Genomic DNA, 55999 nt, shown 5'->3' with positions numbered 1-55999 from the left:
ACAACGCCGCCGTGCGTCTGGACCTTATCGCCCTCGCGCCGGGCAGACTTCCAAGACATAGTCCAGACGCCTGGAGAGGTGCGTGAGCTGTCATGAGTCGCGAAGACGCTGAGGCCTATCTGACCCAAGCGGGGCAGTGCGTGGACGGCGACTTCCCCCTGCTGGAAGCCGCCATCGCCTGCGCCCTGCACGAGGACCCCAGCCGCGACGCCCAGCAGGCCCGCGACCTCGGCGAGTCCGGGATTGAGCACCTGACCCATCGTCTGGCCACCGAAAGCCCCGAGGAAGCCCTGGCCGAGACCATGGCCGGGGACCTGGCCATGGGGGGAGACCTCTTCACCTACGAGCACCCCGACAACGCCGACATCCTGTCGGTGGCCGAGCGCCGCAAGGGCCTGCCGGTGGCCCTGGGAATCTACTACCTGCACGTCGCGCGAAAATGCGGCCTCAGCGTCCAGGGCGTCGACTTCCCCGGCCACTTCCTGCTGCGGATCGAGACCCACGAGGGGCCCCTGGCCCTCGACCCCTACAGCGAGGGCCGGGTGGTCCTACCCTCGGAGCTCACCCGGCGGGCCCTGCACGCCGGCCTCACCCCCAACGTCGCCGACCGTCTGGACCGGCTGATGGCGCCCGCCCCCGACCGCGCCGTGCTGATGCGGCTGCAGAACAACATCTTCGCCCGGGCCGTGGCGGCTCGCGACTTCGGCCGCGCCGAACGCGCCGCCCTGCGCCGCGCCCTGCTGGACCCCAGCGACCATCGCCCCTGGCTGGACGTCGCCGCCGCCCGCGAGGGCCAGGGCGCCCTGGCCGGCGCCCTCCAGGCCCTGGCCCAGGCCTCGACCCTGGACGGCGGCGCGGCGCTGGCCGCCCGCGCCCACCGCGAGCGCGTGCGGCTGCAACTCAACTAAGCAGCGCTGGCGCTCGCGCCCGCCCCGACCTATCTGAACGCCTCAGCTTGCAAGGAAGCCCGCCCATGTCCCTGAAGGTCGCCGTCCAGATGGACCCCCTCGAGGGGATCAATATCGAAGGCGATACGACCTTCCTGATGATGCAGTCGGCCCAGGAACGGGGTCACACCCTGTGGGTCTACACGCCCGAGCGCATGGCCCTGGAAAGCGGCAGGCTCACCGCCAAGGGCCGTTCGGTGACCGTCCAGCCGGTGAAGGGCGCTCACGCGACCTTCGGCCCGTGGGAGACCCGCGACCTGTCGGAGTTCGATGTCGTCCTGCTGCGCCAGGACCCGCCCTTCGACATGGCCTACATCACCTCGACCCATTTCCTGGACGCCATCCACCCCAAGACCCTGGTGGTGAACAACCCCACCGAGGTGCGCAACGCGCCGGAAAAGCTGTTCGTGACCACCTTCCCGGGCGTGCAGCCGCCGACCCTGATCACCTCGGATCTCGAGGCGATCTATGAGTTCCGCGCCCGCCAGGGCGATATCGTGCTCAAGCCGCTGAATGGCGCGGGCGGCTCGGGCGTGGCGCGGCTGCTGGCCGACGACCCCAATCTGGACGCCATGCTGGACCTGCACCGGATGATCAGCCGCGAGCCGGTCATCGCCCAGAAGTACGTGCCGGCGGTGGTGAAGGGCGACAAGCGCATCCTGCTGGTGGACGGCGAGCCGGTGGGGGCCATCAACCGGGTGCCCAGCGCCGGCCAGATCCGCTCCAACCTGGCGGTGGGCGGACGCGCCGAGGCCGTGGAGCTGACGGCGCGGGACCTGGAGCTGTGCGGCGTCATCGGGCCGGAGCTGAAACGCCGGGGCCTGATGTTCGTCGGCATCGACGTGATCGGCGACTACCTCACCGAGATCAATGTGACGTCACCTACGGGGGCGGTGGCCTTGAAAAGGTTCACCGGCGTCGATGCGACAGTCCTGCTCTGGGAACGTGTTGAAGCGATTCGCGCCACAGTCTAGCTTCTGAGATGAGAAGAGTGGTCTAGGCCACGGAAACCCCTCATCTTCTCCATAAGTTCCTTTTTTGTTCTTGATCCGACCCGCGCGGCGTGATGGGGTTGTGGATAAAACATGCTCAAACCGGGGACGTGAGCCATGGCAGCACGGGTCGTCACGCTGGCGTTTCAAGGGGTTGAGGCCCGGCGGGTCGATGTCGAGGTGCAACTCACCGGCGGCGAGTTCGCCTTCATTCTCGTGGGTCTCGGCGACAAGGCGGTGGGTGAGAGCCGTGAACGGGTGCGGGCCGCCTTCTCCGGTCTCGGCCTGTCGCTGCCGGGAAAGCGGATCATCGTCAACCTGGCCCCTGCCGACCTGCCCAAGGAGGGGAGCCACTATGACCTCCCCATCGCGCTCGCCGTCATGGCCGCCATGGGGATCATCCCCCCCGACCGGCTGACGGAGTGGGCGGCCATGGGGGAGCTCTCCCTGGATGGCCGAATCGTCGCGGTGGCCGGCGCCCTGCCCGCCTCGGTGGCGGCGGGCGCCCTGGGCCTGGGCCTGATCTGCCCCGAGGCCTGTGGGGCGGAGGCCGCCTGGGCCGGCGACACCCAGATCCTGGCCGCGCCCTCGCTGATCTCGCTGGTGAACCACTTCCGTGGGACCCAGATGCTGGGCGCCCCCAAGCCCGGCGCCATCCTCGACGGCGAGCGGGTCCCCGACCTGCGGGAGGTGAAGGGCCAGGAGAACGCCAAGCGCGCCCTGGAGATCGCCGCGGCGGGGGGCCACAACCTGTTGTTCACCGGACCTCCAGGCTCGGGCAAATCGATGATGGCCGCCCGCCTGCCTGGCCTCCTGCCCCCGCTCTCGCCCGCCGAGCTGCTGGAGACCTCGATGATCCACTCGGTGGCCGGCTTGATCGCCAAGGGCGAACTGACCCGGGCGCGCCCATTTCGCACCCCGCACCACTCCGCCACCATGGCGGCCCTGACTGGCGGCGGCGTCCGGGTGAAGCCGGGCGAGGTGTCGCTGGCCCACAACGGCGTGCTGTTCCTGGACGAACTGCCGGAGTTCTCGGCCCAGGCCCTGGACAGCCTGCGCCAGCCCCTCGAGACCGGCGAGGTGGTGGTGGCCCGCGCCAACGCCCACGTCCGTTATCCGGCTCGCTTCCAGCTGGTGGCCGCCCAGAACCCCTGCAAGTGCGGCTACGGCGGGCCTGGACGCGGCGCCTGCGGCCGCGCGCCCCGCTGTCAGACCGACTATCAGATGAAGGTCTCGGGCCCCTTCCTCGACCGAATCGACCTGCAGATCGACGTGCCCCCAGTCAGCGCCGCCGACCTCGCCCTGCCGGCGCCCACCGAAGGCACCGCCGAGGCCGCCGCACGGGTGGCCCAGGCTCGCGACCTGGCCGCCGAGCGCGCGACGACGTCGGGCCACGAGCACGCCGCCCCGGTCAACGCCCGGGCCGAGGGGGGATGGCTGGAGACCATCGCCGAGCTTGATCCGCAGGCCAAGGCCCTGCTGGCCAAGGCCGCCGAGGCCAATGGCCTGACCGCGCGGGGCTGGACCCGCACCCTGCGGCTGGCCCGCACCATCGCCGACCTGGAGGGGGCAGGGCCGATCAAGCGGGTGCACGTCGCCGAGGCGCTGATCTATCGGCGGGTCGGCGCGGGCGGCCTAAGCCCGGTGGGCTAACCGTTCGCGGTGCATGTTCCAGGCGCCGACCGCGAGCGCCCCCAGCACCAGATAGCTCCAGATCACCAGCCCCCGGAAATAGGCCAGGGTGCGGACTCCGGGATCGACGGCGATGGCGATGTGGGTGATCACCGCCAGCAGCTGGAAGGCCGCGGCGAACAACAGCCAGTTTCGGTCGGTGGTGGCCGCGAACCAGACCAGCAGCAGCATGAACATCCCGTCCACGATGAAGACCCCCCACTGGGGGTCCATCAGGCTGTTGCGGTAGGCGAGCGGGGTCAGGATCCAGGCCGCCAGGTTGGCCAGGGCGATGGCCCGCTCAGGCCCCTTGCCCCGCCACAGGGCGAAACCGGAGACCAGGAGCATCAGGGCGATCCAGGTCTGCTGGGCGAGGGTGGCGAAGACCAAAGGCGTCGGGCCCCCAGCGACTGAGGGCCCGACCTTGGCAGAAGTCGGCCTTGGCTTGTAGCGGTGTGTTCAGGCGGCGCGCGCGGCCCGGGCCACGGCGCGCAGGGTCGGGGCGGCGTCGCCCGCCATCTGCGGCTTGGGCAGGGAGTCGCCGTACATCACGGCGCCCAGGCCCATCTGCTTCTGGGCGATGCTGAGTTCCATGTGGGTCTCGCAGATGGCGCGCCGCGCCGTCGCCAGGGCGGCGAGGGCCTCACTGGCCCGCTCCACGGCGCCCTGGCCGATCAGGGCCGAGATGCCAGCTTCGGAGCGCAGGCCCGGCATGATGCCGGCCAGGGCGGCGGCCTTGGCCAGGGCGAGGTCAATGGCGGCTTCGGCTTCGAAGAGGCTGGCGGCGACCTGGTCGGCCACCAGACGGCGTTGCTTGAGCATGAGGGATCTCCTGCACGCCGGGCGACCCGGCGCGTTGCTGCTAAAACGAATGGGGTTTGGGGGTTAGCTAGGCGAGGTCTTGCAGGGCGCGGAGGCCGGCCAGCATGCCCCCGAAGGCAAGCGCGGTGATGATGGCGATCAGGCCGATCAGCCCCAGTCGGACGGCGGGGGTCAGGGCATTTCGGCCGATCCCTCCGGCGAGGGCTGAAAGCCCTCGTCCAAGAGCGCCCAGGTCATGCAGAGGATTTCCCGCAGGACCATTTCCGGGGGCTTGAAGCGCGACATCTTGCGGGTGGCCGAGATCAGGTCGCGAGCCATCCCCGCCTTGACCGGACAGCCCGCCAGATCGGCGAGCTGCCGCTCCAGCTGGCTCCAGGTGAAGCTCGGGGTCGGAGACGCCTCGTCCTCCAGCGCCGGCCAGCGGGCCTCGAAGACCTGCACCTCCTGGCGCAACCGCATCACCCGGTTCACCGCCGCCCTCTGCTCCTGGCCTTCCCAGTCCGGCTGGGACGGGTCCACCTCGAGCAATGCTTTCATCCAGTCGGCCATCGGCCTGTCCTCCCCTGTCGCCCCGAGAAGGCGCTGCGGGAGGTCGGCTGTCTGTCCTGATCGGATCGTGTCCTGACGCGATCAGGACACCGCGGTCGTGGTCGACCAGGCGCCGCGCGGCGGTGTAGCGGTCATCGACCCCCAGCTTGCGCCGCGCGCGGTCGCAATAGGTGTCGACGGAGGTCTTGGACATGCCCAGTTCACGGGCGATCTGCTTGGAACTCAGATGTCGGTCCACCAGGCGAAGACATTCCCGCTCGCGCGGCGTGAGGAGTTCGACGGGATCCTCGGCCATTTCCAGTGCTCGCCCATAAGGTGGATAGTTAAGTGCGGGGCCGAACCGGCGTCCAGCCGTAACGGTGCAGATGCGCCAGTTTCGCTTATCGATCAGTCATTTGCGGCCCGCGGGCGGCCAACTCACATACCGCCGTTCGCTACGCCAGAAAGTTGCATCCGTCGCGGGGCGGCGCGGGCGCTTGACCGCCCGTTAAGCCGCGCGGGCTAGGCTCATCCCATGGCCCGCAAGATCCCCACTCCCACCGCCCCCGACGCCCGCGTCAGCGCCGAGCAGCTCGCCTCGCTCAGCCACGAGTTCCGCACCCCGCTGAATGGGGTGCTGGGCATGGCGCGTCTGTTGGAAGGCACAGGCCTCACGGCCGAGCAGCGGGCCTATGTCGCCGCCCTGCGGGACTCCGGCGAACACCTGCTGGCTCTCGTCAATGACGTGCTCGACTTCGCCAAGCTGGGCGCCGACAAGATCGAACTGCATCCGGCCACCATGGAGGTCGAGGGCCTGCTGCGCTCGGTGAGCGAACTGCTCTCGCCGCGCGCCCAGGAAAAGAGCCTCGAGGTCGCCTGGGCCGCCCCTCCCGGCATCGGCCAGGCTCTGGCCGACGAGGGCCGTCTGCGCCAGATCCTGCTCAACTTCGCGGGCAACGCCGTGAAGTTCACCGAGACCGGCGGGGTCCTGCTGAGCGTCACCGAGCGCGACGGCTCGCGCCTGCGCTTCAGCGTCTCCGACACCGGCCCCGGGGTCACCCAGGCGGCGCGGGAGAAGATCTTCGAGGCCTTCGCCCAGGCCGACCCCTCCTATGACGGCGCCCAGCTGGGCGGCGCGGGCCTGGGCCTGGCCATCGCCCGCAAGCTGGCCGCGGCCATGGACGGCGAGGTGGGCGTCGAGGACGCCCCCGGCGGCGGCGCGCTGTTCTGGTTCGAGGCGGCCTTCCCCCGCATCACGGCGCTCGGCGAGGCGCCCCTGGCCGGCCGAACGGTGGGCGTTCTCTCCCCCAACCCGGTGGTCGCCGAGGCCGCGCGCCGCCAGATCGCGGCCGCCGGCGGCCAGGCGGTCATCGGCGAGGGCAAGCAGGCCCAGGTCCTGCTGGTGGACCACGCCCTGGCCCCCTCCTGCCCGCCGGACTCCCGTCCCGCCATCATCCTGCTGCCGCCGAACGAACGGGCCCGCATCGAGACCTACCGGGCCCAGGGCTTCGCCGGCTACCTGATCAAGCCCCTGCGCCGCGCCTCCCTGGCCGAGCGGGTCCTGGCCGTCCTGGGCGAAGGCGCCCAGCGCGCCGATGCGGTGGAGGACGAACGCATCGCGCCCGCCATCGCGCCCGGCGCGCGGGTGCTGCTGGTGGAGGACAACGCCATCAACGCCCTGCTGGCCCGCACCCTGCTGGCCCGCGAGGGCTGCAAGGTCGACCATGCCGGCGGCGGCGAGGACGCCATGGCGGCCCTCAAGGTCGGCCGCTACGACCTGATCCTGATGGACATGCGCATGCCCGGCATGTCGGGCCTCGACGCCACGCGAGCCCTTCGCGCGTCGGGCCTCGACACCCCGGTGGTGGCGCTCACCGCCAACGCCTTCGAGGACGACCGCCACGCCTGCCTGGCGGCGGGCATGAACGACTTCCTGGTCAAGCCGCTGGCTCCGGACGCCCTGCGCGGGATCCTGGCCAGGCTGACCCGCGGCGGCTGGACGGAAACGACGGACCGCGCCAAGGTCGGCTAGGTCGGGGGCCGCCCCCGGCGCCGATCTCGGGGGAGGCCGCCATGACCATCGAAGCCGCGCCGAAGCGCAGCGCCTGGAGCGCCATCAAGGTCTATGGCGAGCGCCGCGCCCTGGTCATGCTGGCCCTGGGCTTCGCGTCCGGCCTGCCCAACCTGCTGATCTTCGACACCCTGTCGGCCTGGCTCCGTGACGCGGGGCTGAGCCTGGAGGTGATCGCCTTCTTCAGCCTGGCGACCCTGGCCTATTCTCTCAAGCTGCTCTGGGCCCCGATGATCGACCGGGCGGCCATACCGGGCCTGACCCAGTGGCTGGGCCACCGCCGCTCCTGGATGCTGGTCTGCCAGGCCCTGATCATGCTGGGCCTGTGGCTGATCTCTGGGGTGGATCCCAAGACCAGCCTCGGCCTGATGGCCGCCTTCGCGGTGTTCGTGGGCTTCACCTCGGCCACCCAGGACATCGTCATCGACGCCTGGCGCATCGAGGCGGCCGACACCGAGAAGCAAGGCGCCATGGCGGCCGCCTACCAGTGGGGCTACCGCATCGCCATGATCGTGGCCGGCGTCGTTCCGCTGGCCATGTCCGACGTGGTGGGCTGGAGCCTGTCCTACGCCCTGATGGCCGGCCTGATGGTGGTGGGGGTCGCAGGCGTGCTGGGGGCGCCGCGCGAGGCCAAGCACATCCTGCGGGATATCGACTTCCAGGGCGTCGCGGGGGTTCCGTGGCGCGACGGGATCGAGTGGGTCATTCGCCTGGCCATCGTCCTGCTGGGCGCCCTGATCTTCGGCTCGGGCCTGGCGGGCAACGCCACCGTTCTGCAATCGGTCACCGCGGCCATCGGCCAGCCCCAACTGGGCGACGCCATCAAGGCGGCCTGGGAAGCCAAGCCCTTCGGGGTGTTCGCGCAGGTCGGCGGCATCCTCACCGGCGTGGCCCTGATCGTGGTGGCCGCCGTGCCGATCCCCGGCGCGCCGACCAGACCCGGCCGCTACCTGTCAACGGCGCTGGGGGCGCCCTTCATCGACTTCTTCCGCCGCTACGGCGACGTGGCGGGGCTGATCCTGGCCCTGATCTGCGTCTACCGCCTGAGCGACTTCGTGCTCAACATCATGAACCCGTTCTACATCGACCTCGGCTTCGACAAGCTGCAGATCGCCGAGGTCCGCAAGGTGCTGGGCGTGGTGATGTCGGTGATCGGGGTGGGCCTCGGCGGCTTCTGCGTCGCGCGCCTGGGCCTGATGCGCTCCATGGTGATCGGCGCCTTCGCTGGCCCCATCTCCAACCTGGTCTTCGCCTGGCTGGCCTTCCAGGGCCCCAACCTCTGGGCGCTGAGCGTCGCCATCGGGGTGGACAACATCGCCTCGGGCTTCGCCGGCACCTGCCTGATCGCCTACATGTCCAGCCTGACGGGCGCCGGCTTCACCGCCACCCAGTACGCCATGTTCTCGTCCTTCTACGCCCTGCTGGGAAAGCTGGTGGCGTCGCAGTCGGGCAAGGTGGTGGAGGGCTCGGCCAAGGCCGCCGACCAGGGCGGCATGTTCGCGGGGCTCAAGACCCTCTTCACCGGCCTGCCGCCGGAGACCTTCGCCAGCGCCATGGAGAAGTCCGGCGTGACGCCCGCCGCCCTTGGCTCCGGCTATGTGGTGTTCTTCGTCTATTCCGCCCTGCTGGGCGTGCTGGGGATCATCCTGGTCTTCATCGTCGCGGCGCGGACCGCCGAGATGCCGGCCGGCGGGACAGAGGCCGACCCCGAACCCGAACCGGCCTAGTTCGTCGACAGGCAGATCACCTGGGCCACCCGCAGGTCGCGGCGCAGGGCGTCGGCGACGCGGCCGTAGTTGTCGGTGGTGACGCTCTCGCCGACCGCGAAGCTGGCGGGACGTTCGTGGGCCTCGGACATGGCCGCGCCAAGCGTCTCAGGCGCGGTGGTGTAGATGCGGCCCCGGCGCGGAGCCTCGGCGACGGTCACCCCGATCACCCGGCCCGCGCTGTCGAGGGCCGGCGCGCCGGAAAGGCCCGCCAGCGTCCCCTTCAGCCCGTCGGTGCGGCCGGTCTCGGCCCAGACCAGCACCGGCTCGGTGCGGGCGCCCCGGCCCCGCACCACCAGGTTCTCACGCCCCAGCAGCCGCGAGGTGGCCTCGCCGGACTGGCCCTGGGGGAAGCCCGGATGATAGGCGCGGTCGCCCCGGCGCAGCTTCTGGTCGAGGCCCAGGGGCAGCGGCGGCGCCCCGCCCTCGGTGGTCAGGATCGCGGCCTCGCCCCGCTGGTCGATGCGGACCTTGGCGGCCACGCCGCGGCCCTCGGCCACCACGATGGCGGCCTGGGTGCAGCCGTCCACCACGTGGCGGGCGGTGACCCAGACCCCGCGCTCGGCCACGGAAAAGGCGGTCCCCAGCCCCGGCTCAGCCTGGGCGGGGACGTCCACCACGATGGAGGGATCAAACGGCGAGGCGGGCCCCAGCGGCACGCCCTCTTCCCCGGGCACCGGCGGCGGCGGCGGCGGGGCGTCGGCGCGCTCCTGCCGGCCGACCGCGGCGATCAGCAGCGCCAGCACCACAGCCGCATAGACCAGCCAGTCCGGCAGCTTGGGGAAGAGCATGGCCCCCTCAGCCCGCCACGGCGGCGGCGAGGATCAAGGCGGTGGCGAGCTTGGCGCCCACCAGCAGGGCGGCGGCGGAGATCTCGCCTTCCTGGATTCGCTGGGGCAGGCCGCGCAGCAGCATGTCCACCAGGCGGAAGATCAGCAGTTGCACCACCACCGTCGAGGCGCCCCAGATGCCGATCTCGATCAGCGATGTGGAGGCCGTCAGCGACACCGCCAGCGGGATGGACAGGCCGATCATGACCCCCCCAAGCGAGAGGGCTGCGGCCGAGTTCCCCTCGCGGATCAGGGCGATCTCGCGGTGTGGGGTCAGCAGCACGTAGAGGACGCTGCCGAGGAACAGGATCAGGACTGTCAGCCCCGCATGCAGCAGGGTGATGGGAAAGCCGGTGGCGAAGGCCTGGATCTCAGGCGACTGGAGCTCTGGCGGCATCGGGATCCTTGGGCGGGGAACTGGCGGTCCCCATCGTTAGCATGGACTTTTCGGCGAGGCGAAAACCGTTCAGGCGGCGGGCGAGTCCAGGACCTCGGGCTCCGCCACGGCCTTGCGCCGGGCGCTGGCGCGGACCTTCTCGCTCTCGCTCTTCAGCTGACCGCAGGCCGCCAGGATATCGCGCCCGCGCGGGGTGCGGATCGGTGAGGCGAAGCCGGCCCGGTTGAGGATGGCGGCGAACTTCTCGATCGCCCCCCAGTCGGAGCAGACATAGTCGGTCCCCGGCCAGGGGTTGAAGGGGATCAGGTTGATCTTGGCCGGGACGCCCTTCATCAGCTTCACCAGGGCCAGGGCCTCGGCGGGACTGTCGTTGACGCCCTTGAGCATCACATATTCGAAGGTCACCCGACGGGCGTTGGACAGGCCCGGATAGGCGCGGATCCCAGCCATCAGCTGTTCGATCGGGTACTTCTTGTTGAGCGGCACCAGCACGTCGCGCAGCGGGTCGTTGGTGGCGTGCAGGGAGATGGCCAGCATGGCCTGGGTGCGGTTCCCCAGCGCCTCCAGCTCCGGGACCACGCCCGAGGTGGAGACCGTGATCCGCCGCCGCGAGATGGCGATGCCCTCGCCGTCGGAGATGATGTCGATGGCGTCGGCGACGTTGTCCAGATTGTAGAGCGGCTCGCCCATGCCCATGAAGACGATATTAGAGAGCCGGCGATCCTCCTTGGGAGACGGCCATTCGTCCAGGTCGTCGCGGGCCACCTGCACCTGGGCCACGATCTCGGCGGCGGTCAGGTTGCGGACCAGGGCCTGGGTGCCAGTGTGGCAGAAGGTGCAGTTCAGGGTGCAGCCCACCTGGGACGAGACGCACAGCGCCCCGGCCCGGCCGACGTCGGGGATGTAGACGGTCTCCACCTCGATGCCCGGCGCCATGCGGATCAGCCACTTGCGGGTGCCGTCCTTGGACACCTGGCGCTCGACGATCTCAGGCCGGGTCAGGGAGAAGGCCTGCGCCAAGACCGCGCGGGTCTCCTTGGCGATGTCGGTCATCGCCTCGAAGTCGGTGACCCCATAGTGGTGGATCCAGCGCCACATCTGGTTGGCGCGCATCCTGGCCTTGGGCGCCGGGACCACGTCGGCGGCGATCAGCGCCTCCACCAGGCCCTTGCGGGTCAGGCCGCAGAGGTTCGGCTTCGTCGGAGCGGCCGCCACCGAGGCGGCGCGCGAAAGGTCGAGGGTGAAGCCCAAGGGGAGGAACTCGCTGGCTGGAAGCTCGCCAATATAGGGCCTGGCGCCTCCCACGCCAAATCGGCCCATCGCCGCGCAGGGTCAAACAAATGTTCGGCGCCGGACTTCCGCCCAGGGAAGGGCTGCGCTAGCGTCCGCCAACTTTCGAAAAACGATGTCCGGGAGACGATGATGAAGGCGCTGCTGAGCAAGACCACCGGGGGCCCTGAGACCCTGTCCTACGAGGATGTGGACTCCCCGGAAGTCCGTCCCGGCTTCGCCGTGATCAGCACCAAGGCCGTGGGGATCAACTTCCCCGACGTGCTGATGATCGAGGACAAGTACCAGATGAAGCCGCCCCGGCCCTTCTCCCCCGGCGGAGAACTGTCGGGCGTGGTCAAGGCGATCGGCGAGGGCGTCACCAATGTGAAGGTCGGCGACCGTATTCTCGCCAACACCGGCTGGGGCGGCCTGGCCGAAGAGGTCCTGCTGCCGGCCAACCGTCTGTGGCATATCCCCGACAGCATGCCCCACGACGTGGCGGCGGCCTTCATCCTCACCTACGGCACCAGCTATCACGCCCTGAAGGATCGCGGCCACCTGAAGGCCGGCGACACCATGCTGGTCCTGGGCGCCGCCGGCGGCGTCGGCCTGTCAGCCGTGGAGCTGGGCAAGGCCATGGGCGCCCGCGTCGTGGCCGCCTGCTCGTCCCAGGAGAAATGCGACCTGGCCATCAAGCACGGCGCCGACGCGGGCGTCGTCTATGGCCGCGGCCCCTTCGACCGCGACGGCCAGAAGGCGCTCGGCGCGCTCTTCAAGGAAGCCGGCGGCGAGAACGGCTTCGACGTGATCTATGACGCGGTCGGCGGCGACTATGCCGAGCCCGCCCTGCGCTCCATCGCCTGGGAGGGCCGCTATCTGGTGATCGGTTTCGCCGCCGGCGACATCCCGAAGATCCCGCTGAACCTAGCCCTGCTCAAGGGCTGCGACATCGTCGGCGTCTTCTGGGGCACCTGGACCACCAAGAATCCGGAACTGTTCGCCAAGTCGGTGGAGGAGCTGCTGGAGCTCTATGCCCAGGGCAAGGTGAAGCCCCACGTGTCGGAGCGCTTCCCGCTCTCCAAGGGCGCCGACGCCATCGCCCACCTGGGCAGCCGCAAGGCCATGGGCAAGGTCGTGGTGACGGTCGACTAGGCCGGCGCCTCTCGACGCGGCGACCACCGCGCTTTAGTGATCGCCGATCATATAAGGGGAGAGCGCAATGGCGGGACGTCTTGAGGGCAAGGTGGCGGTGATCACCGGGGCCGCCTCCGGCATTGGCCTGGGCACGGTGGAGCTGTTCGTGTCCGAGGGCGCGTCCGTCGTCGCCGCCGATATCCAGGACGAAAAGGGCGCCATGCTGGAGAAGCGTTTCCCCGGCAAGGTCGCCTACGCCCACTGCGACGTGACGCAGGAGGCCGACATCGAGGCCGCCCTGAAGCTCGCCAAGAGCGAATTCGGCGGCCTCGACATCCTGTTCAACAACGCCGGCATCTCCGACCGGATGACCTCCATCGCCGAGATCACCGCCGACGGCTGGAGCTGGATTTTCGATGTCCTGGTGCGCGGCCCGGCGCTGGGCATGAAGCACGCCGTGCCCCTGATGCTGGAGCGGGGCGGCGGCTCGATCATCAACACCGCCTCCATCGCCGGCCTGCAAGCCGGCTGGGGCCCCATCGCCTATTCCAGCGCCAAGGCCAGCGTCATCCATATGAGCCGCGCCGCCGCCGCCCAGCTCTCGCCGCAGAAGATCCGCGTCAACGCCATCTGCCCGGGCCTGATCGCCACCTCGATCTTCGGCGCCTCCCTGGGCCTGCCCCGCGAGGTGGCCGACCAGATGGCCGCCCGCGTCGCCGACAACGCCGCCAAGGTGCAGCCGGTGCCCAAGGCCGGCATGCCAGAGGACATCGCCAAGGCCGCCCTCTACCTGGCCTCCGACGACTCGGCCTTTGTGTCGGGGACCCACATCGTGGTGGACGGCGGCATCACCGTCGGCGGCCGCCACTCGTGGGACGCCACCGCCGGCTCGCCCTTCGCGGCCCTGTTCGGCGACGCCCTGCCCGGCGCGACGGCCTGAGGCTTGGCCCGGGCGCTGCAACTCAGCCGGGGACTCGACCCCGCCAGGCTGCGCCCGGCCTTTGAGCGCTTCGGCCGCCTGCACCTGCCTGGGATCCTTCCGGTCCGGGACGCCCAGGCGATCCACGCGGCCCTGCTCGCCGCGCCCTACCACCGCTCCCTGACCGCCTCGGGAAAGAGCTACGACATCGCCCTCGACACCCTGGCCGCCATGCCGCCCGAGCGCCGGGCGGAGCTGGAGGCGGCGATCCTGGAGGGGGGCAAGACCGGCTTCCAGTATCAGTTTGACGCCTGGCGGCTCTCGGACCTGATGGAGGCCGGCCAGCGCACCGGCGGCGCCCTGGCGCCCCTCGAGGCGGTCTATGATCTGATCAACAGCGAGGGGTTCCTGGCCTTCATCCGCACCCTCACCGGCGACCCCCGCTGCGCCTATGCCGACGCCCAGGCCACCCGCTACCGGCCCGGCGACTTCCTCACCGCCCACGACGACGACGTGGCGGGCAAGAAGCGGCTCTACGCCATGGTGCTGAACTTCACGCCGGCCTGGCGGCCCGACTGGGGTGGACTGCTGGCCTTCCACGACGCCGACGGCCATGTCAGCGAGGCATATACGCCTACCTTCAACGCCCTGAACATCTTCCGCGTCCCCCAGCAGCACGCGGTGACCCAGGTCGCCAGCTTCGCGGGCGCGGAGCGGCTCTCCATCACCGGGTGGATTCGTGAGCGCTGAGGCCCCGGCCAAGCCCGGCCTGTCCCCCAACCTGCACGGCGCCCTGTGGATGGTGGCCTCGGCCCTTGGCTTCACCGCCATGACCACCCTGATCAAATATCTGGGGGACGACTACGCCGCCTCGCTGCAGACCTTCTACCGGCAGTTCTTCGGCTTCCTGATCATGCTGCCGGTGATCCTCAAGCACCGCGGCGCGGCCTTCGCCACCACCCGGCCCGGCATCCTGATCTTCCGCTCGGCGGCCGGCACGGTGGGGATGATCCTCTCCTTCTACGCCTTCCAGAAGATGCCGCTGGCCGACGCCAATGCGCTGTCCTTCACCCGCACGCTGTGGCTGGTGCCGCTGGCCTTCTTCGTGGTGCGCGAGCCGGTCGGTCCGCTGCGCATCGGGGCCGCCGTCGTCGGCTTCCTGGGTGTCCTCATCATGCTGCGCCCCGGCGGGGGCGATGAGTTCGTCATCGGCCTGCCGGCCATGGCCATGCTGGCCTCGTCCTTCCTCTTCGCCCTCACCATCACCGGCATGAAGGTGATGACGCGCGATCACGCCCCCATGGTGCTGCTGGTCTGGTCGGCGACGCTCGGCCTGGTGCTGGCCGTGCCCGGCGCCTTCCTGACCTGGCGTTGGCCAGAGCCTGTCGACCTGGCCCTGCTGGCGGCCATGGGCGTGCTGGGGACCATCACCCAGGGCTGCTACATCAAGGGCATGTCCATCGGCGACGCCGGCGCCATGGCCCCCATCGACTATATCCGCCTGGTCTTTACGGTGATCGTCGGCTTTGCCCTGTTCCAGGAGGTCCCGGGGATCTGGACCATCGTCGGCGCGGCCGTGGTGGTGGTCTCCACGCTCTTCATCACCTGGCGCGAGCACGTGACCAGCAAGGCCAAGATGGCCGCGGCGGCGCTGGTGGAGCCCGTCTAGGTCGTCATTGGGAACCGGGGCGACCTACCGCCCCATCCGCTCCAGGAAACCCTTGGCCGCCGCGCGGTGCCGAGGCTTCAGGTTCTTGCCCACCACCGCCATCATGGCGGCGAAGACCGCCGCGTCGTCGGTGAAGCCGATCACGCCGAGGATGTCAGGTAGCGCGTCGGTGGGGAGGACGAAATAGGCCAGCGCCGCCATCATCAGGCCCTTGGCGGCCTTCGGCGTCGCCGGGTCGCGGGCGCAGTACCAGACCGACAGGGCGTCGTCGGCGAAGGGGATCTTGGCCGCCACCTTGCGGAACTTGGGCCAGAAGCCCTCCGCCACCCGCTGCTCATTGACCTTCTGCACCGCCGGGACCAGGGCGCGCTTGGGGTCGACCTCGGACCTTGGGTCGAAACCGTCGGCATTGACGTTGGGTGACGCTTTTGACTTGGAGCTCATCGGGCTAAAGCCTCGGGGGAAACAAGATCTGATCTAAACAGAACCGGGAGCGACGCGTCCATGAAACTCAATTCCTCTATCGCCGCGGTTGTGACCGGCGGCGCCTCGGGCCTCGGCGAAGCCACGGTCCGCCAACTCGCGGCCCAGGGCGTGAAGTGCGCCATCTTCGACATGAACGAAGCCAAGGGCGAAGAAGTCGCAAAAGAAGTGGGCGGCGTCTTCTGCAAGTGCAATGTCACCTCGGAGGAAGAGGTCGACGCGGCCTTCGCCAAGGCCCGCGCCGCCCACGGCCAGGAGCGCATCCTGGTCAACTGCGCCGGCACCGGTAACGCCATCAAGACCGCCGGCCGCGACAAGGCCACCGGCGAGACCAAGCACTTCCCCCTCGACGCCTTCAACCTGATCATCCAGATCAACCTGGTGGGCACCTTCCGCTGCATCGCCAAGTCGGCCAAGGGCATGCTGGACCTGGAGCCCCTCGAGGACGGCGAGCGCGGCGCCATCGTCAACACCGCCTCGGTGGCGGCCGAGGACGGCCAGATGGGCCAGGCGGCCTATTCGGCCTCCAAGGGCGGCGTGGTCGGCATGACTCTGCCCATCGCCCGCGACCTGGCCAGCGAAGGCATCCGGGTCAACACCATCCTGCCCGGCATCTTCGACACCCCGCTGATGCGCGGCGCCCCGGAAGCGGTGAAGCAGGCCCTGGCCAACTCAGTGCCCTTCCCCAAGCGCCTGGGCCAAGCCGACGACTACGCCCAACTGGCGCTGACCATGATCACCAACGGCTATTTCAACGGTGAGGACGTCCGCCTGGACGGCGCGATCCGGATGGCTCCGCGCTAGAGCCCTTTCCGATCTGATTGCTTCAATCAGATCGGATAAAAAGGGCGCCAATTCAAAAAGTTAGAGCATTTTTCGATCCGATAACCGTTTCACACTTATCGGAAAATGCTCTAGGCGGAACACCCTGCGGCGGAGGGAACCTGAAGCCACGCTTTACGTTCCCTCCGGTTAGGGGTTCGGTATGACACGAACCCTGAGTGGGGGCATTGTCGCGTTATGATGGGTCGGTGGGCGCAGCGCTTCGCAGTCGCGATCGAGCGCCCTCTCGTCGGCTATCCGGCGGCGCTCGCCGCCGTCGCCGCGGCCGTGCTGGTGCGCGCCGTGGCCGGCCTGGTCATGACCTCGCCCCCCAACTTCATGGCCTTCTTCCCCGCCGTGCTCTTCGCCACCCTGGTGGCTGGGCTGCGGGCCGGGCTGCTGGCCACGGCCCTGAGCGCCGGCGCGGTCTGGCTGCTATGGATCCCCAAGACCACCCTGGAGGAGACCTGGCGGTCGCAGCACGTTCAGCTCCTGCTGTTCGTCGTCACCGCGGGCCTCACCGTGCTCATCGCCAAGGCCATCCATGTGGCCATCCTGCGCGGCGCGGCGGCGGAGGAGCGGTTCCGCGTCTTCCAGGAACAGGCCCTGGACGGCTTCGTGATCATGGAGCCGGTCCGCGAGGCGGGCCAGGTGGCCGATTTCAGATGGACCTACGCCAATCCCGCCGCCAACCGCATGGCGCCTGGAGGCCAGGGCCTCACCGGGCGTCGGGTGAGCGAGGTCTTCACCGGCCAGACGGCCAGCGACATGATCGAACGCCTGCGCCTGGCGCTCGACAACGGCGTTCCCGACGCACTGGACGTCCGCCGCGTCATCGACGGGCAGGAACGCTGGATGCGCTCCAGCGCCATGCGGCTGGACGATGGCCTGGCGGTCAACTTCCACGACATCACCGACCAGCGCCGGGCCGAGGAAGAGGCGCGCCGCAGCCGCGACGAGTTCGAGCACATCGCCAACGCCGCCCCGGTGATGATCTGGATGAGCGGGGTCAATATGGGCGCCATCTGGTTCAACGCCTCCTGGCTGGCCTTCACCGGCCGGCGCATGGAGGAGGAGTTGGCCCGCGGCTGGCTGGAGGAGGTTCACCCGGAGGACCGCGAGCGCGTCCTGGCCACCTATGACGAGCACTTCGCGGCCCGAAGCCGAGCCCGGCTGGAATACCGCATCCTGCGCCACGACGGGGTCTACCGCTGGATCGACGAGGCCGCGGCGCCGCGCTTCGACCGGGACGGCAAGTTCCTGGGCTATATCGGGTCCTGCTCGGACATCACCGACCGCAAGGCGGCCGAGACCCAGCTGCGGGGCGGCGAGGCCCGGGTCCGGGCCCTGGTGGACTCCCTGCCCCAGCTGCTCTGGTCAGCCCGCCCCGACGGGGATTTCGACTATCTGAGCCCGCAGTGGGTGACCTTCACCGGCGTCCAGGCGGCCGCCCACACCGGCGAGGGTTGGCTGGACGCCGTCCACCCCGACGACCGCGACGACCTGCGGGCGGCCTGGTCCCAGGCCATCCAGGGCGGATTGCCCTTCGACCTCGAGCATCGCCTGCGCCGCCATGACGGGGTCTGGCGCTGGTTCACCACCCGAGCCTCGGCCGTCCGCGAGGAGGACGGCTCGATCCGCCGCTGGTTCGGCTCCTCCTCCGACATCACCGAGATCGTCGAGGCCCGTCGCCATCTGGAGGAGCGCGTCGCCGAACGCACCCGCGAACTGGAGGCCAGCCTGGAGGAACGCGCCCGCGCCGAGGCGGCGCTCGCCCAGGCCCAACGCCTGGAGACCGTCGGGCGGCTGACCGGCGGGGTGGCCCATGACTTCAACAACCTGCTGACCGTGGTGATCGGCGGCCTCGACATGATCCTCAAGAACCCGGCCGACACCGCCCGGGTCAAGCGCCTGTCGGAGGCGGCCCTGGCCGCCGGCCGCCGCGGCGAGCGCCTCACCCGGCAGTTGCTGGCCTTCTCACGCCGCCAGGAGCTGAAGCTGGAGGTCATGGATGTCGGCGCCCTGATCGAACAGGTCGAGCCCCTGGTCCGCCGCGCTGTGGGCGAGGCCATCGAGCTGACCGTCGACTGCGAGGCCGGCGTCGGCGCAACCCGCCTGGACCCCGCCCAGTTCGAGGCCGCCCTGCTGAACCTGGTGGTCAACGCCGCCGACGCCGTGGAGGGCGGCGGCAGGATCAACATCCACACCCGCCGCGTGACCCTGGCGGACGGCGAGGTTTCCGGCGCCTCGGCCGGCGAGCACGTGGCGGTCAGCGTCTCCGACACCGGGGCCGGCATGAGCCCGGAGGTGATGCAGCGCGCCTTCGAGCCCTTCTTCACCACCAAGGAAGTCGGCAAGGGCACGGGGCTTGGCCTGGCCCAGGTCTACGGCTTCATGAGCCAGTGCGGCGGCGCGGTGGCCATCGACTCGCGCCCCGGCGAGGGAACGACGGTCACCCTCTACGTCCCCGCCATCGACGCGGTTCCCAGCGTCGACCCGGTCCGGCCAGTCACCGACGACAGCTGGGCGGCGGGGACCGCCATCTTGCTGGTGGAGGACGACGCGGCGGTCCGCGCCGTCACCGAGAGCCTGCTGCAGGAGATGGGCTGCGAGGTCACCACCGAGATCGACGGGCCCTCGGCCATGGCCCGCCTGCAAACGGGTCAGGCCTTCGACCTGCTGATCTCCGACATCGTCATGCCCGGCGGCATGAACGGCGTGGAGTTGGCGAGCTGGACCCACGCCCATCGCCCCGACCTGCCTATCGTGCTCACCACCGGCTATGCGGGCGACCAGTTCGCCAATGGCGCGACAGAGATCACCTGGCCCGTGGTGCGCAAACCCTTCCGCGCCGAACAACTCAGCGCCGCCGTGCGCGACGCCCTGGCCAGGGTCTCTACCTAGGCCCCCGACGGAACAAGCGCGGCCAGGGAACGTTGTCCCCGGATAACCGACCTCGAAAGGCGCGCACCATGACTCAAGGCCAACAGAAGAACGATGGCACCCAGCCCGGCGTGATGGGCGACGGCACCGAGGAACAGAACCTCGGCCAGCCGGGCGATCCCAAGGCGCGGATCACCGAGGACGAGGTGAAGGAAGCCTTCAAGGACGCCCCGGCCGACAAGCCGAAATAGCCCCTATTGCGAGGCGCCGCGTCCCTCGACCCGAACAAGATCCACCAGCGCGTCGCCTCGCACCAGGTGCAGCAGGTCGTAGCGGTCTATCGTGGGGTCGCAGTGCGGCACGGTGAACTCCAACCGCTCGCCCCTCGCCACGGTCCTGTGCCGGGGCCGCGTGACCATGCCGTGCTCGTCGCCGAAGAACCGGTAGCTTGAGCCGGCCCACCCTTCCCCCAGGGGCTCGGGCATCGGCCCGTCGGTGGCGAAGGCCTTCAGGCCGGCGTCCACCGTCACCCAGCGTTCGGCGTTGGCGCTGATCACCCGGCCCTGGACCATCAGGCTGGTCTCGAAGGCCCCGTCCTCGTCAGATCCCAACGCCTCGCGGTACTCCCGGTCCATGAAGGCGTAGGAGCCGGCCTGGATCTCGTTCAGCACCCCCTGGGCCGCGTCGGCCGAGAAGGTCCCGGTGCCGCCGCCGGTCATCAGCGTGATCTCATGGCCCTGCGCCCTCAGGGCCGACGCCACCTCCGACAGCTTGCCGATGCCGTCGGCCACGGCGGCGGTGCGGGCGTTGGCCCCGCTCATATGCTGCCAGTGACCGCCGTAGCCCTGCACCCCGATGAGCTTCAGCGAGGGCTGGGCGGCCAGCGCCGCCCCAACCGCCACGGCCTGCTCGACGCTGGCGACACCCGTGCGGCCCATGCCCAGATCGACATCGATGACCACCCGCACCGTGACGCCTGCGGCCTGCGCCGCCTGGCCGATCTCGGTGGCGCCGTCCGGGTGGTCGACGGTGATGGCGAAGTCCGGGTCGAGCCCCGCCAGCTTCGCGGCCCGCGCCGCCGAGGGGGCGCCGGCCAGGGACGAGGTTATCAGGATGCCGCGAATCCCCGCCGCCGACAGGGCCTCGGCCTCCCCCAGCTTGGCGCAGCAGACCCCCACGGCGCCGGCGGCGATCTGTCGCCGGGCCAGGGCCGCGCACTTGTGGGACTTGGCGTGGGGCCGCAGGGCGAGACCCGCCGCCTTGGCCCGGGCCGCCATGCGCGCGACGTTGCGGTCGAAGGCGTCGAGGTCGATGACCCCGGCCGGGGTCGGTATCCGCCAGCGCGAGCCCGGCTGGCCGATCAGGGCCAGGGAGAGGGCGGTGGATGGCCGCTCGGCCAGGGCGCCAAGATCGGCGGCGATGACCTCCAGGGGACGTTCGGCGCTCATCGGCGGCTCCGCTTCAGGCCGCCCATCAGGCCGCGCATGATCTCGCGGCCCGCCGTGCTGGCCACGGTCCGCAGCAGTTGCTTGGCGAAGGTCTCGCCCATGGACTGGCGGTTCGAGGCGCGCGCCGCCGGGCGCCGGACGGGCGGGGGCTCATCTCCCCAGGGCGCCGTGGGCTCAGCCCGGCGCGTCTGTACCGGCGGGGCCGCAGCGGCTTCGGCCGCGGCCGTTGCGCGCGCCGCCAGCTTCTCGAAGGCCGAGTCACGATCCTGGGCCTCGTCATAGAGGCCGCGCACCGGGCTGGCCGCCATCACCGCGGCGCGCTCAGCCGGAGTCAGGGGGCCAAGCCGCGAGGCGGGCGGCCGGATCAGGGTCTTCTGCACCATGGTGGGCGCCCCCTTTTCGTCCAGCACCGAGACCAGGGCCTCCCCGACCCCCAGGGCCTGGATCGCCTCGGCGGTGTCGAAGGCCGGGTTGGTCCGGAAGCTGTCGGCGGCGGCCTTCAGGCCCCGCTGGTCGAGGGGGCTGTAGGCCCGCAGGGCGTGCTGCACCCGGTTGCCGAGCTGGCCCAGCACGGTCTCGGGGATGTCGGCCGGGTTCTGGGTGACGAAATAGACTCCGACCCCCTTGGAGCGGATCAGCCGCACCACCTGCTCCACCTTTTCCAGCAGCGGCTTGGGGGCGTCGCGGAACAGCAGGTGCGCCTCGTCGAAGAAGAAGGCCAGACGCGGCTTGTCGGGGTCGCCGATCTCCGGCAGCTCCTCGAAAAGTTCGCTCATCAGCCACAGCAGGAAGGTGGCGTAGAGCCTCGGGCTGGCGATCAGCTTGTCGGCCGCCAGGATGTTCACATAGCCGCGCCCCGAACCGTCGGTGCGCATCAGGTCCGAGAGCCGCAGGGCCGGTTCGCCGAACAGGTTCGCGCCCCCCTGGTCCTCCAGCGTCAGCAGCTTGCGCTGAATGGTGGCCACCGTGGTCGTGGAAACATTGCCGTAGCGGGCGCCCAGTTCCTTGGCGTTCTGGGAGGTGTAGGTGAGCGCCGCCTGCAGGTCCTTCAGGTCCAGCAGCAGCAGGCCCTCCTCGTCGGCGGCGCGGAAGACGACGGAGAGCACGCCTTCCTGGACATCGTTGAGCTCCAGCATGCGGGAGATCAGCAGCGGGCCCATCTCGGAAACCGTGGCGCGGATCGGGTGGCCCTGCTCGCCGAACAGGTCCCAGAACACCACCGGGGCGGCGGCCGGGCGCAGCTCCAGGTTCATCACCTTGGCCCGGGCCAGCATCTTCTCATTGGGGGTCCCGGCCGCGGCGATGCCGCAGAGATCGCCCTTCACATCGGCGGCGAAGACCGGCACCCCGGCGTCCGACAGACCCTGCGCCAGGGCCTGCAGGGTCACTGTCTTGCCCGTGCCCGTGGCCCCGGCCACCAGGCCGTGGCGATTGGCGCGGTCCAGCCGCAGGGTCTCGAGGTGGTGGGAAAACCCGATCAGGACGCCGTCGTCGGCCATGGAATGCTCCTTGGAATTCGGGGGCCACGCTATCGTCAGCCGCGCGCCGCATCCACGCCCAAGCGCAAACAATCGCACCGGGCCAGATTGTTTCGCCGATCCGGTCTGATCTGGCCCAGCCTTGCCGCTTGCGCGGTGATTCGCGCGAAGAACGCACCATCGTCCCCGGAAAATCAGGCTAGAGGTCACCGTCATTGACGACGCCCGCGACCCCGAGGACAGTCGGCCCCATGCCCGCCGCCGAACCGACCACCAACGTCTCCCGCACCTGTCTCGTCATCCTGGCGGTGATCGCCAGCGGCGCCACCATCTACTGGCTGGCCGACATCCTCACCCCCCCGGCCATGGCCATGTTCCTGGCCATCGTCATCGACGGGTTCGCTCGGGTGCTGAAACGCCGGCTCCCCTGGATGCCGACCCGCGCCGCCATGCCTCTGGCGGTGACGGTCTCGATCCTGCTGTTCGGCACCGCCCTGTTCGTCATCGCCGACAACGGGGCCAGCTTCGCCACCCAGCTTGTGACCTATGTGCCCAAGCTCAACACGCTGATCGCCCAGGTGGCCACAGTGGCCGGGATCGACGTGGCGCCCACTATCGACCAGCTTTTCCGCCGGCTCGACCCCAGCAAGTACCTCGGCGACGTGGCCCGGGGCGTCCAGGGCTTCGCCTCCAACGCCCTCTTCATCCTGATCTATCTGGGCTTCATCATCGCCTCGCGGCACGCCTTCGAGCGCAAGATGGTGGGCATGTCCGACAACCGGGCCCGACGCCACGAGGCCCTGGAGGCCTTCCAGCGCATCCGTGACGGGGTGGAGCAGTACCTCTGGGTCCAGACCGTCACCGGCCTGATGATCGCCGGCGGGTCCTGGCTGGTGATGGCGGTGATCGGCCTCGACAACGCGGTGTTCTGGGCCTTCCTGATCTTCATCGCTTCCTACATCCCGATCATCGGCGGGGCGGTGGGCATTCTCGCGCCACCCCTCTTCGCCCTGATCCAGTTCGAGCCCTATTGGCCCGCCATCGTCCTGTTGGGGGTGCTGCAGCTCATCCAGTTCGTGGTCGGCAACGTGGTGCTGCCGCGCATGCAGGGCGACAGCCTGAACATCGACCCGGTGGTGGTCCTCCTCAGCCTGGCCTTCTGGGGCGCGATCTGGGGCGTGGCCGGCATGTTCCTGTCCACGCCTCTGACGGTGATGGCCATGGTGATCCTGGCCCAGTTCGACGGAACCCGCTGGGTCGCCGTGCTGTTGTCGGCCGATGGGGAGCCTGGAAAACTGCGAGACCGAAAGCAGGGCCTCGCGCCTGACGAAACGCCGAAACCGAAACGCGGCCGCGGCGTCACGCAAGCGTGAGGCGGGCCGCAAGACCAGGGTCTTAAACTTGGCCATTCAATGCCTATCTGAGTGTGGCTCGGGCAAGACCCGACACCTCGACGCCCGCTTTCTCAGCCCCCGGGCGCCACGAGGACCGAGTGTTCCGCCACCCCCCCCAGGCGGAACAAGGCGCCGCCGGACACTCTCCTCCGGCGGCGTTCTCGTGTCCGGAGCCCGCCGATGACCCGTCGCTCGAAGTCCGCCAACGCCCTCACCAAGGCGTTCCTGGCCCTGACGCCGGAAAACGGCGCCAGCAGAGCCTTCATCGACCAGGCCGCCGCCGACGCGGCCCCGGACGAACTGCCCGAGCTGCAGATCGAGGAGCTGGCCGTGGCGCTGGCCGATTTTTGGGCCTTCGCTGAGACCCGCAGAAGCAAGGCGCCGACGATGCGTCTGGTGCACGGGGAGGCGGGCCTCGACCGACTCGAGATCGTGCAGGACGACACCCCCTTCCTGGTGGACAGCGTCATGGGCGAGATCGCCGACCAGGGCCTGTCGGTGCGGGCCATGTTCCATCCCGTGGTCAGCGTCGCGCGCGACCGCAAGGGCGCAAGGAGCGAGACGGGCCCCTTGCGCCGGGAATCCATGATCCAGGTCGTGCTGGAGACCGTGGGCGAGGACCGCGAGGCCGCCCTGATCGCCGGCCTGAAGACCACCCTGGCCGACGTTCGGGTCGCGGTCGGCGACTTCCCCGCCATGCTGGCCCTGATGGCGCGCGCCATCTCCGAACTGGAGGCGGCGCCCAAGAGCGAGGTGCGCGACGAGGATGTCGCCTTCCTGTCCTGGCTGCACAACGAGCACTTCGTCTATCTCGGCGCCCGAGTCTACGAGTACCCCCGCCTGAAGAACGGCGACTACGCGCCCGAGGAACCCCTTTATCAGCCGGAAGATGGACTGGGCGTGCTGCGCGATCCCGAGCGCACCGTCCTGCGCCGCTCGTCGGAGCCCGCGGTCCTCACCTCCCAGATCCGCTCGCGGATGACCGATCCGCCGGTGACGGTGGCCAAGTCGAATGTTCGCTCCCGGGTCCATCGGCGCGGGTACATGGACTATGTGGGGGTCAAGCGGTACGGAGCCGACGGCAAGCCCTGCGGCGAGATCCGTTTCGTCGGCCTGTTCACCTCCGAGGCCTATGACGAACCGGCCCACGACGTGCCGCTGCTGCGCGCCAAGGTGGCTCACATTCTCGCCAAGGCGGGCGCCGCCCCGGGCGGCCACAACGAAAAGCGCCTGCGCAACATCGTCGAGAACCACCCCCGCGACGAGCTCTTCCAGGCCAGCGAGGCTGACCTGCTGGCGACCTCTCTGGCCGTCCTGCACCTCTATGACCGACCGCGCGTGCGGGTGTTCGAACGCCGCGATCCCTATGACCGCTTCGCCTCGATCCTGCTGTACGTGCCCCGGGAGCGCTACGATTCAGAGCTGAGGACCAAGGCTGGCGAGATGCTGGCCCGCGCCTATGGCGGCCGTGTCTCGGCTTACTATCCTCACTTCTCCGACGCGCCCCTGGCCCGGGTCCACTTCATCATCGGCTTCACCCCCGGCGCCCATCTGGAACCCGATCTGAAGGCGGTCGAAAGCCAGATCGCCGCGGCCAGCCGCACCTGGGAGGACCGCTTCGACGCCGCCGTCCGTGCCAGTGGCCGCGCGACGGCCGACGTCACCGATATCCTGACCCGCTACGCCCAAGCCTATCCCGCCGGCTACCGCGACCGCTATGACGCCGCCGAGGCCCTGGCCGACCTGGCGGTGATCGACAGCCTGGAGGCCGACGAGCCGGTCCGTGTCCGCGCCTACCGGCGGGCCTCCGACGGCAAGACCCAGTTCCGGTTCAAGCTCTACCGCCCCGGAGCGCCAGCTCCGCTCGCCGACGTCCTGCCGATCCTCGAGAACATGGGCCTGAAGGCCATGGTGGAGACAGGCTATCCCGTCACCCGCGCCGGCGCCCCGCCCGTCTGGGTCCACGACTTCGAGCTGAACGACGAGCGCGGCGAACACCTGGTCTTCTCCGAGGTGAAGGCCGCCTTTGAATACGCCTTCGTCGCCGTCTGGAGCGGCAAGACCGAGAACGACGGCTTCAATCGGCTGGTGCTGGAACTCTCCATCACCTGGCGCGACGCCGCCCTGATCCGCGCCCTGGCCCGTCACCGCCAGCAATCGGGGCTCGATCCCAGCCAGCGGGTTCAGGAAGAGGCGCTGTCCAACCACCCCGGCGTCGCCCGCCTGATCCTGGATCTCTTCCGCACCAAGTTCCATCCGGCCATCAAGGCGGGGCTCGAGGCCCGCCAGACGCAGGCTGACGCGGTGATGGCCGAGATCATCGAGGCCCTCCAGCTCGTCGAAAGCCTGGACGACGATCGGGTGCTGCGGCGCCTGGCCCTGCTGGTGGGGGCCATCAAGCGGACCAACTACTACCAGCCCAATGCCGACGGATCGTCCAAGCCCTACATCAGTTTCAAGGTGGCGTCGGGCGAGCTGGCCGACCTCCCCCTGCCCAAGCCGTTCCGCGAGATCTTCGTCTGGGCGACCCATGTGGAGGGCGTCCACCTGCGCTTCGGTCCGGTGGCCCGAGGCGGGTTGCGCTGGAGCGACCGGCGCGATGACTTCCGCACCGAGGTCCTGGCCCTGGCCAAGGCGCAGAACACCAAGAACGCCGTCATCGTCCCCGTCGGCTCCAAGGGCGGCTTCTATCCCAAGCAGCTTCCCAAGGGCGGGACGGCCGACGCCGTGCGCGCCGAGGGGATCCGGGCCTATACGACCTTCCTGCAGGGCCTGCTGGACATCACCGACAACCTGACCCCGGACGGCAAGGTCATCCACCCTGAGTACGTCGTGGTCCACGACGCCGACGACCCCTATCTGGTGGTCGCCGCAGACAAGGGCACCGCGACCTTCTCCGACATCGCCAACGGCATCGCCGAGTCCTACGGCTTCTGGCTGGGGGACGCCTTCGCCTCCGGCGGGTCGGCGGGCTACGACCACAAGGTGATGGGCATCACGGCGCGGGGCGCCTGGGAGGCGGTGAAGCGCCACTTCCGCGAGCTCGGCAAGGACATCCAGACCGAGCCCTTCACCGTCGTGGGCGTTGGCGACATGTCGGGCGACGTGTTTGGCAACGGCATGCTGTTGTCCCCCGCCACCCGGCTGCTGGCGGCCTTCGACCACCGCCACGTCTTCCTGGATCCCGATCCGGACCCGACGACAAGCTACGCCGAGCGGGCCCGTCTGTTCGAGCTGCCGAGGTCCTCCTGGGAGGACTACGACCGCAAGCTGATCTCCAAGGGTGGCGGGGTCTTCCCCCGCAGCCTGAAGTCCATCCCGCTCTCCGCCGAGGTCCGGGCGATGCTCGAGATCGACGCCGACAGCGCGACCCCGGCCGAACTGCTCTCGGCCATCCTGAGGGCGCCGGCCGAACTGCTCTATCTCGGCGGCATCGGCACCTATGTGAAGGCCCGCACCGAGGGCCACCTGGAGGTGGGGGACAAGACCAACGACGCCCTGCGGGTCAATGGCGCCGACCTGCGGGTCAAGGTCGTCGGCGAGGGCGCGAACCTAGGCTTCACCCAGGCTGGCCGTATCGAGTTCGCCCTCAAGGGCGGCAGGATCAACACCGACGCCATCGACAACTCCGCCGGGGTCGACAGCTCCGACCATGAGGTCAACATCAAGATCGCCACGGGGATTCTTGAACGAACAGGCGTTCTGACCCGTCCCAAGCGCGACAAGCTGCTGAAGTCGATGACCGATGACGTGGCCGCCCACGTCCTGGCCCACAACTACGACCAGACCCTGGCCCTGTCCCTGATGGACCTGGACGCCGCCGGCGAGCTGGAACCCCACGCCCGCTTCATGTTGTCCCTGGAGTTCGCCGGCCGCCTGGACCGCACGGTGGAGGGCCTGCCCGACGCCGCGGTCCTCGCCGCCCGCGCCGAGTCCGGCCTGGGCATGACGCGGCCCGAGGAAGCCGTCCTGCTGGCCTATGGCAAGCTGGAGCTGTCCCATGACATCGTCGCCTCCCGCGCGCCCGACGACCCGCACTTCGAGGCGGTGCTGGAGGGCTATTTCCCCAAGGCGCTGAGCAAGTACGACGACGCCCTGCGCAAGCACCGCCTGCGCCGCGAGATCATCGCCACCGTGGTGGCCAACGATGTGGTCAACCGCTGCGGACCCAGCCTGCCCTCGCGGCTGATGGCGGCGGCCTCCTGCGATCTGCGCGCCTTCGTGGCGGGCTACGAGGCCGCCAAGGCGGTGCTGGACCTGCCCGCCCTCTGGGACGCGGTGGCGGCCCTGGATCCCAAGATCCCGGGCCAGACCCCGGCCGCGGGCCAGATGGCCCTGTTCCGCCGCCTGGCCTTCACCCTGCGCGGCGAGACCTTCTGGCTGGCGCGCCGGGCCGGGCGCACCGGCGCCGGTGTGGGAGACCTGATCAAACGCTACGGCCCCGGCACAGCGATCCTGCGCAAGCTTGGACCCCAGGTGCTGTCGGAGGTGGAGCAGACCCGCACCAAAGCCCAGATCGCCAAGCTGGTGGAGGCCGGGGCGCCCGAAGCCCTGGCCGCCCAGGTGGCCAACCTGCAGCCGCTCACCACCGCGGTGGATCTGGTGGACCTGGCCGAGGCCTCGTCCTGGGCTCTGCCCAATGTGGCGCGCCTCTATCACCAGACCGGGGCGGTCTTCGCCTTCGACCGCCTGCGTGCCGCGGCGGGCGGTTTCACGGCCGGCGACGCCTTCGAGCGCACCGCCGTGCGCCGCCTGCTGGAGGACCTGCTGGCCGAGCAGGCGGTTTTGACCCGGTCGATCATGACCTTCGCCGCCAGTCCCCAGGCCGGAGAGACCCCAGAAGCCGCCCGCAAGGCCATCGCGTCGTGGACCGCCCTGCGCCGCGACGCCGCCGAAGCCGCCGCCAAGTCCATCGCCGAAATCGAGGCGGCCGGCGGCGGCTGGACTTTCGCCAAGCTCACCATCGCCAACGCCACCCTGCGCGAACTGGCGGCGAGCGCGACGGCGGAGAGGAAGGCCTAGGCCGAAAGCTCCGCCCGGCGGCACCAGCGGTCCAGGTCCCGTTCCCGGCCCATGAGCGCCAGGCCCGAGGCGATGGATTCCAGTTCGCTGCCGCTCTCGATCCGCGCAGGGTCAAACCGGCGATGGAAGATGGCGCGCACCGCTGGCACCAGGGACGAGCCTCCGGTGAGGAAGATGCGGTCGATCTGCCCCGGTTGCAGCCCGGCCTCGGCCAGGGCCTCGTCGACGGCGGTCTCGATCAGGCCAAGCTCGGGGGCGATCCAGGCTTCGAACTCCGTCCGCTCGACGTCGCGAACGATCTCGATGCTGCCCGCCTCAAAGCGGAACTGAGCGCTGGTGTCCCGCGACAGAGCCTCCTTCAGCCGGCTCACCGAGCGGTACAGCAGGTAGCCGTAGTTCTCATCCAGGGTCTCCACCAGCCGGGCGATCTTGTCGGGCTCGACCGCCTCGCGCACCAGCTTGCGGATCTCCCGCATATCGCGGCTGGCCCGCATCAGGGCCAGCTGGTCCCAGCGGGCGAAGGTGGAATAGTAGCGGTTGGGGATCGGCAGGGTCTTCCCGAAGGAGGTGTAGCTGGTCCCCTTGCCCAGCTCCGGAGACACCAGATGGTCGATGATCCGGTAGTCGAAGGCGTCCCCCGCCACACCGACCCCGGACCGCCCCAGCGGGGTGGACTGGATCTCGCCGTCCTGGCGGGAGAAGCGAATGATCGAGAAGTCGCTGGTGCCGCCGCCGAAGTCGCCCACCAGCACCGTGGCGTCCTCCTTCAGCTCGCGAGCGAAGAAGAAGGCGGCCCCGACGGGCTCGTAGGCGTAGAGGATCTCCTTGAACCCCAGCCGCGCGAAGGCCGTCTCGTAGCGCCGCAGGGCCAGCTCCGGATTGGGCGCGCCGCCAGCGAAGGTCACCGGCCGGCCAACGATCACCCGGTCGGGCAATTCCGCGAGCCCCGCCCCCGCGTGGTCGCGCATCTTCAGCAGGAAGGCCGAGAGCAGGTCCTCGAACTGGTAGCGCCGCCCGAGAATCTGGGTCTCGGTGAAGCTCTCCGAGGCGGCGAAGCTCTTGAAGGACTGGATGAAGCGGGTCTCCAGCGGGTCCTCGACATAGGCCTCGATGGCCCAGGGGCCCGCCTCCACCGTGCGGTCGTTGGGCCGGTCGGGCGGTGCGTGGAAGCTGATCGCCGAGCGGAAGGCGAAGAGCTCCCCCTCCGGCGCCGGGAAGTTGACCAGGGCCGCGGACCCGGCGTCGCCGGCCAGGGCCACAACCGTATTTGTGGTGCCGAAATCGATGCCGATCGTACCGGCCATGGCGCGCGCTCCGTCTTTGCTTTGTCGCGTGACGGGCGCCTGAACCGGCATCCACTTCAGGCTGTCACGCTTCGGCGGGTGAGAGACGACGGATCGCCACCCACCCAACGGCGCACGACCCGCTTAGTTCGTGAGGCCGGCCCGACACATCAGGTTTGAGCCTCCATCAGGTCCTGCTCATAGGCGGCGACCGTGGCCATCTGCAGGATGCGGCTGACCGAGGCCGAGAGCGGGCAGATCTGCACCGACTTCGACAGGCCCAGCAGCAGGGGGCCGATCACCGTCGCCCCGCCGACAGCCTGCACCAGCTGGGTGGAGATGGCGGCCGAGTGGATGGCCGGCATGATCAGCACATTGGCCGGACCGGTCAGGCGCATGAACGGGTAGTTGACCCGCCTGGCCGGATCCAGCGCCAGCTCCGGCGGCATCTCGCCCTCGTACTCGAAGTCCACGTCCATCTCGTCGAGCATGGCCACGGCGTCGCGCACCTTCTCGCTGCGCTGCCCCATGGGGTTGCCGAAGGTGGAATAGGACATGAAGGCCACCCGGGGGGTGTAGCCCAGGGTCGCCACGGTGCGGGCCGCCTGTAGGGCGATCTCCACCAGTTCGTCGGCCTCGGGCATCTCGGTGACGTTGGTGTCGGCGATGAACAGGGTATGGCCCTTGGCCAGCACAACGCTCATGCCCATGACCCGGCCGTCCGGCAGCGGGTCGATCACCTGCAGCACCTCCTCCAGCACCTGGTCGTAGGAGCGGGTGACACCGGTGACCATGCCGTCGGCGTGGCCCAGGGCCAGCATGGAGGCGGCGAAGGAGTTGCGGTCCTGGTTGATCAGCCGCTGCACATCGCGCTTCAGGAAGCCCTGGCGCGCCAGGCGGCTATAGAGATAGTCGACATATTCCGGGTTCTTGTCCGACAGCCGGGCATTGATGATTTCCAGGCCGGTGTCCTTGGGATCGAGACCGGCAACGGCCATGTTCTCACGCACCAGGTCCTCGCGGCCCACCAGCACTGCCTGGCCGAGGCCGGCGTTCTGGAAGGCGTAGGCGGCGCGGATCACGCTGGGCTCCTCGCCCTCGGCGAAGACGATTTTCTTCTTGGGCGAGGCCTGCACCGTGCCCTGCAGTTTCTGCAGGAAGGCCGCGGTGGGGTCGAGGCGCTGGGCGAGCGAAGCCCGATAGGCGTCCATGTCCTCGATCGGCTTGCGGGCGACGCCGGAGTCCATCGCCGCCTGCGCCACGAAGGGCGGGATGTACCAGATCAGCCGGGGGTCGAACGGCGAGGGGATGATGTATTGCGGGCCGAACTTCAGCTGCTGGCCGTGATAGGCCGCCGCCACCTCGTCGGGCACGTCCTCGCGGGCGAGCTGAGCCAGGGCGTTGGCGCAGGCGATTTTCATCTCCAGGTTCACCCGGCGGGCGCGCACGTCGAGCGCGCCGCGGAAGATGTAGGGGAAGCCCAGGACGTTGTTGACCTGGTTGGGATAGTCGCTGCGCCCGGTGCCGACGATGGCGTCGGGACGCACGGCGTGGACCTCCTCGGGCAGGATCTCCGGATCGGGATTGGCCATGGCGAAGATCAGCGGATTGGGCGCCATCTGCATGATCATGTCCTGGGTCAGGACGCCTTTCGCGGACAGGCCCAGGAAGACGTCGGCGCCCACCAGGGCCTCGGCCAGGGTCCGGGCGTCGGTGTCGACGGCGTGGGCCGACTTCCACTGGTTCATGCCCGCGGTGCGGCCGCGATAGATCACCCCGGTATTGTCCACGGCGATGCAGTTGTCGCTGCGCACCCCCATGGCCTTCATCAGATCCAGGCTGGCGATACCCGCCGCCCCGGCCCCGCAGAGCACCACCTTGACGTCCTTCAGCTCGCGGCCCGTGATGTGGCAGGCGTTGATGAGGCCCGCGCAGGAGATGATGGCCGTGCCGTGCTGGTCGTCGTGGAACACCGGGATGTCCAGCAGCTCCTGCAGCTCGGTCTCGATGCGGAAGCACTCGGGGCTCTTGATGTCCTCGAGATTGATGCCGCCGAAGGTCACCCCGATGTTCTTGACCACCGTGATGATCTCGTCGGGATCGGTGGCGGAAACCTCGATGTCGATGGAATCGACGTCGGCGAAGCGCTTGAAGAGCACGCTCTTGCCCTCCATCACCGGCTTGGCGGCCAAGGCTCCCAGATTGCCCAGGCCCAGGATCGCCGTGCCGTTTGAGATCACCGCCACCAGGTTGCCCTTCGACGTGTAGTCGTAGGCCAGCTCCGGGTTCTCGGCGATGGCCAGGACCGGCACCGCCACGCCGGGCGAGTAGGCCAGGCTGAGGTCGCGCTGGGTCGCCATCGGCTTGGTGGGCACGATGGCGATCTTCCCGGGCGTCGGGTCCCGGTGGAAGCTGAGGGCTTCCTCATCGGTGAAGGTGCGTTTTTCGTCGCTCATTGGGGGAGCGTGTCCTTGGGCGCTGAGGTCTCGGGAACGGAAGGGCGCCAACCTACATAGGCCGGCGCCCTGAAACAACCTGCCGCGGCGCAAAGCTCGGCCGGGCGAGGTACGGGCGAAATCAGCCCGCGCGGCGGGCCGCCAGCGCGGCCTGCATTTCGCCCAGCACCTTGGCCGCGCCCGGCTCGGCCTGCACACGGCTCCAATATGCGGCGACCTTGGTATGAGGGGCCAGCAGGTCGCCCTTGCGGAACACCATGCCGAACACGCCCACGAACATCAGCATGGGGACCAGGGCGCAGTCGGCGGTGGTGAGGCTGTCGCCCACCGCATAGGTGTCTTCGGTCATGAAGACGTTGAGATGCTCCAGGCCGCTCTCCAGCTTGACGAAGGCGTCGTCGACCACCGCGGCGTCCCGGGCTGCGGGGTTCATCTGCCCAAACAGCGCGCTGCCCGAGGCCATGACGTAGAGCTCGGCCACCCGGGCGATCAGCCGGCCGCGGGCGATGTCGGCCGGCTTGGCGGGGCGCAGCTTGGCCTCCGGATAGGCGTCGGCCAGGTATTCGACGATGGTGTCGCTCTCCGGGATCACCGTACCGTCGTCCAGCACCAGGGCCGGCAGCTTGCCCATGGGATTGATCGCCAGGTACTCGGCGCTCTTCAGGTCCGCCGGATGGGCCAGGATCTCCACGGGCAGGTTCTTGGCGTAGATCGCAACCCGCGGGCGCGCGGCGAAGGGCGAGAGTTCGGCGGAGTAGAGCTTCATGACGTGTTCCTCGGCGCCTCTTCGAAGCGGGCGCGCTGCGGGGGTGTTCATAGTTGCGCTTGGGACCTGAAGCCAGCGGCAGCCCCTACCGTTTATCGCAGCCTTCGCCGGGAGGCGCGGATGAGGCTACCGCCCCGCGCGGCCGCAGATCAGGTCCACCACCGAGGCTCCCATGGCCCGCAGGGTCGCAAGGTCGCCGCCGGCCCGGGCGCGGACGGCCATGCCGTTCAGGACCCCGGTCGCCACCCGCGCCATGCCGGCCGCGTCGCTGGAGCCGGGAAGGTTCCCCACCTCCATGGCGCGGCGGATGCGGCCCTCGAAGGCCGCGTCGATCTCGGCCAGGGCGGCGGCGAGCACGGCGCGGACGTCAGGATCATCCACCGCCTCGGTCACCGCCGTTCCGATCAGGAAGCAGCCGCGGGGCCCGGCCTCGCCGCGCATGTAGATGGCCGCCGTCGCCTCATACACCCGGGTCAGCGCTGTGCGCAGGTGGTCCTCGGGAGCAAAGGCGGCGGCGAGGCTGACGTTGATCTCGGCCCGGGATTTCTCCAAGGCCTGGATATACATCGCCTTCTTGTCACCGAAGGCGCCGTAGAGGCTGGGCCGGTTCAGGCCTGTCGCCGCGGAGAGGTCATCCAGGGAGGTGGCCGCATAACCGGTGTTCCAGAAGGCGGCGCGGGCCTGGTCCAGGGCCACGGCGGGATCGTAGGTGCGCGGACGGCCGCGCGGACGGGGCTCTATCTGTACCACTTCGAATCAAATCCCTGAGGCGATTAATTTACTACCGTTAAGGACTTTAATGCCTGGCGCCAGCGGGTATTTCGACCGCGCGACGGTTGAGGAAATCACCCGCTGCATGAACTCGTTTCTGTACCATCTCGCACGAAATTATTGACGCCTTTTATTTTGTATCAGACGGTACTTAAATCAACCAACCGGAGGCCGTCATGGACCTGTACTTCTCGCCCCTCGCCTGCTCGCTCGCCTCGCGCATCACCGTCTATGAGGCGGGCGCGGAGAGCGCCGTCGCCCTCCAGCGGGTCGACACCAAGACCCAGACGACCGCCGACGGCGCCGATTACCGCGCCATAAATCCCAAGGGGATGGTTCCGGCGCTGCGGACCCCCAGCGGGGACGTTCTCACCGAGAACGCCGCCATCCTGCCCTTCATCGCCGACCAGTTTCCGGGCGCGAACCTCGCCCCGGCCGGCGGCATCGAGCGCTCGCGCCTCGCCCAGTGGCTCAGCTTCATCGGTTCGGAGCTGCACAAGACGGTGTTCACGCCCCTGCTGAGCCCCAAGGCCAATGACGGCGCCAAGACCTATGCGCGGGAGGCCGCGCCCGGCCGCCTGGCCTATCTCGACGCCCACCTGACGGGCCGCGACTACCTGCTGGACCGCTTCAGCGTCGCCGACGCCTACCTGACCGCCGTCCTCAACTGGGCCCCGTTCGTCGGCATCGACCTGGCGACCTGGCCCAATGTCGCCGCCTACTACGCCCGAGTCACCGCAAGGCCCCACGTGGCCCGCGCGATGCGGGAGGAGATGGGGCTCTTCCAGGCGGCGTAGGCTTTCCACTACGTCATCCCGGCCGCAGCGAAGCGGAGAGCCGGGATGCGAAGCACGGCGCGAAGCAGCCACCCAGGGGCCACGCTCCCCGCCCCTGGGTCCCGGCTCGGCCTGCCGGCCGTCCGGGATGACGGCAAGTGTTCTTGACCCAACCCTCACCCACGCGGGACAAGCGATGTACGCAATTCCGTAGATCGCCCGGAGAGACCCCGCTGACCGCTCCCATCCGCATCGCCATCGCCGGCGCCCTGGGCCGCATGGGACAGGCGATCGCCGCCGTGGTGGAGGGCCGCGACGATGTCGTCCTGGCCGCCCGCTTCGACCGGCCGGACGTCACGGCCGAGGGCCTGGTCAGCCGCGATGAGGCCCTGGCCGCCTGTGACGTGGTGATCGATTTCACCACGCCCGCCGCCTCCGTGGCCCTGGCCCAACACTGCGCCCAGCGCGGCGGCCCTGCCCTGGTGATCGGGGCGACGGGCATCTCCGATGAGGACGGCGCCCTTATCGACGCCTGCGCAGCCGTGATCCCCATCGTGCGGGCACGCAACTTCTCCCTGGGGGTCAACATGCTGATGAGCCTGGTGACCCAGGCCGCCAAGGCTCTGGCGGCCAGCGACTATGACATCGAGGTCTTCGAGGCTCACCACAGGCGCAAGGTGGACAGTCCGTCGGGCACCGCCCTGATGCTCGGAGAGGCTGCCGCGGCGGGCCGGGGCGTGAACCTGAACGACGTGGCCGACCGGGGCCGCGACGGGATCAACGGCCCCCGCACCCCCGGCGACATCGGCTTTTCCGTCCTGCGCGGCGGCGACATCATTGGCGAGCACTCGGTGATCTTCGCCGCCGAAGACGAAATCCTGACGCTGAGCCATTCGGCCCGCGACCGCGGCCTGTTCGCCCGCGGCGCCGTCCAGGCCGCGATCTGGGTGGGCGGTCAACCGGCCGGCGCCTATGACATGCAGGACGTCCTCAAGGGTTGAGGCGATAATTTTCTTACCGTTTGAGAGACAGACCCATGGCCGGAGACATGCTCAACCAGGACGCCACGAGCCAGCTCGCCGCCCTGCAGAGCAAGCGCATCTCCTCCGAGGAGTTGCTGAAGCTGGCGCTCGGCCGCCATGAAAAGCTGCACAAGCGCCTCAACGCCGTGGTCAACGCTGACCTCGCCCACGCCCTCGAGCGCGCGCGCTCCATCGATGACACCCGGGTGAAGGACGGCGCCCTTGGCCCCCTGGCCGGCCTCCCCATGACCCTGAAAGACACCCTGGACGTCCAGGGCATGCCGGCGTCGGCGGGCCTGGACCGCTTTCGCCATCGGATCTGCGAGGACGCTGACGCGGTCTCCGGGGCGCGGCGGGCCGGGGCGGTGATCTGGGGCAAGACCAATGTGCCGGTCATGGCCGGGGACTGGCAGAGCTACAACGACCTCTACGGCGCCACCAGCAACCCCTGGGACCTCGAGCGCACCAGCGGCGGCTCGTCGGGCGGAGCCGCCGCGGCCCTCGCCGCCGGCATCACCCCCCTGGAGATCGGCTCCGACATCGGCGGCTCGCTGCGGGTACCGGCCAGCTTCTGCGGCGTCTTCTCCCACAAGCCCACCTGGGGCCTGGTCTCGCAGATCGGCCACGTCCCGCCCCATCCGGGCGCCCACGCCGAGCGCGACCTCAACGTCATCGGCCCGATGGCCCGCTCGGTCCGCGACCTGCGCCTACTGCTGTCCCTGATCGCAAACGGCCCGGTGGCCGCCCGAGCCCCGGCGGCCGATCTCACCAAGACCCGGATCGGGGTCTGGATCGAGGCGGACGACTTCCCCCTGGACGGTGAAGTCCGCACCGTTCTGGAGGCCTTCGTCACCCAGCTCGCCGAGGCCGGGGCCGAGATCGAGATCATCTCCAGCCCGGTCCCCACCGACCAGCTGATGGGCGCCTACCAGGTGCTGTTGGGCTCGATCATCGGGTCGGACATGCCCGAGGCCCAGCGCAAGCAGATGGCCGCCATGCGCGGCGTCTCCAAGCTGGCCGTCACCCTGGGCGCCGACGAGCGCTCGGCCCTGGCCCAGGTGCGGGCCTATACCGCCACCCACGCCGAGTGGCTGGATGCCGACGAGGTCCGCTGCCGCCTGCGCAACGGGCTCAAGACCGTGTTCTCCAAGTACGACGTGATCTTGGCCCCGGTCAGTCCGGTGGCCGCTTTCCCGCACAATCACAAGCCCTTCAACGGCCGCAGGCTGTCGCTCTCGGACGGCCGGACCATACCCTATGGCGCCATGTTGAACTGGATCGGCCTGGCGACCGCCTGCTACCTGCCGGTCACCACCGTCCCCGCCGGCCACACGCCTTCGGGCCTTCCGGTCGGCGCCCAGCTGATCGGCCCCCAGGGCGGCGACGCCAAGACCCTGGCCGTGGCGCAAGCCATCGACGAGAACATCCGCGGCTTTGTGGCGCCGGCGATGGATTTCTAAGTCGCGCCCGTCGACCCGAATCCGCCCGTCCCGCGCGCCGTCTCGTCGAGGTCGCTGACCTCGGCCACGGAAGCCTGAATCACCGGCGCGATGACCATCTGGGCGATGCGGTCGCCGCGGCGAACAGTGAAATCTTCTGCGCCGAGGTTGATCAGGATGACCTTCACCTCGCCGCGATAGTCGGAGTCCACGGTGCCGGGCGTGTTCAGGCAGGTGACGCCCGACTTCAACGCCAGGCCCGAGCGCGGCCGCACCTGGCCCTCGAAGCCACGGGGGATCGCCATGGCCAATCCGGTCGGCACGGCGTGGCGGTCGCCGGGGCGGATCACCAGCGGTTCGTCCTTCGGCACCGCCGCCCGCAGGTCCATGCCGGCGGAGTCTACGGTCTCATAGGCCGGCAGGGGCAGTTCCAAATTATGCGCCAGGCGCTTGATGGGCAGGTTCAAGACAGCTCCTCGGCCATGCGCGCCGCCAGCTTGCGGGCGACGTCGGACTTCGCGGTCCGCTCCCATCGCTCGATTCCCTGGGGCGTGACGATGGAAACCGCATTGTCGTCGCCCCCCATGGTGCCGGCGATGCTGACGTCATTGGCGACGATCCAGTCGCAGCCCTTTTTCGCCAGCTTGGCCTGGGCGTAGGCCTCGACATTGTCAGTCTCAGCGGCGAAGCCCACCACCAGCCTGGGACGGGGGAAGCCGTTGGACAGCGTCGCCAGGATGTCGGGGTTCTCCACCAGCTTCAGGGCGGGGGGACCGTCCGCGCCCTTCTTCATCTTGGAGCCGGCCTCGACCTCAGGGCGCCAGTCGGAGACCGCCGCCACGCAGACGGCGATATCGGCGGGCAGAGCCGCTTCGCAGGCGGCCAGCATCTCGCGAGCGGTCTCAACATCCACGCGCCGAACGCCCAGGGGGGTGGGCACGGCCACGGGCCCGGCCACCAGGGTGACGTCGCATCCGAGTTCGGCCAGGGCGGCGGCGATGGCGAAGCCCTGCTTGCCGCTCGAGCGGTTGGTGAGCACTCGGACCGGATCGATGGGCTCGGCGGTGGGGCCGGCCGTGACGATGGCGCGCTTGCCGGCCAGGGGCTTGGCGGCGGGGCCCTCCAGGGCCTTCATGATAGCGGCGAAGATCTCCGGCGGCTCGGCCAGGCGGCCCGGCCCGAACTCGCCGCAGGCCATGGCCCCCTCGTCGGGACCGACAAAGGCGACGCCATCGGCGGCCAGGGTCGCCCGGTTCCGCTGGGTGGCGGGGTGGTTCCACATACGCACGTTCATGGCCGGGGCCATCAGCACCCGCTTGTCGGTGGCAAGCAGGGTGGTGGAGGCCAGGTCGTTCGCCAGGCCGCCCGCCGCCTTGGCCATCAGGTCGGCGGTGGCCGGCGCCACCACCACCAGGTCGGCGGAGCGGGAGAGCTGGATGTGACCCATCTCCGACTCGTCATCCAACGAGAAGAGCTCGGAATAGACGCGGTCTTCACACAGGGCCGACAGGCTCAGCGGGGTGATGAACTGGGCGCCGGCGGCCGTGAGGATCGGCCGCACCGCGACGCCTGCCTTGCGCAGCAGCCGCACCAGTTCCAGGGACTTGTAGGCCGCGATCCCGCCGCCCACGATCAGGAGAATTCGCTTTTCCGACAAGGCTTCGCGCCCCCCAGGTGATGGTCCCCGGTCATAGGCCAAACAGACCGACTGGACAAACCCGCGAAGTTGTTCTTAATTTGTTCCAGCTTCACTTGGCCGTGCAGGGAGAGAACACGATGGCTGGGTTCAAACTTTGGGTCTGCGCGGGCGCCGCGCTGGTTTTGCTGGCCGCCTGCGAGCGCCCCTCGGCGGTGGCGAGCAAGGCCTCCGAATCCTCGACGCCGGCGGCCTCCGCCTCTGACAATGGGCGCGAAGCGAGCACGAACGTCCGCGCCGAGCGTCGCGACGAGGCCGTGCCCCAGGTGGACGGCAAGCCCATGTGGTCCGCCAGCCGCCAGGGCACCGCCCAGGAGAACGCCGCCAAGAGCTTCGAGCGCAACGGCGAGGACTTCGGCGCTAGAGACCTCGACGCCTTCGTGAAGAAGGCCCACGCCTTCGTCGACCATCCGCCAGCCGGAACCCAAACCGTGAAGCGGTCGAACGGGGACACCCTGTTCTACGACCCCAAGGGCAATGTCTTCGCCGTGGCCAACAAGGACGGCGCCCCGCGCACCATGTTCAAGCCCGACGAGGGCGCCGCCTATTGGGATGAACAGAAGGCCCGCGAGGCCCGGCGCGAGACCGCCCGCTCCGATCGGCGCAACAGCGACGATGGATAGGCGCATCATCCGCACCCGCGACCTGGACTGGTCGTCCCGGCCATCTGGCCGCCATCCGTTCAATCCGGCCTCGGAAATGAAGCTGGTTCCGCTGGGGGACCAGACCGGCATGAAGCGGGTGCTCACCAACCTCATCCGCCTGCCGCCGGGCAAGGAGAGCTTCATCGCCCACAGCCACGCCTTGGAGGAGGAGTTCATCTTTGTCCTGGAGGGCGAGGGCGAGGTGACCCTCGACGGGGTGGCCCACGCGGTGGGCCCCGGCGACTTCGTGGGCTTCCCCACCGATGGGGTGGTGCACGGCTTCCGCAATACGGGGCTTGGCGACCTGCTCTACCTGACGGCGGGGGAACGGGCGCGGGTGGAGGTGGCCGAGATGCCCAGCATCGGCAAGACCGCGCTCTTCCGCCCCGGACGCATCAGCATGTTCGGAGAGGGCGGCGTCGAGGAGCTGACTCCCGCGGAATGGGAAGCTAGATCCCGGCTGCCCTAGAGCATTTTCCGATAAGTGTGAAACGGTTATCGGATCGAAAAATGCTCTAACTTTTTGAATTAGAGCCCTTTTTACTGACTGCTTAATCAGATCGGAAAGGGCTCTAGCGGAGCCAGACCGCCAGCAGGAAGACCGCCGCCGCGGTCACCGCGCCAAAGGCGAACCAGCGGGCCGGGTGGGTCTCCTCGACCTCCACCACCGCCACGGCGGGCTGCGGCGGGTTTTCCAGCAGGCGCGCGAGGTTGCGCAGGGCCGATAGCCCCTCCTCGGCTAACCGCTTGGCCTTGGCCGCCGGCGACAGCTCCCGCAGCATCCAGCGCCGCACGACGGGATCGGCGGCGGCCCAGATGTCATGCTCGGGGCAGATCCGGCGCGCCACCCCCTCTACGGTCATCATGGTCTTCTGCAGCAGCACCAGCTCGGGGCGCAGCTTCATGTCGAACAGCGCGGTGATCTCAAAGAGCTGGATCAGCACCCGGCTCATGGAGATCTCGTTGGCCGGGCGGCCGAACACCTGCTCGCCCACCGCCCGCAGGGCCTGGGCGAAGGCCGCGGGGCTGTGGCCGGCCGGGACATAGCCCGCCTCGAAATGGACCTGGGCCACCCGGTCGTAGTCCTTCTCCAGGAAGCCCCAGAGGATCTCGGCCAGGTAGCGCCGTTCCGGCGCCCCCAGCCTTCCGATGATCCCGAAGTCGACGGCGGTGACCTTGTCCGGCGCGGCGACGAACAGGTTCCCCTCGTGCAGGTCGGCGTGAAACACCCCGTGGTCCAGGGCCTGGGCCAGGAAGGCGCGGATCAGGTTGTCGGCCAGGGCCTGCCGATCGAGGCCGGGCAGGGTCAGGGCCGCCTCGTCGGAAAGCGCTACGCCCGGCGCCCATTCCTGGGTGAGGACGCGCTTGCCGACCCCCTCCCAGACGATCCTCGGGGTCGACATGTAGCCGTCGCGGGCCATGACGCCCGCGAGCTCGTCGGCCCCGGCGGCCTCGAGGCGCAGATCCAGCTCCAGCTCGGTGGCGCGGACGACGGTGGCGGCCAGGGCCCGGGGCTCCAGCCGCCGGGCGGCCGAGCTCCAGCGCTCCACCAGCCGGCCGGCGAGCGCCATGACCTCAGCATCCTGGGCGACGCGCAGGGCGATGCCGGGACGCAGCACCTTCACGGCGACCTTGCGGCCATCCAGCAGGGTGGCCGGATGGGCCTGGGCCAGGGAGGCGGCGGCCACCGGCGGTTCGAAGCTGGCATAGAGGCTGTCGAGCCGCCGCCCCAGGGTCAGCTCCACCTCGCGGCGGGCCTGGTCGGTGGGGAAGGGATCGAGCTTGTCCTTCAGCCGGGCGAGGTCGAGGGCGAAGGTCTCGCCGAAGATGTCGGCCCTCGTGGAGAGAAGTTGACCCAGTTTGATGGCCACCGGGCCCAGCCGTTCCAGGGATCTGGCGAGCCGTTCGCCCGGGCGGCCGACACGGGAGGACGGTCCGGCGGCGATGCGCGACAGATTTGCGAGGAATTTCAAGCCCGGCGGATAGAGGGCGTCCAGTTCACGTGGCAGCAAGGCGTCGTTGCGCGCGAGCAGGAGACCGGCCGACATTAGCCGACAAGTGGCCGTCAGGGTTCCCACCGATCAGACAGCCCAACCGTGGTGCAGGGCCGCGACCCCGCCGGTGAAGTTGGTGTAGCCGGCCCGGCTGAAGCCCGCCCTGGTGATGAGGTCCACGAAGCTCTTCTGGTCGGGGAAGCGGCGGATGCTCTCCACGAGGTACTGGTAGGAAGCGCGGTCCTTCGCGACCAGCTCGCCAATGGCCGGGATCACCTTGAAAGAGTAGGCGTCGTAGGCGCGGCGCAAAGCCTCGGTGGCCGGCTGCGAGAACTCCAGGCACAGGAACCGGCCGCCGGGCTTCAGCACCCGTCGCGCCTCGGCCAGGGCCTTTGAGATGTCGGTGACATTGCGGATGCCGAACGAGATGACATAGGCGTTGGCGCTGGCGTCGCGCAGCGGCAGGCGCTGGGCGTCGCCGACGCTCCAGGTGATCTCTGGCTCTCCGCCCCGTTCGCGGCCGGCGGCGATCATCTCGGCGTTGTAGTCGATGATGTGGATGGCCGCGTCATCCCCGCCCCGGCGCAGCTGGGCGGCCCGCGCCATCTTGGCGAAGCGCCGGGCCATGTCGCCGGTGCCCCCGGCGCAGTCGATGATCACCTCGCCCGGCTGCGGGTTCAGGCGCGCGGCGGTGGCGTCCTTCCAGAGCCGGTGCACGCCGGCGCTCATCAGGTCGTTCATCAGGTCGTAGCGGCCGGCGACCTTGTCGAAGACCCCGCGCACCAGGCGCGGCTTCTCGGCGGGGTCCACGTCGCGGAAACCGAAGGTGGCGGCAGGTCCTGTCATGGTCCTGGGTCTTAGACCGCAAGCCCGGCCCGCGCCAGCCTCGCGGCCACCGCCTTGAGCGCGCGCCCGACCCATGCCACTTCACGGTCATGCCTGAACTTCCCGAGGTCGAGACCGTCCGCCGCGGACTGGCGCCCGTGCTGGAGGGCCAGAGGCTCTCCCGCGTGGAGGCCCGCCGCGCCGACCTGCGCTTCCCCTTCCCCGAGGGCTTCGTCCAGCGCCTGACCGGGGCGACGATCCAGCGCCTGGAGCGACGGGCGAAATATCTGATGGGGGAGCTGGATCGCGGCGAGACCCTGGTGATGCACTTAGGGATGAGCGGCCGCTTCGAGATCGCCCGGCCCGAGGGGACGATCCGCCCCGGCGAGTTCGTCTACGCCCAGGACCCCGACCCCAAGCACGCCCACGTGGTGTTCGACACCGAGGCTGGTGGCCGGGTGACCTATTACGACCCCCGCCGCTTCGGCTACATGGCGCTCATTGAGACCGCCAAGCTGGAGGAGCACCCCTGGTTCGCGGGTCTCGGCCCCGAACCGCTGTCGCCCGCCTTCAACGCCCAGGGACTGAAGGCCGCCTTCGCCGGCCGCAAGCAGGGCCCCAAGACCCTGCTGCTGGACCAGCGCGTGGTGGCGGGCCTGGGCAATATATATGTGTGCGAGGCGCTGAACCGGGCGCGGATCTCGCCCTTCAAGCCCGCAGGCGCGATCGCGGCGAAGAAACTGCCGGCCCTGGTCACCATCATCGGCGAGGTCCTGGAGGAGGCGATCGAGGCTGGCGGCTCCACCCTGCGGGACTATGCCTCGGCCGACGGGGCCCTGGGCTATTTCCAGCACCGCTTCCGCGCCTATGGCCGCGAGGGCCAGCCCTGCCTGAATGACGGCTGCACCGGCGTCATCGCGCGCCAGGTCCAGGCGGGGCGGTCGACCTTCTTCTGCCCCGTTTGCCAGAAATAGCGCGCTTTTCCCGTCATCCCGGACGCCGCTAGGCGATCCGGGACCCAGGGGCGGTGCGCGCCGCCCCTGGGTCCCGGCTCTCCGCTGCGCTTCGGCCGGGATGACGTGATGGGTGGCGCCGGCTCCTCCTCCCCCCTAGATTCCCCACATGTTCAAGCTTGGCCTGCTCGCCCTGACGGCGTTCCTGTTCGCCGGCCCCGCCCTGGCCAAGCCGCCGGTCTGGGTGGTGCGCGACGCCGATTCCGAGGTTCTGATCTTCGGCTCAGTGCACGTCCTGCCGCCGGGCCTGGACTGGCGCCCCGCCAGGCTGGACCAGGCGCTCACCCAGGCCGAGGACCTGTGGTTTGAGCTGCCCATGGGCCAGGCCACCGAGACCGAGATCGCCGGACTGGCGGCGTCCAAGGGGGTCCTGCCCAACAACCAGACCCTCAGCGCCCTGCTCTCGCCGGCCGGCGCCCAGGCCCTGGTCAGGGCCAGCCAGAAGTACGGCCTCGCCCCCGGCTTCCTGGACCGGCTGGAGCCCTGGTTCGCCGAGGTGGCCCTGGCCGGGGCTGAGTTCCGCGCCGCTGGCGCCAGTACGGACTCCGGCGTGGAGAAGTCGGTGAACGCCACCGCGCCGGCGAGCGCCCAGCGGATGGCCTTCGAGACCGCCGCCCAGCAGATCGCCCTGTTCGACGAGGCGCCGGTTCCGGCCCAGCTGGCCTCCCTGGAGGACAGCCTGGCGCAGATGGACCGCGATCCGGACGCCTATGACCGGCTGGTGGCCGCCTGGATGGCCGCCGACACCGCCGCCCTGGAGAAGGACGCCCTGGCCCCGCTGAAGACGGCCTCGCCGGTGCTCTATGCGCGTCTGGTAAGTGACCGGAACGCCGCCTGGACCCAGGTCCTGGACCAGAGGCTGAAGGGCAAGGGCCGCACGGTGGTGGTGGTGGGCGTCGGCCACCTGCTGACCGCCGATGGCGTCCCGGCCCGGCTGCGGGCGCTTGGCTATTTCGTCGAGGGGCCGTAATCGGGTCTCCACCCTTATGAGGAGCCGGCCATGGCCTATGAAACCCTGATCGTCGAGACCACGGACGCGGTCACCCTGATCCGGCTGAACCGGCCCGAGGCGCTGAATGCGCTCAACAGCCAGCTCCTGTCGGAGTTGACCGCCGCCCTGGACGCCGCCGAGGCCGACGACGGCGTCCGCTGCCTGGTGCTCACCGGCTCGGACCGCGCTTTCGCCGCCGGCGCCGACATCAAGGAGATGGCCGACAAGACCTACGCCCAGATGTTCGCGGCTGACTTCTTCGGCGCCTTCGCGCGGCGCATGGAGCAGTTCCGCAAGCCGGTCATCGCCGCCGTCGGCGGCTATGCCCTGGGCGGCGGTTGCGAACTGGCCATGCTGTGCGACTTCATCATCGCCGCCGAGACCGCCAAGTTCGGCCAGCCCGAGATCAACCTCGGCGTCGCGCCCGGCATCGGCGGCACCCAGCGCCTGACCCGCTTCGTCGGCAAGTCCAAGGCCATGGACATGATCCTGACCGCCCGGATGATGGACGCCGCCGAGGCCGAGCGCTCGGGCCTGGTGTCCCGCGTCGTGGCCCCCGACAAGCTGATCGAGGAGGCCATGGCGGCCGCCGCCAAGATCGCCGGCCAGTCGCCCCTGGCGGTGATGATGAACAAGGAACTGGTGGAGGCGGCCTATGAGACCACGCTCTCCACCGGTGTGGCCCTGGAGCGGCGCCTGTTCCACTCGCTCTTCGCCTTCGACGACCAGAAGGAGGGCATGGCCGCCTTCGTCGAAAAGCGGAAGCCCACCTTCAAAGGGTCGTAGGCCCACCTTGTTCGTGGGGTTCGTGTGGTTCGTGGACCCTTTGAGGGGCCTGCAGGGCCGCACCGTCATGAGATTTGGAACCACGAACCACACGAACGGCACGAACGGGTCTGGTTCTGGAGGCTCGGTGATGACTCTGGGTCCCGGCCTGCGCCGGGATGAGCGGTGTTGAGATGCGGCTGATCGCCTTCGGAGAGAGCTTCGTGGTCGGGGCGGGGGATCCCGACCATCTGGGTTGGGTGGGGCGGGCGATCGCCGGCCGCCGCGAGATCAGCCTCTATAATATGGGCATCCGGCGCGAGGCCTCCGACCAGCTCCTGGCGCGCTGGGAGGCCGAGGCGCGGCTGCGGCTGGTGGACTATGAACCCATGCGGATTGTCTTCTCCTTCGGATGTAACGACAGCCATCTGGTGGACGGGGCCCCCAGGGTGGCTGTCGCCCAGACCCTGAAGAACGCGCGCGCCATGCTGACTGCGGCACGCGCCCTGGCGCCGGTGCTGATGGTCGGGCCGCCCCCGGTGGTCGATCCTGGGGTCTGCGCCCGCGCCGAGGCCCTCAACGCCGCCCTGCTGGCCCTGTGCGCCCGGCTGCAGGTCCCCTTCATCGACGTCTTCCAGCCCCTGATGGCCGGCGGCCTGTGGCAGGCCGAGGCCGCAGCCTGGGACGGCGCCCATCCGGGCGCGGCCGGCTATCAGCAGATGGCCGACCTGGTGGGCGCGCACCCGGCCTGGCGGCGATTCACGCAAGCTGCGGAATAGCGTCCGAGCCGCATTGACCCGCAAGGAACCTTCCCGTATATCCGCGCCTCCAATTTACCCGCCCGAGCGCAGGTTCGGGCGCGAGCCGTTTTGAGAGCTGAAGCATGGCCAATACGCCTGGCGCCAAGAAGGCCGTTCGCAAGATCGAACGCCGCACCGAAGTCAACAAGGCCCGCCGCTCGCGCGTGCGGACCTATCTGCGCAAGTTTGAAGAGGCCCTGACCTCGGGCGACGCGGCCGCCGCCAAGGCCGCCTTCGTCGAGGCCCAGTCGGAGCTGATGCGCGCCGTCACCAAGGGTGTCGTGCACAAGAACACCGGTTCGCGGAAAGTGTCCCGCCTGGCCGCTCAGCTCAAGAAGATGGCCGCTGCCTAAGGTCGCGGCGCCGGGCATATAGCCCGGCAGCTATCTAGCTGAAATAATTCACTATTCTAACACACCCGCTGGTCGAAAGACCGGCGGGTGTTTTCGTGCGGTGCAGCATTTCGCTCACGCCCCTGCGACGAATGTTCTCAGTTAACGGAAGGTCGAAATCGAGATTCCCTTGCCGCGCGAGGGGTCGATTTGAGTCAACGAAAATATCGACTTGAGCTGCGAAGAATCTGCGTTGACCCCCCCGGCTCCCTGACTAGTGTTCAGGTCTTAAGCGCGTTCTTCCATCCCATCTCGGATGAAAATCAGCGGCGGGAGGAGTCTACCTTCTCGCCGGCTAAGAACTTGTGTTTGTTGAACAAAGATCCGGTAAGGCGCGGGGCCTCAGACCGGGCGGGCAGGTGATGGTTGGTGATGACGATGACGACCGGGGGCATTGCGGGCGAGATGGCCGAGGCGACGGCTGGCGCCGTCTGGACGAAGACTTGCGTGGCGCTGAAGCGCGAGCTGGGTGAAGCCACCTTTGGCTCCTGGCTCGGCCAGGCCGCCCTGCGCGAGCGCGGTGAGGATGTGTGCCTGGTGGCCGCCACCGGCGTGGCGCGGGACTGGATTCGCCGCCATGCCTGGCGCCGTATCGGCGAACTGTGGGCGCAGAACGATCCGATGGGCCGCGCCCTGGACCTGAAGTCCCGCATGGAATTCGACCAGGCCGCTCCGGCCTCGCCCATGGTCACGGTTGCGTCCCCCGTGGCGGCTGTCGCCGTCGCGCGTGCGGAAACCGGTGTCACCGGCAATGTCATCGAAATCGAGGTCGACCTGACCGCCCCCCGGGCGGCGCGTCAGCAGGGCCTGCAGGAGCGCTTCTCCTTCGACACCTTCGTCGCCGGCCCCGCCAACGAGTTCGCCTTCGCGGTCGCTCGCCGGGTCGCCTCCTGGGCCGACGGCCACTTCAATCCCGTGCTCTTCCACGGCCCCTACGGCTTCGGGAAGACCCACCTGCTGAACGCCATGGCCTGGGAGGCCATGCGGACGGCTCCGGGCAAGCGCGTGGTCTATCTGACCGCCGAGCGCTTCACCTCCACCTTCGTCAAGGCCGTGCAGGACCGCCAGACCGCGGCCTTCAAGGAGGAGCTGCGCAACGCCGACCTGCTGCTGATCGACGACGTGCAGTTCGTGGCCGGCAAGACCTCCACCCAGGAGGAGCTGTTCCACACCCTGATGGCGCTCATCGAGGACGGCCGCCGGGTGGTGATGACCGCCGACCGTTCGCCGGCCGAGCTGTCGGAAATGGAGCCGCGCCTGCGCAGCCATCTGCAGGCCGGCCTGGTCTGCGGTATCGAGCCCGCCGACCGCACCCTGCGTCTGGGCATACTGGAACGGAAGCTGGCCACCCTGGCCGGCCAGGGCCGCTTTGTCCCCTCGGCCAAGGCCGAGGTGCTGGAATTCCTCGCCGACCGCTTCACCGACAGCGTGCGCGAGCTGGAGGGGGCCTTGAACACCCTGGTGGCCCGGGTGGGCGGCGAGGTCGCCCGCCTGTCCCTCGACGAGGCCCAGGCCATCCTGCGCCCCAACCTCTCCTGCACCGAGAAACGGGTGACGGTGGACCAGATCCAGAAGGCCGTGGCCGAGCACTACGGCCTCAAGCAGGCCGACATGATCTCCGAGCGCCGCGCCCGCGCTGTGGCCCGCCCGCGCCAGGCGGCCATGTGGATCGCCAAGCAGATCACCACCCGCTCCCTGCCCGACATCGGACGGCGGTTCGGTGGCCGCGACCACACCACCGTCCTGCACGCCGTGCGCCGCATCGAGGCCCTGAAGGCGGACGATCCCGTGTTGGCGCGCGATCTCGACACCCTGCTGCGCAAGCTGCGAAGCTAGGCTTCCGTCTTCAAGTTCGAGACTGAAACGAAGGCCCGCCACCCCAAGCGGGCCTTTCGCTTTGCAGGTCCTCCCCCAGGCGCGTCGCGCCGATGTGGGGGAGGTGGATCGTGGCGCAGCCACGAGCCGGAGGGGGATCGACGTAGTCGACGCCTACCGCCCGCAAACAAGAGTCAAAGTCCCCCTCAGGCGCTTTCGCGCCAGCTCCCCCAGAAGGGGAGCATCTTCATCAAACAAAAAGGGCGGCCGCATCGCTGCGGCCGCCCCTTCGATGTCTCAGAGACTTAGGCGCTTACGCGTCTTCGCCCTGCTTGGCCGAGAGGTCTTCGCCGGTTTCCTGGTCGACGACCTTCATGGACAGACGGGTCTTGCCGCGATCGTCGAAGCCCAGGAGCTTGACCTTCACGGTCTGGCCCTCGGTCAGGACGTCGGAGACCTTGGCGACGCGGTCGCTGGAGATCTGGCTGACGTGCACCAGGCCGTCCTTGGCGCCGAAGAAGTTCACGAAGGCGCCGAAGTCGACGATCTTCACGACCTTGCCGGTGTAGATGGCGTTCAGCTCGGGCTCGGAGGCGATGGAGCGGATCCATTCCTTGGCGGCGTCGATCTTGGACTGGTCGGAGGCCGACACCTTGATGGTGCCGTCGTCCTCGATGTCCACCTTGGCGCCGGTCTTTTCCACGATTTCGCGGATGACCTTGCCGCCCGACCCGATGACTTCACGGATCTTGTCGACCGGGACCTTCATGGTCTCGATCTTCGGGGCGAACTCGCCGAGTTCCTGACGCGGGGCTTCCATGGCCTTGGCCATCTCGGCGAGGATGTGCTTGCGGCCACCCTTCGCCTGTTCCAGCGCCTGCTTCATGATCGCCTCGGTGATGCCGGCGATCTTGATGTCCATCTGCAGGGAGGTGATGCCGTCCTCGGTGCCGGCGACCTTGAAGTCCATGTCGCCCAGGTGGTCTTCGTCACCCAGGATGTCCGACAGGACCGCGAAGCCGTCCGATTCCAGGATCAGGCCCATGGCGATGCCGGAGACCGGCTTCTTCAGGGGCACACCCGCATCCATCAGGGCCAGCGAGGAGCCGCAGACCGAGGCCATCGAGGACGAGCCGTTGGACTCGGTGATCTCGGAGACCAGGCGGATGGTGTAGGGGAAGTCTTCCTGCTTGGGCAGCATCGGCCGGATGGCGCGCCAGGCGAGCTTGCCGTGGCCGACTTCGCGGCGTCCGGGAGCGCCCATGCGGCCAGTTTCACCCACCGAGAAGGGGGGGAAATTGTAGTGCAGCATGAACTTCTCGTAGTACTTGCCTTCCAGGGCGTCGATCAGCTGCTCGTCGTCGCCGGTGCCCAGGGTAGCCACGACCAGGGCCTGGGTTTCACCACGGGTGAACAGGGCCGAACCGTGGGCGCGGGGCAGGACGCCCACTTCCGAGACGATCTGGCGGACCTTGTCGACGGTGCGGCCGTCGATGCGGATGCCGGTGTCGAGGATGTTGCGACGCACGACGTCGGCTTCGAGTTCCTTGAACACGCCGCCGAGCTTGTCGGGGCCCATGCCGGCGGGGTTGGTGTCGGACTTGCCGAACTTTTCCGTCGCCTTGGCCTTGGCCTTGCCGACCGCGTCCTGGCGTTCGCCCTTGGCCACGATCTTGTAGGCGGCTGCCAGGTCCTTGCCGATCAGCTTCTTCACTTCGGCCTTGATGGCGTCGGTGTCGTCGGGGGTGAAGTCGAAGGGCTCCTTGGCGGAGTGCTCGGCCAGTTCGATGATCGCGTCGATCACCGGCTGGATGCCGGCGTGGGCGAACATGACGCCCTTCAGCACTTCGTCTTCGCTGAGCTCCTGGATCTCGGACTCAACCATCATGACGGCTTCGTTGGTCGAGGCGACCACGAGGTCCATCGCCGATTCCTTCATCTCGTCGAGAGTCGGGTTCAGGATGTATTCGCCGTTGACGTAGCCCACGCGGGCCGCGCCGATCGGACCCATGAAGGGCGCGCCGGAGATCACCAGGGCGGCCGAGGCGGCCACCAGGGCGACGACGTCGGGATCGTTTTCCAGGTCGTGGGCCAGCACGGTGCAGACCACCTGGACTTCATTCTTGAAGCCCTTGACGAACAGCGGGCGGATCGGACGGTCGATCAGGCGGCTGGTGAGGGTTTCCTTTTGGCTGGGCGCGCCCTCGCGGCGGGGGAAGGAGCCGGGGATCTTGCCCGCGGCGTAGAACTTCTCCTGGTAGTTCACGGTCAGCGGGAAGAAGTCCTGACCCGGCTTGGCGCTCTTGGCGTAGACCGCGGTGGCCAACACCATGGTCTCACCGTAGGTGGCGAGAACGGCGCCGTCGGCCTGGCGGGCCATGCGGCCGGTTTCCAGGGTCAGCGTCTTGCCGCCCCACTCGATGGTCTTGCGTTTGATATCGAACATTTTGCTTCTTTCTCATCCCGCGGGCGCATTCCCGGCGGGGGCGGACAGGGCGGGGGGTTCCCGAGATCCTCTCCAGTCAAACAGGCGGGGGTGAGGATCACTGTGGAACCCTCGGCGTGTTTGGGCGCCCACCGAAAGGGGCGGCCCGGACCGCTTTTGATCCTCCGGCCTGTCGCGGAGGAAGCGGGAAATCATGGAGCCTGATACGCAAAGCCCCCGCTTTCGCGGGGGCTGGACTTGGTGTCCTAGCGGCGCAGACCCAGCTTCTCGATGATGGCCTGATAGCGACCGGTGTCGGTGCTCTTCAGGTGGTCGAGAAGTCGGCGGCGCTGGGAAACCATCTTCAGAAGGCCCCGGCGCGAGTGGTTGTCTTTCTTGTGAGCCTTGAAGTGCTCGGTCAGGTTCGCGATCCGCTCCGTGAGGATCGAGACCTGCACTTCAGCGCCACCCGTGTCCGCTTCGGAGCGGCCGTGGGTCTTGATAAGCTCGGCCTTACGTTCAATCGTAATCGACATCGGTTAGTCTCCGCTCTTGGTCAGATGAAAGACTCGCGATGGCTCGAGCTTGCCTGCGCGCATCTCGCAGAGCGCCACCATCATCCCCTCCGACAGCACTGAAACGGTTCGAGAACCCAGGGTGAGCTGGGCTTTCAGGGCTTCAACCTGTCGGGGAACGAGAACGATGGGCCGTCCCTGCTTAAGTCTGAAAGCGTCTTCGGCGGTCACGGCCAGCTCCGGGATGTCGTCCAGGGCGGTCTCGACCGGAAGCAATGCGTCCAGATGGCCGGGCTTATGCCCCAAATCCTCAAGCAATTCCAGTGTTATCGCCCGGTCTTCGGAGAAGGCCCCGACCCGGGTGCGGCGGAGCGCGCTGACATGGGCGCAGGCCCCCAGCATTTCCGCCAGATCCCGCACGATGGCGCGCACATAGGTGCCCTTGCCGCAGCTGACCTCGATCTCGACATGGTCGGGATCAGGGGCCTCCACCACGCGGGCGGAATGGATGGTGACGATGCGGGCCGCAAGCTCCACCTCATGGCCGGCGCGGGCCAGGTCATAGGCCCGCTCGCCGTCCACCTTGATGGCCGAGAAGATCGGCGGGACCTGGGAGATCTCGCCCACGAAGGCCGGAAGCTTCTCTTCCACCTGCGCCACGGTAGGCCGCACGTCGGAGGTGGCCGTGGTCACGCCCTCGCGGTCAAAGCTGGCGGTGGTGCGGCCCCACTCGATGATGAAGCGGTAGGTCTTGTCGGCGTCCATCAGGAAGGGGACGGTCTTGGTGGCTTCCCCCAGAGCGATGGGCAGGATGCCGGTGGCCAGGGGGTCCAGGGTGCCGGCGTGGCCCGCCTTCTGGGCGTTGAACAGCCTGCGCACACGGCCGACCGCGCTGGTGGAGGTCAGGTCATAGGGCTTGTCGAGGCAGATCCAGCCCGAGACCGGATCGCCCTTCTTGCGTCGCGCCATGTTGGAAAATCAGTCCTGGTCGGAGGGGTCGGCGGCGAGGTCCTGGGCGACCTTGGGATCATCAAACAGCGCGTTGATACGGCTGGCCTCGTTGAAGGTCTCGTCGTGGACGAACTTCAGGTCGGGCGTGAACTTCATCTCGATGGCGCGGCCCAGGCAGCCACGCAGGAACTTGGCGTGGCGGTTCAGCGCGTCCACCACCACCGAGTACTTCTGGCCCCCCAGGGGCTCGACGAAGCAGACGGCGTGGCGCAGGTCCGGGCTCATCCGCACCTGGGTGACCGTGATGGGCACGCCGGCCAGGTCCGGGTCCTGGATCTCGTGCTCGCGCATCACCTCCACCAGGGCATGTCGGGTGAGTTCGCCGGCGCGCAGTTGGCGCTGGCTCGGGCCGGCGGGCTTTCCGGGACGTTTCATGGCTCTACCTTCTAGGGCCTGGCCCACGGATCGGACGTGGGGCTCAGGGAAGCCGGCGCTTCTAGTGGTCCCGCGGGCTCAAGTCCACCCCTAGGCCCCGGTCCGGTCCTTGAAGAAGGCGATCACCCGCTGTTCGGCGGCCTTGGTGGGGCCGTCCTCCTTCAGGTGCAGGGTCAGAACCGAGTGGGGCGCCATCTGGGCCGGGGCGGCGTCCTCGTCCGACAGCTCGATGGCCTCGAAGCGGTCGCCGAACTCCCGGCGCAAGGTCTCGAACCGCGCGTCGGGGACGAAGGCGTCGCTGGTGAAGCGCAGGCCGATCATCGACAGATCCTCATCCTCGAACCGCTGCCGGGCGCAGGCGATCTCCTTGGTCGAGACGCCGATCCCCGCCCCGCGCCTGGGGTTCTTGCCGGCCAGCGGCAGGGACGGCTGGGACAGGACCGGCGCCACCACGGCGGGCTCGGTCATCATGGCCAGGGCGAAGTTGCCGGTGAAGCACATGCCCACCGCGCCCACCCCCTTGCCGCCGCAGTCGGCGTGGGCCTTGCGGGCCAGGGCCCGCAGCCAGTCGACGATGGGGCTCGACTTGTCGGTGGCCCAGACATTGAACTCCCGGCGGATGCAGATGCCGCCCAGCATGGTCAAGACGCCCAGGGGGTGGGAGGCCGGCCGGCCCGGCTGACCAAACAGATGGGGGCAGTAGACGGTCATGCCGGCCGCCGCCACCCGGTCGGCGAACTTGATCACCAGCGGGTGCAGGCCGGGCATCTCATGGATGATGATGACCGCGGGCCCCGAGCCACGCTTGTAGACGTCGCGCTTGCGATGACCGTCGTCGAACTCGAACTTCTCGTAGTCGCTCAGCGCGGCCTCGTAGCCCATGGCGTTCCCCCACCCTTTGGCGGGAGCCTAACCCGCTAGAACTTGATGCGCAGGCTGGAAATCTCGCCCTCGAAGCCCGACAGCTTCCAGACGCCATTGTCCTGGCGGAAGATCAGCACACAGGGGCCGCCCTTGGCCTTGGTGGCGCACACCCGGCCGTCGTCCATGGTCTTGAGCGATCCGGCGATGGCGACCCGGCTGGGGAGCGGCTGGCCGGGCTTGTAGCCGTAGGACTCCGCCACCTTGTGGAACACCTGGGGCTGGACCAGGGCGTCGCCGGCGATGTCGGCCAGGGCCGGGGCCAGCATGGCGCCCAGGGCCTGCCAGCCCTTGTCGACCTTGGGGCTGCGGGCCTCGGCGCTCAGGCGGGCGGAGATTTCCTGCTTGAGCGCCTCGCGGTCGACATGGGCGTCGAAGGCCGCCTGGTCCTCGTCGCGAATGGAGACCAGCAGGGCGTGAACGTCGCCGGCGGCGTCCAGGCGCTGAGCCGTGGCGCAGGCCGAAAGTCCCATCGCCAGGGCGATCACCAGAAAGAAGCGCATCGTCGTCTCCGCTTGGGCCCACTGACGGGTGGGCGGAAAATGGGGTGTCTTGATGGCCTTGGCGAGGGGCTATTGGCCGGCCTGCGCGAACTTCCGCGCCGCGAGCGGGGCGCCGGACATCAAAAGAGCCTCCCCGTTTCCGGGAAGGCTCTGATGAATCTCAGGCCTGGGCCAGGCGCCGCTAGAGGCTGCGCTTGACCTCTTCGAGGCTGAAGCACTCGATGGTGTCGCCTTCCTTGATGTCCTGGAAGCCCTGGAAGAACATCCCGCACTCCTGGCCGGCGTTGACCTCGTTGACCTCGTCCTTGAAGCGCTTGAGCGTCTGCAGGGTGCCGAGTTCGAGGACCACGATGTCGGCCCGGATGATGCGGACGCGGGCGCCCTTGCGGACCGTGCCCTCGGTGACGCGGCAACCGGCGACGCGTCCGACCTTGGTGATGTCGAAGACCTGGAGGACTTCGGCGTTGCCGAGGAAGGTTTCGCGCTGTTCCGGCGCCAGCATGCCCGAAAGCACGCCCTTGATGTCGTCGATCAGGTCGTAGATCACCGAATAGTAGCGGATCTCCACGCCCTCACGCTCGGCGAGCTGGCGGGCCTGGCTGGAGGCGCGGACGTTAAAGCCGAGGATGGGCGAGTTCGCCCCCTTGGCCAGCATGACGTCGCTCTCGCTGATGGCGCCGGCGCCCGACAGGATGATCCGCGCGCGGACCTCGTCGGTGCCGAGCTTGTCCAGCGAGGACACGATGGCCTCGGCGGACCCTTGCACGTCGGCCTTGATGATGACCGGCAGCTCGGAGATCTTCTTGTCCTGCAGCTTGGCCATGAAGTCGGCCATGGTGACGCCGCCGGCGACCGGCGAACCGGCCTTTTCACGCTTCACGCGGGTACGATAGGCGGTCAGCTCGCGGGCGCGGGCCTCGTTCTCCACCACCGCGAAGGGTTCGCCCGGCGAGGGCGTGCCGTCGAGGCCGAGGATTTCCACCGGCACCGAGGGGCCGGCTTCATCAAGCTGCTCGTCGCGTTCGTTGAAGAGGGCGCGAACCCGGCCGAAGCTGGAGCCTGCCACGACGATGTCGCCGCGCTTCAGGGTGCCGCGCTTGACCAGCACGGTGGAGACCGCGCCGCGACCCCGGTCGAGCTTGGCCTCGATGACCGTGCCGTCGGCGGTGCGGTCGGGATTGGCCTTCAGGTCCATGACCTCGGCCTGCAGCAGGATGCCCTCGATCAGGTCGTCGAGGCCGAGCTTCTGGGTCGCCGAGACCTGGATGGCCTGGGTATCGCCGCCCAGGCTTTCCACGACGATCTCGTGCTGCAGAAGCTCGTTGATCACCCGTTGCGGGTCGGCGCCGGGCTTGTCGATCTTGTTGATGGCCACGATGATCGGCGCGCCGGACGCCCGGGCGTGATGGATGGCCTCGATGGTCTGGGGCATGACGCCGTCGTCGGCCGCCACCACCAGGATGACGATGTCGGTGACGTCGGCGCCGCGGGCCCGCATCGCCGAGAAGGCGGCGTGGCCGGGGGTGTCCAGGAAGGTGACCGCTTGGCCGCTTTCCAGGCGCACCTGATAGGCGCCGATATGCTGGGTGATGCCGCCGTGTTCGCCCTTGGCTACGTCGGCCGAGCGCAGGGCGTCGAGCAGGGAGGTCTTCCCGTGGTCGACGTGACCCATGACAGCCACCACCGGGGGTCGCGACACGAGATGATCGTCGAGATCCTCGTCGCCGATGAAGCCTTCTTCGACGTCGGCTTCGGACACGCGGCGAACGGTGTGGCCGAACTCGGTGGCCACCAGCTCGGCGGTGTCGTTGTCGATGACGTCGTTGATCTTCAGCATCACGCCCTGACGCATCAGGAACTTGATGATCTCCACGCCGCGGGTCGCCATGCGGTTGGCGAGTTCCGCCACGGTGATGACGTCGGGAATGATGACTTCGCGCGCGGCGCGGGCCGCTTCCTGGCCGCCGCCCTTGCGCTTCTCGCGTTCACGCTCACGGGCCCGGCGAACCGAGGCCAGGGAGCGCATGCGTTCGACGGCGCTCTCGTCATCCCCGGCCACGGCCTGGATGGTGAGACGGCCCTCGCGGCGCTGCTGGGCGCCCTTGACGCGGGAGATCGCCTTGGTGGGGGCCGCATTGGCCTTGCGGCGCGTATCCTCTTCATCGTCACGACGGGCGATGGTGTCGCCGCCGCCGGGCCGCGGGGCCTGGCGGGTGGCGCGCTGAACCTCAGGCGTGGCGGGCGGGGCGTTGG

The 55999-nt window shown here is 69.0% G+C and carries 50 protein-coding genes and 1 pseudogene (1 of these 51 cut by a window edge); 26 read left to right on the top strand and 25 right to left on the bottom strand.

Going from position 1 to position 55999, the window contains the following annotated elements; genetic code table 11:
- The 4 genes from OCL97_RS06745 to OCL97_RS06730 all read left to right on the top strand — a co-directional run.
- Positions 1 to 86 carry the end of a YraN family protein gene (locus OCL97_RS06745; protein ID WP_310540105.1) on the top strand. 289 nt of this gene lie to the left of the window's left edge, so the window shows 86 of its 375 coding nt (coding positions 290–375); its start codon lies beyond the left edge, outside the window; its stop codon occupies positions 84 to 86.
- 6 nt (positions 87 to 92) lie between these two features.
- Positions 93 to 908, top strand: coding sequence for a transglutaminase family protein (locus OCL97_RS06740; protein ID WP_377368755.1), 816 nt, complete (start codon positions 93 to 95; stop codon positions 906 to 908).
- Positions 909 to 973: 65 nt separating this feature from the next.
- Positions 974 to 1921: a glutathione synthase gene (gene gshB, locus OCL97_RS06735; protein ID WP_305338736.1), complete on the top strand. Its 948-nt coding sequence runs from the start codon at positions 974 to 976 to the stop codon at positions 1919 to 1921.
- A gap of 135 nt (positions 1922 to 2056) precedes the next feature.
- Positions 2057 to 3592 (top strand): YifB family Mg chelatase-like AAA ATPase, encoded by a 1536-nt coding sequence (locus OCL97_RS06730; RefSeq protein WP_377368753.1) that lies wholly within the window; start codon positions 2057 to 2059, stop codon positions 3590 to 3592.
- Here the strand turns inward: OCL97_RS06730 and OCL97_RS06725 are convergent.
- The 4 genes and pseudogenes from OCL97_RS06725 to OCL97_RS06710 all read right to left on the bottom strand — a co-directional run.
- On the bottom strand, positions 3575 to 4000 hold the full coding sequence (locus OCL97_RS06725) for a hypothetical protein (RefSeq protein ID WP_377368751.1): 426 nt from the start codon (positions 3998 to 4000) through the stop codon (positions 3575 to 3577). The genes OCL97_RS06730 and OCL97_RS06725 overlap by 18 nt on opposite strands.
- A 69-nt stretch (positions 4001 to 4069) precedes the next feature.
- A complete protein-coding gene (locus tag OCL97_RS06720; RefSeq protein WP_377368749.1) occupies positions 4070 to 4432 on the bottom strand; it encodes a hypothetical protein in 363 nt (120 codons plus the stop codon).
- A gap of 171 nt (positions 4433 to 4603) precedes the next feature.
- Complete coding sequence (locus tag OCL97_RS06715; RefSeq protein ID WP_377368747.1) at positions 4604 to 4981, bottom strand: hypothetical protein; 378 nt, start codon at positions 4979 to 4981, stop codon at positions 4604 to 4606.
- Positions 4982 to 5105: 124 nt separating this feature from the next.
- A pseudogene (locus OCL97_RS06710) lies at positions 5106 to 5276 on the bottom strand (response regulator transcription factor); the annotation flags it as partial.
- A gap of 219 nt (positions 5277 to 5495) precedes the next feature.
- Between OCL97_RS06710 and OCL97_RS06705 the strand changes: the two are divergent.
- Entirely contained in the window at positions 5496 to 6992 is a 1497-nt protein-coding gene (locus OCL97_RS06705) for a response regulator (RefSeq protein ID WP_377368745.1), read from the top strand.
- A 41-nt stretch (positions 6993 to 7033) separates the two neighbouring features.
- The gene (locus tag OCL97_RS06700) at positions 7034 to 8758 is read left to right on the top strand and encodes an AmpG family muropeptide MFS transporter (RefSeq protein ID WP_377368743.1); all 1725 of its coding nucleotides are present in this window, start codon (positions 7034 to 7036) and stop codon (positions 8756 to 8758) included.
- On the opposite strand, the gene OCL97_RS06695 is transcribed toward OCL97_RS06700, so the two are convergent.
- From OCL97_RS06695 to rlmN, 3 genes are all read right to left on the bottom strand, one after another.
- Entirely contained in the window at positions 8755 to 9588 is an 834-nt protein-coding gene (locus tag OCL97_RS06695) for a S1 family peptidase (RefSeq protein WP_304775677.1), read from the bottom strand. The two genes, OCL97_RS06700 and OCL97_RS06695, sit on opposite strands and share 4 nt — an antisense overlap.
- Before the next feature lie 7 nt (positions 9589 to 9595).
- Positions 9596 to 10024 carry a DUF350 domain-containing protein gene (locus OCL97_RS06690; protein ID WP_304775679.1) on the bottom strand — a complete coding sequence of 143 codons (429 nt, stop codon included), beginning with the start codon at positions 10022 to 10024 and terminating at the stop codon, positions 9596 to 9598.
- A 69-nt stretch (positions 10025 to 10093) separates the two neighbouring features.
- Positions 10094 to 11275, bottom strand: a complete 1182-nt coding sequence (gene rlmN / locus OCL97_RS06685; RefSeq protein ID WP_377368833.1) for a 23S rRNA (adenine(2503)-C(2))-methyltransferase RlmN — start codon at positions 11273 to 11275, stop codon at positions 10094 to 10096.
- A gap of 171 nt (positions 11276 to 11446) precedes the next feature.
- Here rlmN and OCL97_RS06680 point away from each other — a divergent pair, with 171 nt between their 5' ends.
- The 4 genes from OCL97_RS06680 to OCL97_RS06665 all read left to right on the top strand — a co-directional run bounded on the left by OCL97_RS06680 (position 11447) and on the right by OCL97_RS06665 (position 15018).
- Positions 11447 to 12448 (top strand): NADPH:quinone oxidoreductase family protein, encoded by a 1002-nt coding sequence (locus OCL97_RS06680; RefSeq protein WP_305338349.1) that lies wholly within the window; start codon positions 11447 to 11449, stop codon positions 12446 to 12448.
- A 67-nt stretch (positions 12449 to 12515) separates the two neighbouring features.
- Positions 12516 to 13370, top strand: coding sequence for an SDR family NAD(P)-dependent oxidoreductase (locus OCL97_RS06675; protein ID WP_377368740.1), 855 nt, complete (start codon positions 12516 to 12518; stop codon positions 13368 to 13370).
- 3 nt (positions 13371 to 13373) lie between these two features.
- Positions 13374 to 14099 (top strand): 2OG-Fe(II) oxygenase, encoded by a 726-nt coding sequence (locus tag OCL97_RS06670; RefSeq protein ID WP_305761090.1) that lies wholly within the window; start codon positions 13374 to 13376, stop codon positions 14097 to 14099.
- Positions 14100 to 14148: 49 nt separating this feature from the next.
- Positions 14149 to 15018: a DMT family transporter gene (locus OCL97_RS06665; RefSeq protein ID WP_304775710.1), complete on the top strand. Its 870-nt coding sequence runs from the start codon at positions 14149 to 14151 to the stop codon at positions 15016 to 15018.
- A 24-nt stretch (positions 15019 to 15042) separates the two neighbouring features.
- On the opposite strand, the gene OCL97_RS06660 is transcribed toward OCL97_RS06665, so the two are convergent.
- Positions 15043 to 15462: a YkvA family protein gene (locus OCL97_RS06660; RefSeq protein WP_377368737.1), complete on the bottom strand. Its 420-nt coding sequence runs from the start codon at positions 15460 to 15462 to the stop codon at positions 15043 to 15045.
- A gap of 60 nt (positions 15463 to 15522) precedes the next feature.
- On the opposite strand from OCL97_RS06660, the gene OCL97_RS06655 reads away from it, so the two are divergent.
- The 3 genes from OCL97_RS06655 (at position 15523) to OCL97_RS06645 (ending at position 19457) form a co-directional block, all read left to right on the top strand.
- Positions 15523 to 16305: an SDR family NAD(P)-dependent oxidoreductase gene (locus tag OCL97_RS06655; protein WP_304819456.1), complete on the top strand. Its 783-nt coding sequence runs from the start codon at positions 15523 to 15525 to the stop codon at positions 16303 to 16305.
- A gap of 216 nt (positions 16306 to 16521) precedes the next feature.
- Positions 16522 to 19227, top strand: coding sequence for a PAS domain S-box protein (locus OCL97_RS06650; protein WP_377368735.1), 2706 nt, complete (start codon positions 16522 to 16524; stop codon positions 19225 to 19227).
- A gap of 68 nt (positions 19228 to 19295) precedes the next feature.
- On the top strand, positions 19296 to 19457 hold the full coding sequence (locus OCL97_RS06645; protein WP_377368733.1) for a hypothetical protein: 162 nt from the start codon (positions 19296 to 19298) through the stop codon (positions 19455 to 19457).
- A 3-nt stretch (positions 19458 to 19460) separates the two neighbouring features.
- Here OCL97_RS06645 and OCL97_RS06640 read toward each other — a convergent pair whose 3' ends face one another.
- Both OCL97_RS06640 and OCL97_RS06635 read right to left on the bottom strand, forming a co-directional pair.
- Positions 19461 to 20654, bottom strand: a complete 1194-nt coding sequence (locus OCL97_RS06640) for an alanine racemase (protein WP_377368731.1) — start codon at positions 20652 to 20654, stop codon at positions 19461 to 19463.
- Positions 20651 to 22153, bottom strand: a complete 1503-nt coding sequence (locus OCL97_RS06635) for a helicase HerA-like domain-containing protein (RefSeq protein WP_377368729.1) — start codon at positions 22151 to 22153, stop codon at positions 20651 to 20653. Before OCL97_RS06635 ends, OCL97_RS06640 begins: the two co-directional genes overlap by 4 nt.
- Positions 22154 to 22383: 230 nt before the next feature.
- Here OCL97_RS06635 and OCL97_RS06630 point away from each other — a divergent pair, with 230 nt between their 5' ends.
- Together OCL97_RS06630 and OCL97_RS06625 are read left to right on the top strand one after the other, a co-directional pair.
- Positions 22384 to 23505: an AI-2E family transporter gene (locus tag OCL97_RS06630; RefSeq protein ID WP_377368727.1), complete on the top strand. Its 1122-nt coding sequence runs from the start codon at positions 22384 to 22386 to the stop codon at positions 23503 to 23505.
- A gap of 201 nt (positions 23506 to 23706) precedes the next feature.
- Positions 23707 to 28548: an NAD-glutamate dehydrogenase gene (locus tag OCL97_RS06625; RefSeq protein WP_377368725.1), complete on the top strand. Its 4842-nt coding sequence runs from the start codon at positions 23707 to 23709 to the stop codon at positions 28546 to 28548.
- Here OCL97_RS06625 and OCL97_RS06620 read toward each other — a convergent pair.
- The 4 genes from OCL97_RS06620 to OCL97_RS06605 form a co-directional block, all read right to left on the bottom strand.
- Positions 28545 to 29852 (bottom strand): Hsp70 family protein, encoded by a 1308-nt coding sequence (locus OCL97_RS06620; RefSeq protein WP_377368723.1) that lies wholly within the window; start codon positions 29850 to 29852, stop codon positions 28545 to 28547. The two genes, OCL97_RS06625 and OCL97_RS06620, sit on opposite strands and share 4 nt — an antisense overlap.
- 149 nt (positions 29853 to 30001) lie before the next feature.
- Positions 30002 to 32287, bottom strand: a complete 2286-nt coding sequence (locus OCL97_RS06615; RefSeq protein WP_377368721.1) for an NADP-dependent malic enzyme — start codon at positions 32285 to 32287, stop codon at positions 30002 to 30004.
- Positions 32288 to 32408: 121 nt separating this feature from the next.
- Complete coding sequence (locus OCL97_RS06610; RefSeq protein WP_377368719.1) at positions 32409 to 33053, bottom strand: glutathione S-transferase family protein; 645 nt, start codon at positions 33051 to 33053, stop codon at positions 32409 to 32411.
- A 126-nt stretch (positions 33054 to 33179) separates the two neighbouring features.
- Positions 33180 to 33803, bottom strand: coding sequence for a TetR/AcrR family transcriptional regulator (locus OCL97_RS06605; RefSeq protein WP_377368717.1), 624 nt, complete (start codon positions 33801 to 33803; stop codon positions 33180 to 33182).
- 197 nt (positions 33804 to 34000) lie between these two features.
- Here OCL97_RS06605 and OCL97_RS06600 point away from each other — a divergent pair, with 197 nt between their 5' ends.
- The 3 genes from OCL97_RS06600 (at position 34001) to OCL97_RS06590 (ending at position 37082) form a co-directional block, all read left to right on the top strand.
- Positions 34001 to 34621, top strand: a complete 621-nt coding sequence (locus OCL97_RS06600) for a glutathione binding-like protein (RefSeq protein WP_377368715.1) — start codon at positions 34001 to 34003, stop codon at positions 34619 to 34621.
- Positions 34622 to 34833: 212 nt separating this feature from the next.
- The gene (dapB, locus tag OCL97_RS06595) at positions 34834 to 35601 is read left to right on the top strand and encodes a 4-hydroxy-tetrahydrodipicolinate reductase (protein ID WP_377368831.1); all 768 of its coding nucleotides are present in this window, start codon (positions 34834 to 34836) and stop codon (positions 35599 to 35601) included.
- A gap of 35 nt (positions 35602 to 35636) precedes the next feature.
- Entirely contained in the window at positions 35637 to 37082 is a 1446-nt protein-coding gene (locus OCL97_RS06590) for an amidase family protein (RefSeq protein WP_377368713.1), read from the top strand.
- Here OCL97_RS06590 and dut read toward each other — a convergent pair.
- Together dut and coaBC are read right to left on the bottom strand one after the other, a co-directional pair.
- The gene (gene dut / locus OCL97_RS06585; protein WP_377368711.1) at positions 37079 to 37594 is read right to left on the bottom strand and encodes a dUTP diphosphatase; all 516 of its coding nucleotides are present in this window, start codon (positions 37592 to 37594) and stop codon (positions 37079 to 37081) included. The two genes, OCL97_RS06590 and dut, sit on opposite strands and share 4 nt — an antisense overlap.
- Entirely contained in the window at positions 37525 to 38718 is a 1194-nt protein-coding gene (gene coaBC / locus OCL97_RS06580; RefSeq protein ID WP_377368709.1) for a bifunctional phosphopantothenoylcysteine decarboxylase/phosphopantothenate--cysteine ligase CoaBC, read from the bottom strand. The genes dut and coaBC overlap by 70 nt, the downstream gene beginning before the upstream one ends.
- Positions 38719 to 38837: 119 nt before the next feature.
- Between coaBC and OCL97_RS06575 the strand changes: the two genes are divergently transcribed.
- Positions 38838 to 39380, top strand: a complete 543-nt coding sequence (locus tag OCL97_RS06575; RefSeq protein ID WP_377368707.1) for a hypothetical protein — start codon at positions 38838 to 38840, stop codon at positions 39378 to 39380.
- Positions 39373 to 39870: a cupin domain-containing protein gene (locus OCL97_RS06570; protein WP_377368705.1), complete on the top strand. Its 498-nt coding sequence runs from the start codon at positions 39373 to 39375 to the stop codon at positions 39868 to 39870. Before OCL97_RS06575 ends, OCL97_RS06570 begins: the two co-directional genes overlap by 8 nt.
- A 103-nt stretch (positions 39871 to 39973) precedes the next feature.
- Here OCL97_RS06570 and ubiB read toward each other — a convergent pair whose 3' ends face one another.
- Both ubiB and OCL97_RS06560 read right to left on the bottom strand, forming a co-directional pair.
- Positions 39974 to 41479 (bottom strand): 2-polyprenylphenol 6-hydroxylase, encoded by a 1506-nt coding sequence (gene ubiB / locus OCL97_RS06565; RefSeq protein ID WP_377368703.1) that lies wholly within the window; start codon positions 41477 to 41479, stop codon positions 39974 to 39976.
- Positions 41480 to 41482: 3 nt separating this feature from the next.
- Positions 41483 to 42241, bottom strand: coding sequence for a class I SAM-dependent methyltransferase (locus tag OCL97_RS06560; RefSeq protein ID WP_377368701.1), 759 nt, complete (start codon positions 42239 to 42241; stop codon positions 41483 to 41485).
- An 89-nt stretch (positions 42242 to 42330) separates the two neighbouring features.
- Between OCL97_RS06560 and mutM the strand changes: the two genes are divergently transcribed.
- The 6 genes from mutM (at position 42331) to dnaA (ending at position 48017) form a co-directional block, all read left to right on the top strand.
- Positions 42331 to 43194, top strand: a complete 864-nt coding sequence (gene mutM / locus OCL97_RS06555) for a bifunctional DNA-formamidopyrimidine glycosylase/DNA-(apurinic or apyrimidinic site) lyase (RefSeq protein WP_377368699.1) — start codon at positions 42331 to 42333, stop codon at positions 43192 to 43194.
- 148 nt (positions 43195 to 43342) lie between these two features.
- Complete coding sequence (locus tag OCL97_RS06550) at positions 43343 to 44203, top strand: TraB/GumN family protein (protein ID WP_377368697.1); 861 nt, start codon at positions 43343 to 43345, stop codon at positions 44201 to 44203.
- Positions 44204 to 44233: 30 nt separating this feature from the next.
- Entirely contained in the window at positions 44234 to 45010 is a 777-nt protein-coding gene (locus tag OCL97_RS06545; protein WP_377368695.1) for an enoyl-CoA hydratase, read from the top strand.
- Between the two features lie 173 nt (positions 45011 to 45183).
- Positions 45184 to 45768, top strand: a complete 585-nt coding sequence (locus OCL97_RS06540) for a GDSL-type esterase/lipase family protein (protein ID WP_377368693.1) — start codon at positions 45184 to 45186, stop codon at positions 45766 to 45768.
- Positions 45769 to 45872: 104 nt separating this feature from the next.
- Positions 45873 to 46142 (top strand): 30S ribosomal protein S20, encoded by a 270-nt coding sequence (rpsT, locus tag OCL97_RS06535; protein ID WP_293497186.1) that lies wholly within the window; start codon positions 45873 to 45875, stop codon positions 46140 to 46142.
- A 411-nt stretch (positions 46143 to 46553) separates the two neighbouring features.
- On the top strand, positions 46554 to 48017 hold the full coding sequence (dnaA, locus tag OCL97_RS06530; RefSeq protein ID WP_377368691.1) for a chromosomal replication initiator protein DnaA: 1464 nt from the start codon (positions 46554 to 46556) through the stop codon (positions 48015 to 48017).
- Positions 48018 to 48309: 292 nt separating this feature from the next.
- Here the strand turns inward: dnaA and pnp are convergent, their stop codons facing one another.
- From pnp to infB, 7 genes are all read right to left on the bottom strand, one after another.
- Positions 48310 to 50442 carry a polyribonucleotide nucleotidyltransferase gene (pnp, locus tag OCL97_RS06525; RefSeq protein ID WP_377368689.1) on the bottom strand — a complete coding sequence of 711 codons (2133 nt, stop codon included), beginning with the start codon at positions 50440 to 50442 and terminating at the stop codon, positions 48310 to 48312.
- A 245-nt stretch (positions 50443 to 50687) separates the two neighbouring features.
- Positions 50688 to 50957 (bottom strand): 30S ribosomal protein S15, encoded by a 270-nt coding sequence (gene rpsO, locus OCL97_RS06520; RefSeq protein WP_304780294.1) that lies wholly within the window; start codon positions 50955 to 50957, stop codon positions 50688 to 50690.
- A gap of 3 nt (positions 50958 to 50960) precedes the next feature.
- A complete protein-coding gene (gene truB / locus OCL97_RS06515; RefSeq protein WP_304780297.1) occupies positions 50961 to 51905 on the bottom strand; it encodes a tRNA pseudouridine(55) synthase TruB in 945 nt (314 codons plus the stop codon).
- Between the two features lie 9 nt (positions 51906 to 51914).
- Positions 51915 to 52322 carry a 30S ribosome-binding factor RbfA gene (gene rbfA, locus OCL97_RS06510; RefSeq protein ID WP_377368686.1) on the bottom strand — a complete coding sequence of 136 codons (408 nt, stop codon included), beginning with the start codon at positions 52320 to 52322 and terminating at the stop codon, positions 51915 to 51917.
- A gap of 90 nt (positions 52323 to 52412) precedes the next feature.
- Positions 52413 to 53204, bottom strand: a complete 792-nt coding sequence (locus OCL97_RS06505; RefSeq protein WP_377368684.1) for a dienelactone hydrolase family protein — start codon at positions 53202 to 53204, stop codon at positions 52413 to 52415.
- Between the two features lie 35 nt (positions 53205 to 53239).
- Positions 53240 to 53746: a DUF2939 domain-containing protein gene (locus tag OCL97_RS06500; RefSeq protein ID WP_377368682.1), complete on the bottom strand. Its 507-nt coding sequence runs from the start codon at positions 53744 to 53746 to the stop codon at positions 53240 to 53242.
- 181 nt (positions 53747 to 53927) lie between these two features.
- The coding region (gene infB / locus OCL97_RS06495; RefSeq protein WP_377368680.1) for a translation initiation factor IF-2 at positions 53928 to 55999 on the bottom strand (2072 nt) is incomplete at its 5' end.

Source organism: Phenylobacterium ferrooxidans (genome assembly GCF_042714595.1).
Taxonomy (GTDB): domain Bacteria; phylum Pseudomonadota; class Alphaproteobacteria; order Caulobacterales; family Caulobacteraceae; genus Phenylobacterium; species Phenylobacterium ferrooxidans.
This window is presented reverse-complemented; position numbering and strand designations above follow the sequence as displayed.

What these genes read in the sequence shown, in the direction of transcription:
- OCL97_RS06720 (WP_377368749.1), bottom strand. Translation starts at nt 4,432, where the DNA reads ATGCTCAAGCAACGCCGTCTGGTGGCCGACCAGGTCGCCGCCAGCCTC.
- OCL97_RS06610 (WP_377368719.1), bottom strand. Translation starts at nt 33,053, where the DNA reads ATGAAGCTCTACTCCGCCGAACTCTCGCCCTTCGCCGCGCGCCCGCGG.
- rpsO (WP_304780294.1), bottom strand. Translation starts at nt 50,957, where the DNA reads ATGTCGATTACGATTGAACGTAAGGCCGAGCTTATCAAGACCCACGGC.
- OCL97_RS06675 (WP_377368740.1), top strand. Translation starts at nt 12,516, where the DNA reads ATGGCGGGACGTCTTGAGGGCAAGGTGGCGGTGATCACCGGGGCCGCC.
- OCL97_RS06500 (WP_377368682.1), bottom strand. Translation starts at nt 53,746, where the DNA reads ATGCGCTTCTTTCTGGTGATCGCCCTGGCGATGGGACTTTCGGCCTGC.
- OCL97_RS06560 (WP_377368701.1), bottom strand. Translation starts at nt 42,241, where the DNA reads ATGACAGGACCTGCCGCCACCTTCGGTTTCCGCGACGTGGACCCCGCC.
- OCL97_RS06660 (WP_377368737.1), bottom strand. Translation starts at nt 15,462, where the DNA reads ATGAGCTCCAAGTCAAAAGCGTCACCCAACGTCAATGCCGACGGTTTC.
- OCL97_RS06615 (WP_377368721.1), bottom strand. Translation starts at nt 32,287, where the DNA reads ATGAGCGACGAAAAACGCACCTTCACCGATGAGGAAGCCCTCAGCTTC.
- OCL97_RS06705 (WP_377368745.1), top strand. Translation starts at nt 5,496, where the DNA reads ATGGCCCGCAAGATCCCCACTCCCACCGCCCCCGACGCCCGCGTCAGC.
- OCL97_RS06695 (WP_304775677.1), bottom strand. Translation starts at nt 9,588, where the DNA reads ATGCTCTTCCCCAAGCTGCCGGACTGGCTGGTCTATGCGGCTGTGGTG.
- OCL97_RS06550 (WP_377368697.1), top strand. Translation starts at nt 43,343, where the DNA reads ATGTTCAAGCTTGGCCTGCTCGCCCTGACGGCGTTCCTGTTCGCCGGC.
- OCL97_RS06505 (WP_377368684.1), bottom strand. Translation starts at nt 53,204, where the DNA reads ATGGGCTACGAGGCCGCGCTGAGCGACTACGAGAAGTTCGAGTTCGAC.
- OCL97_RS06740 (WP_377368755.1), top strand. Translation starts at nt 93, where the DNA reads ATGAGTCGCGAAGACGCTGAGGCCTATCTGACCCAAGCGGGGCAGTGC.
- OCL97_RS06620 (WP_377368723.1), bottom strand. Translation starts at nt 29,852, where the DNA reads ATGGCCGGTACGATCGGCATCGATTTCGGCACCACAAATACGGTTGTG.
- OCL97_RS06575 (WP_377368707.1), top strand. Translation starts at nt 38,838, where the DNA reads ATGGCTGGGTTCAAACTTTGGGTCTGCGCGGGCGCCGCGCTGGTTTTG.
- OCL97_RS06545 (WP_377368695.1), top strand. Translation starts at nt 44,234, where the DNA reads ATGGCCTATGAAACCCTGATCGTCGAGACCACGGACGCGGTCACCCTG.
- OCL97_RS06715 (WP_377368747.1), bottom strand. Translation starts at nt 4,981, where the DNA reads ATGGCCGACTGGATGAAAGCATTGCTCGAGGTGGACCCGTCCCAGCCG.
- OCL97_RS06630 (WP_377368727.1), top strand. Translation starts at nt 22,384, where the DNA reads ATGCCCGCCGCCGAACCGACCACCAACGTCTCCCGCACCTGTCTCGTC.
- OCL97_RS06590 (WP_377368713.1), top strand. Translation starts at nt 35,637, where the DNA reads ATGGCCGGAGACATGCTCAACCAGGACGCCACGAGCCAGCTCGCCGCC.
- OCL97_RS06655 (WP_304819456.1), top strand. Translation starts at nt 15,523, where the DNA reads ATGAAACTCAATTCCTCTATCGCCGCGGTTGTGACCGGCGGCGCCTCG.
- OCL97_RS06570 (WP_377368705.1), top strand. Translation starts at nt 39,373, where the DNA reads ATGGATAGGCGCATCATCCGCACCCGCGACCTGGACTGGTCGTCCCGG.
- dut (WP_377368711.1), bottom strand. Translation starts at nt 37,594, where the DNA reads ATGGGAGCGGACCGCGAAGTCCGACGTCGCCCGCAAGCTGGCGGCGCG.
- OCL97_RS06665 (WP_304775710.1), top strand. Translation starts at nt 14,149, where the DNA reads ATGGTGGCCTCGGCCCTTGGCTTCACCGCCATGACCACCCTGATCAAA.
- gshB (WP_305338736.1), top strand. Translation starts at nt 974, where the DNA reads ATGTCCCTGAAGGTCGCCGTCCAGATGGACCCCCTCGAGGGGATCAAT.
- OCL97_RS06635 (WP_377368729.1), bottom strand. Translation starts at nt 22,153, where the DNA reads ATGGCCGACGACGGCGTCCTGATCGGGTTTTCCCACCACCTCGAGACC.
- OCL97_RS06680 (WP_305338349.1), top strand. Translation starts at nt 11,447, where the DNA reads ATGAAGGCGCTGCTGAGCAAGACCACCGGGGGCCCTGAGACCCTGTCC.
- dnaA (WP_377368691.1), top strand. Translation starts at nt 46,554, where the DNA reads ATGACGATGACGACCGGGGGCATTGCGGGCGAGATGGCCGAGGCGACG.
- OCL97_RS06690 (WP_304775679.1), bottom strand. Translation starts at nt 10,024, where the DNA reads ATGCCGCCAGAGCTCCAGTCGCCTGAGATCCAGGCCTTCGCCACCGGC.
- OCL97_RS06625 (WP_377368725.1), top strand. Translation starts at nt 23,707, where the DNA reads ATGACCCGTCGCTCGAAGTCCGCCAACGCCCTCACCAAGGCGTTCCTG.
- OCL97_RS06640 (WP_377368731.1), bottom strand. Translation starts at nt 20,654, where the DNA reads ATGAGCGCCGAACGTCCCCTGGAGGTCATCGCCGCCGATCTTGGCGCC.
- rpsT (WP_293497186.1), top strand. Translation starts at nt 45,873, where the DNA reads ATGGCCAATACGCCTGGCGCCAAGAAGGCCGTTCGCAAGATCGAACGC.
- OCL97_RS06700 (WP_377368743.1), top strand. Translation starts at nt 7,034, where the DNA reads ATGACCATCGAAGCCGCGCCGAAGCGCAGCGCCTGGAGCGCCATCAAG.
- pnp (WP_377368689.1), bottom strand. Translation starts at nt 50,442, where the DNA reads ATGTTCGATATCAAACGCAAGACCATCGAGTGGGGCGGCAAGACGCTG.
- OCL97_RS06600 (WP_377368715.1), top strand. Translation starts at nt 34,001, where the DNA reads ATGGACCTGTACTTCTCGCCCCTCGCCTGCTCGCTCGCCTCGCGCATC.
- mutM (WP_377368699.1), top strand. Translation starts at nt 42,331, where the DNA reads ATGCCTGAACTTCCCGAGGTCGAGACCGTCCGCCGCGGACTGGCGCCC.
- rbfA (WP_377368686.1), bottom strand. Translation starts at nt 52,322, where the DNA reads ATGAAACGTCCCGGAAAGCCCGCCGGCCCGAGCCAGCGCCAACTGCGC.
- OCL97_RS06540 (WP_377368693.1), top strand. Translation starts at nt 45,184, where the DNA reads ATGCGGCTGATCGCCTTCGGAGAGAGCTTCGTGGTCGGGGCGGGGGAT.
- OCL97_RS06730 (WP_377368753.1), top strand. Translation starts at nt 2,057, where the DNA reads ATGGCAGCACGGGTCGTCACGCTGGCGTTTCAAGGGGTTGAGGCCCGG.
- OCL97_RS06645 (WP_377368733.1), top strand. Translation starts at nt 19,296, where the DNA reads ATGACTCAAGGCCAACAGAAGAACGATGGCACCCAGCCCGGCGTGATG.
- OCL97_RS06650 (WP_377368735.1), top strand. Translation starts at nt 16,522, where the DNA reads ATGATGGGTCGGTGGGCGCAGCGCTTCGCAGTCGCGATCGAGCGCCCT.
- truB (WP_304780297.1), bottom strand. Translation starts at nt 51,905, where the DNA reads ATGGCGCGACGCAAGAAGGGCGATCCGGTCTCGGGCTGGATCTGCCTC.